This window comes from Streptomyces muensis, assembly GCF_021474425.1.
GTDB lineage: Bacteria > Actinomycetota > Actinomycetes > Streptomycetales > Streptomycetaceae > Streptomyces > Streptomyces muensis.
The window spans coordinates 1-50,620 of the sequence record NZ_JAKEIP010000039.1 but is presented as its reverse complement, the minus strand read 5'-3'; the positions used below and the strand labels follow the sequence as shown (position 1 = coordinate 50,620).

Annotated in this window: 53 protein-coding genes, 1 tRNA gene and 5 pseudogenes; 24 read left to right on the top strand and 35 right to left on the bottom strand. The window is 71.0% G+C overall.

The genetic code is table 11. The features are described from left to right. Positions 1 to 505 (top strand): FHA domain-containing protein (locus L0P92_RS13400; protein ID WP_234762807.1); only part of this gene is annotated, 505 nt, incomplete at its 5' end. A gap of 76 nt (positions 506 to 581) precedes the next feature. Here L0P92_RS13400 and L0P92_RS13395 read toward each other — a convergent pair. Continuing rightward, on the bottom strand, positions 582 to 1,568 hold the full coding sequence (locus L0P92_RS13395) for a methyltransferase domain-containing protein (protein WP_234762806.1): 987 nt from the start codon (positions 1,566 to 1,568) through the stop codon (positions 582 to 584). A 119-nt stretch (positions 1,569 to 1,687) separates the two neighbouring features. On the opposite strand from L0P92_RS13395, the gene L0P92_RS13390 reads away from it, so the two are divergent. Beyond that, complete coding sequence (locus L0P92_RS13390; RefSeq protein WP_234762805.1) at positions 1,688 to 2,092, top strand: globin; 405 nt, start codon at positions 1,688 to 1,690, stop codon at positions 2,090 to 2,092. A gap of 37 nt (positions 2,093 to 2,129) precedes the next feature. Here L0P92_RS13390 and L0P92_RS13385 read toward each other — a convergent pair whose 3' ends face one another. The 3 genes from L0P92_RS13385 to ettA are packed head-to-tail and all read right to left on the bottom strand — an operon-like array spanning position 2,130 to position 4,894. After that, on the bottom strand, positions 2,130 to 2,798 hold the full coding sequence (locus tag L0P92_RS13385) for a DUF8185 domain-containing protein (protein ID WP_234762804.1): 669 nt from the start codon (positions 2,796 to 2,798) through the stop codon (positions 2,130 to 2,132). Continuing rightward, entirely contained in the window at positions 2,795 to 3,223 is a 429-nt protein-coding gene (locus L0P92_RS13380; RefSeq protein ID WP_234762803.1) for an acyl-CoA thioesterase, read from the bottom strand. The genes L0P92_RS13385 and L0P92_RS13380 overlap by 4 nt, the downstream gene beginning before the upstream one ends. Positions 3,224 to 3,229: 6 nt before the next feature. Beyond that, entirely contained in the window at positions 3,230 to 4,894 is a 1,665-nt protein-coding gene (ettA, locus tag L0P92_RS13375; RefSeq protein ID WP_234762802.1) for an energy-dependent translational throttle protein EttA, read from the bottom strand. Between the two features lie 241 nt (positions 4,895 to 5,135). Between ettA and L0P92_RS13370 the strand changes: the two genes are divergently transcribed. Both L0P92_RS13370 and L0P92_RS13365 read left to right on the top strand, forming a co-directional pair. Next, positions 5,136 to 5,822: an HNH endonuclease family protein gene (locus L0P92_RS13370; RefSeq protein WP_234762801.1), complete on the top strand. Its 687-nt coding sequence runs from the start codon at positions 5,136 to 5,138 to the stop codon at positions 5,820 to 5,822. 177 nt (positions 5,823 to 5,999) lie between these two features. Then, positions 6,000 to 6,284: a hypothetical protein gene (locus L0P92_RS13365; protein WP_234762800.1), complete on the top strand. Its 285-nt coding sequence runs from the start codon at positions 6,000 to 6,002 to the stop codon at positions 6,282 to 6,284. Between the two features lie 145 nt (positions 6,285 to 6,429). On the opposite strand, the gene L0P92_RS13360 is transcribed toward L0P92_RS13365, so the two are convergent. The 4 genes from L0P92_RS13360 to L0P92_RS13345 all read right to left on the bottom strand — a co-directional run bounded on the left by L0P92_RS13360 (position 6,430) and on the right by L0P92_RS13345 (position 12,815). Further along, positions 6,430 to 7,851, bottom strand: coding sequence for a Cys-Gln thioester bond-forming surface protein (locus L0P92_RS13360; RefSeq protein ID WP_234762799.1), 1,422 nt, complete (start codon positions 7,849 to 7,851; stop codon positions 6,430 to 6,432). 261 nt (positions 7,852 to 8,112) lie between these two features. Then, positions 8,113 to 8,622: a single-stranded DNA-binding protein gene (locus L0P92_RS13355; protein WP_234762798.1), complete on the bottom strand. Its 510-nt coding sequence runs from the start codon at positions 8,620 to 8,622 to the stop codon at positions 8,113 to 8,115. Between the two features lie 260 nt (positions 8,623 to 8,882). Then, positions 8,883 to 11,204, bottom strand: a complete 2,322-nt coding sequence (locus tag L0P92_RS13350; protein ID WP_234762797.1) for a GTPase — start codon at positions 11,202 to 11,204, stop codon at positions 8,883 to 8,885. Positions 11,205 to 11,207: 3 nt separating this feature from the next. After that, entirely contained in the window at positions 11,208 to 12,815 is a 1,608-nt protein-coding gene (locus L0P92_RS13345) for a dynamin family protein (RefSeq protein WP_234762796.1), read from the bottom strand. A gap of 319 nt (positions 12,816 to 13,134) precedes the next feature. Between L0P92_RS13345 and L0P92_RS13340 the strand changes: the two genes are divergently transcribed. Further along, positions 13,135 to 13,207, top strand: a tRNA-Arg gene (locus tag L0P92_RS13340). Positions 13,208 to 13,515: 308 nt separating this feature from the next. Here the strand turns inward: L0P92_RS13340 and L0P92_RS13335 are convergent. Then, entirely contained in the window at positions 13,516 to 14,040 is a 525-nt protein-coding gene (locus L0P92_RS13335) for a site-specific integrase (protein ID WP_234762795.1), read from the bottom strand. A gap of 81 nt (positions 14,041 to 14,121) precedes the next feature. On the opposite strand from L0P92_RS13335, the gene L0P92_RS13330 reads away from it, so the two are divergent. Beyond that, complete coding sequence (locus tag L0P92_RS13330) at positions 14,122 to 14,547, top strand: SCO4402 family protein (protein WP_234762794.1); 426 nt, start codon at positions 14,122 to 14,124, stop codon at positions 14,545 to 14,547. A gap of 709 nt (positions 14,548 to 15,256) precedes the next feature. Here L0P92_RS13330 and L0P92_RS45700 read toward each other — a convergent pair. Genes L0P92_RS45700 through L0P92_RS45695 form a run of 3 tightly spaced genes read right to left on the bottom strand, consistent with a single transcriptional unit; the run spans position 15,257 to position 16,115 of the window. After that, entirely contained in the window at positions 15,257 to 15,373 is a 117-nt protein-coding gene (locus L0P92_RS45700; protein WP_372497251.1) for an alpha/beta fold hydrolase, read from the bottom strand. Then, positions 15,373 to 15,897: an alpha/beta hydrolase gene (locus tag L0P92_RS13325; protein WP_234762793.1), complete on the bottom strand. Its 525-nt coding sequence runs from the start codon at positions 15,895 to 15,897 to the stop codon at positions 15,373 to 15,375. The genes L0P92_RS45700 and L0P92_RS13325 overlap by 1 nt, the downstream gene beginning before the upstream one ends. Beyond that, positions 15,807 to 16,115, bottom strand: coding sequence for an alpha/beta fold hydrolase (locus L0P92_RS45695; protein WP_372497252.1), 309 nt, complete (start codon positions 16,113 to 16,115; stop codon positions 15,807 to 15,809). Before L0P92_RS45695 ends, L0P92_RS13325 begins: the two co-directional genes overlap by 91 nt. Between L0P92_RS45695 and L0P92_RS45690 the strand changes: the two are divergent. Then, a pseudogene (locus L0P92_RS45690) lies at positions 16,078 to 16,269 on the top strand (IclR family transcriptional regulator domain-containing protein); the annotation flags it as partial. The gene L0P92_RS45695 and the pseudogene L0P92_RS45690 sit on opposite strands and share 38 nt — an antisense overlap. A 57-nt stretch (positions 16,270 to 16,326) precedes the next feature. Here L0P92_RS45690 and L0P92_RS13320 read toward each other — a convergent pair. Continuing rightward, positions 16,327 to 16,968, bottom strand: a complete 642-nt coding sequence (locus tag L0P92_RS13320) for an FMN-dependent NADH-azoreductase (protein ID WP_234762792.1) — start codon at positions 16,966 to 16,968, stop codon at positions 16,327 to 16,329. A gap of 193 nt (positions 16,969 to 17,161) precedes the next feature. Here L0P92_RS13320 and L0P92_RS13315 point away from each other — a divergent pair, with 193 nt between their 5' ends. Next, on the top strand, positions 17,162 to 17,650 hold the full coding sequence (locus L0P92_RS13315) for a MarR family winged helix-turn-helix transcriptional regulator (protein ID WP_234762791.1): 489 nt from the start codon (positions 17,162 to 17,164) through the stop codon (positions 17,648 to 17,650). A gap of 183 nt (positions 17,651 to 17,833) precedes the next feature. On the opposite strand, the gene L0P92_RS13310 is transcribed toward L0P92_RS13315, so the two are convergent. Further along, a complete protein-coding gene (locus L0P92_RS13310) occupies positions 17,834 to 18,316 on the bottom strand; it encodes a hypothetical protein (protein ID WP_234762790.1) in 483 nt (160 codons plus the stop codon). A gap of 75 nt (positions 18,317 to 18,391) precedes the next feature. Here L0P92_RS13310 and L0P92_RS13305 point away from each other — a divergent pair, with 75 nt between their 5' ends. Further along, positions 18,392 to 19,036, top strand: a complete 645-nt coding sequence (locus L0P92_RS13305) for a transposase family protein (protein ID WP_234762789.1) — start codon at positions 18,392 to 18,394, stop codon at positions 19,034 to 19,036. A 496-nt stretch (positions 19,037 to 19,532) separates the two neighbouring features. On the opposite strand, the gene L0P92_RS13300 is transcribed toward L0P92_RS13305, so the two are convergent. The 3 genes and pseudogenes from L0P92_RS13300 to L0P92_RS45685 all read right to left on the bottom strand — a co-directional run. Further along, a complete protein-coding gene (locus tag L0P92_RS13300; protein ID WP_234762788.1) occupies positions 19,533 to 19,910 on the bottom strand; it encodes a hypothetical protein in 378 nt (125 codons plus the stop codon). Positions 19,911 to 19,934: 24 nt separating this feature from the next. Then, on the bottom strand, positions 19,935 to 20,597 hold the full coding sequence (locus L0P92_RS13295) for a class I SAM-dependent methyltransferase (RefSeq protein WP_234762787.1): 663 nt from the start codon (positions 20,595 to 20,597) through the stop codon (positions 19,935 to 19,937). Between the two features lie 64 nt (positions 20,598 to 20,661). After that, positions 20,662 to 20,766, bottom strand: a pseudogene (locus L0P92_RS45685) (GntR family transcriptional regulator); the annotation flags it as partial. A gap of 22 nt (positions 20,767 to 20,788) precedes the next feature. Here L0P92_RS45685 and L0P92_RS13285 point away from each other — a divergent pair. After that, positions 20,789 to 21,286 (top strand): annotated as a pseudogene (locus L0P92_RS13285) (UTRA domain-containing protein); the annotation flags it as partial. Here the strand turns inward: L0P92_RS13285 and L0P92_RS13280 are convergent. The 3 genes and pseudogenes from L0P92_RS13280 to L0P92_RS13270 form a co-directional block, all read right to left on the bottom strand. Next, positions 21,262 to 21,459, bottom strand: a pseudogene (locus tag L0P92_RS13280) (arsenate reductase/protein-tyrosine-phosphatase family protein); the annotation flags it as partial. The pseudogenes L0P92_RS13285 and L0P92_RS13280 sit on opposite strands and share 25 nt — an antisense overlap. Positions 21,460 to 21,495: 36 nt before the next feature. After that, a pseudogene (locus tag L0P92_RS13275) lies at positions 21,496 to 22,247 on the bottom strand (aquaporin). A 55-nt stretch (positions 22,248 to 22,302) separates the two neighbouring features. Next, complete coding sequence (locus L0P92_RS13270; RefSeq protein ID WP_234762786.1) at positions 22,303 to 22,749, bottom strand: ArsR/SmtB family transcription factor; 447 nt, start codon at positions 22,747 to 22,749, stop codon at positions 22,303 to 22,305. 80 nt (positions 22,750 to 22,829) lie between these two features. Here L0P92_RS13270 and L0P92_RS13265 point away from each other — a divergent pair, with 80 nt between their 5' ends. From L0P92_RS13265 to L0P92_RS13240, 6 genes are all read left to right on the top strand, one after another. Continuing rightward, positions 22,830 to 23,309, top strand: a complete 480-nt coding sequence (locus L0P92_RS13265) for an ArsI/CadI family heavy metal resistance metalloenzyme (RefSeq protein ID WP_234762785.1) — start codon at positions 22,830 to 22,832, stop codon at positions 23,307 to 23,309. Positions 23,310 to 23,593: 284 nt separating this feature from the next. After that, on the top strand, positions 23,594 to 23,893 hold the full coding sequence (locus L0P92_RS13260) for an SRPBCC family protein (protein WP_234762784.1): 300 nt from the start codon (positions 23,594 to 23,596) through the stop codon (positions 23,891 to 23,893). Positions 23,894 to 23,900: 7 nt separating this feature from the next. Next, entirely contained in the window at positions 23,901 to 24,230 is a 330-nt protein-coding gene (locus tag L0P92_RS13255) for a TfoX/Sxy family protein (RefSeq protein WP_234762783.1), read from the top strand. 145 nt (positions 24,231 to 24,375) lie between these two features. Next, on the top strand, positions 24,376 to 24,942 hold the full coding sequence (locus L0P92_RS13250) for a DM13 domain-containing protein (protein ID WP_234762782.1): 567 nt from the start codon (positions 24,376 to 24,378) through the stop codon (positions 24,940 to 24,942). A gap of 209 nt (positions 24,943 to 25,151) precedes the next feature. Then, on the top strand, positions 25,152 to 26,450 hold the full coding sequence (gene nhaA, locus L0P92_RS13245) for a Na+/H+ antiporter NhaA (protein WP_234762781.1): 1,299 nt from the start codon (positions 25,152 to 25,154) through the stop codon (positions 26,448 to 26,450). An 18-nt stretch (positions 26,451 to 26,468) separates the two neighbouring features. Beyond that, complete coding sequence (locus L0P92_RS13240) at positions 26,469 to 26,729, top strand: hypothetical protein (RefSeq protein ID WP_234762780.1); 261 nt, start codon at positions 26,469 to 26,471, stop codon at positions 26,727 to 26,729. Between the two features lie 26 nt (positions 26,730 to 26,755). Here L0P92_RS13240 and L0P92_RS13235 read toward each other — a convergent pair whose 3' ends face one another. The 3 genes from L0P92_RS13235 to L0P92_RS13225 all read right to left on the bottom strand — a co-directional run bounded on the left by L0P92_RS13235 (position 26,756) and on the right by L0P92_RS13225 (position 34,346). Beyond that, on the bottom strand, positions 26,756 to 31,663 hold the full coding sequence (locus tag L0P92_RS13235; RefSeq protein WP_234762779.1) for a DNA repair ATPase: 4,908 nt from the start codon (positions 31,661 to 31,663) through the stop codon (positions 26,756 to 26,758). Between the two features lie 92 nt (positions 31,664 to 31,755). Beyond that, the gene (locus tag L0P92_RS13230; protein ID WP_234762778.1) at positions 31,756 to 33,792 is read right to left on the bottom strand and encodes a flotillin family protein; all 2,037 of its coding nucleotides are present in this window, start codon (positions 33,790 to 33,792) and stop codon (positions 31,756 to 31,758) included. A gap of 104 nt (positions 33,793 to 33,896) precedes the next feature. Next, the gene (locus L0P92_RS13225) at positions 33,897 to 34,346 is read right to left on the bottom strand and encodes a hypothetical protein (RefSeq protein WP_234762777.1); all 450 of its coding nucleotides are present in this window, start codon (positions 34,344 to 34,346) and stop codon (positions 33,897 to 33,899) included. A 248-nt stretch (positions 34,347 to 34,594) separates the two neighbouring features. On the opposite strand from L0P92_RS13225, the gene L0P92_RS13220 reads away from it, so the two are divergent. After that, positions 34,595 to 35,653, top strand: a complete 1,059-nt coding sequence (locus L0P92_RS13220) for a PucR family transcriptional regulator (protein WP_234762776.1) — start codon at positions 34,595 to 34,597, stop codon at positions 35,651 to 35,653. Positions 35,654 to 35,699: 46 nt separating this feature from the next. On the opposite strand, the gene L0P92_RS13215 is transcribed toward L0P92_RS13220, so the two are convergent. From L0P92_RS13215 to L0P92_RS13190, 6 genes are all read right to left on the bottom strand, one after another. Next, a complete protein-coding gene (locus L0P92_RS13215) occupies positions 35,700 to 36,401 on the bottom strand; it encodes a hypothetical protein (protein WP_234762775.1) in 702 nt (233 codons plus the stop codon). 46 nt (positions 36,402 to 36,447) lie between these two features. Further along, positions 36,448 to 36,768, bottom strand: a complete 321-nt coding sequence (locus L0P92_RS13210) for a hypothetical protein (protein ID WP_234762774.1) — start codon at positions 36,766 to 36,768, stop codon at positions 36,448 to 36,450. Then, positions 36,765 to 38,108 carry a hypothetical protein gene (locus L0P92_RS13205; protein ID WP_234762773.1) on the bottom strand — a complete coding sequence of 448 codons (1,344 nt, stop codon included), beginning with the start codon at positions 38,106 to 38,108 and terminating at the stop codon, positions 36,765 to 36,767. The genes L0P92_RS13210 and L0P92_RS13205 overlap by 4 nt, the downstream gene beginning before the upstream one ends. A 5-nt stretch (positions 38,109 to 38,113) precedes the next feature. After that, positions 38,114 to 38,455: a hypothetical protein gene (locus L0P92_RS13200; protein WP_234762772.1), complete on the bottom strand. Its 342-nt coding sequence runs from the start codon at positions 38,453 to 38,455 to the stop codon at positions 38,114 to 38,116. Positions 38,456 to 38,530: 75 nt separating this feature from the next. After that, on the bottom strand, positions 38,531 to 39,322 hold the full coding sequence (locus tag L0P92_RS13195; RefSeq protein ID WP_234762771.1) for an SDR family oxidoreductase: 792 nt from the start codon (positions 39,320 to 39,322) through the stop codon (positions 38,531 to 38,533). Beyond that, positions 39,319 to 40,299: an NAD-dependent epimerase/dehydratase family protein gene (locus tag L0P92_RS13190; RefSeq protein WP_234762770.1), complete on the bottom strand. Its 981-nt coding sequence runs from the start codon at positions 40,297 to 40,299 to the stop codon at positions 39,319 to 39,321. The genes L0P92_RS13195 and L0P92_RS13190 overlap by 4 nt, the downstream gene beginning before the upstream one ends. 167 nt (positions 40,300 to 40,466) lie before the next feature. Here L0P92_RS13190 and L0P92_RS13185 point away from each other — a divergent pair, with 167 nt between their 5' ends. Next, positions 40,467 to 41,426 carry a D-2-hydroxyacid dehydrogenase family protein gene (locus L0P92_RS13185; protein ID WP_234762769.1) on the top strand — a complete coding sequence of 320 codons (960 nt, stop codon included), beginning with the start codon at positions 40,467 to 40,469 and terminating at the stop codon, positions 41,424 to 41,426. On the opposite strand, the gene L0P92_RS13180 is transcribed toward L0P92_RS13185, so the two are convergent. From L0P92_RS13180 to L0P92_RS13160, 5 genes are all read right to left on the bottom strand, one after another. After that, positions 41,423 to 42,001 (bottom strand): DUF2087 domain-containing protein, encoded by a 579-nt coding sequence (locus L0P92_RS13180; RefSeq protein WP_234762768.1) that lies wholly within the window; start codon positions 41,999 to 42,001, stop codon positions 41,423 to 41,425. The two genes, L0P92_RS13185 and L0P92_RS13180, sit on opposite strands and share 4 nt — an antisense overlap. Positions 42,002 to 42,081: 80 nt before the next feature. Continuing rightward, positions 42,082 to 42,942: a tyrosinase family protein gene (locus tag L0P92_RS13175; RefSeq protein ID WP_234762767.1), complete on the bottom strand. Its 861-nt coding sequence runs from the start codon at positions 42,940 to 42,942 to the stop codon at positions 42,082 to 42,084. Continuing rightward, positions 42,926 to 43,432 (bottom strand): tyrosinase family oxidase copper chaperone, encoded by a 507-nt coding sequence (locus L0P92_RS13170; protein ID WP_234762766.1) that lies wholly within the window; start codon positions 43,430 to 43,432, stop codon positions 42,926 to 42,928. The genes L0P92_RS13175 and L0P92_RS13170 overlap by 17 nt, the downstream gene beginning before the upstream one ends. Positions 43,433 to 43,522: 90 nt before the next feature. After that, positions 43,523 to 44,107: a vitamin K epoxide reductase family protein gene (locus tag L0P92_RS13165; protein ID WP_234762809.1), complete on the bottom strand. Its 585-nt coding sequence runs from the start codon at positions 44,105 to 44,107 to the stop codon at positions 43,523 to 43,525. A 157-nt stretch (positions 44,108 to 44,264) separates the two neighbouring features. Continuing rightward, entirely contained in the window at positions 44,265 to 44,987 is a 723-nt protein-coding gene (locus L0P92_RS13160) for a glycoside hydrolase family 16 protein (protein WP_234762765.1), read from the bottom strand. 290 nt (positions 44,988 to 45,277) lie between these two features. Between L0P92_RS13160 and L0P92_RS13155 the strand changes: the two genes are divergently transcribed. From L0P92_RS13155 to L0P92_RS13140, 4 genes are all read left to right on the top strand, one after another. Then, a complete protein-coding gene (locus L0P92_RS13155) occupies positions 45,278 to 45,670 on the top strand; it encodes a hypothetical protein (RefSeq protein ID WP_234762764.1) in 393 nt (130 codons plus the stop codon). Positions 45,671 to 46,003: 333 nt separating this feature from the next. Then, complete coding sequence (locus L0P92_RS13150; protein ID WP_234762763.1) at positions 46,004 to 46,339, top strand: hypothetical protein; 336 nt, start codon at positions 46,004 to 46,006, stop codon at positions 46,337 to 46,339. A 65-nt stretch (positions 46,340 to 46,404) separates the two neighbouring features. Then, positions 46,405 to 46,725, top strand: a complete 321-nt coding sequence (locus L0P92_RS13145; protein WP_234762762.1) for a hypothetical protein — start codon at positions 46,405 to 46,407, stop codon at positions 46,723 to 46,725. Between the two features lie 61 nt (positions 46,726 to 46,786). Continuing rightward, positions 46,787 to 47,107, top strand: coding sequence for a hypothetical protein (locus tag L0P92_RS13140; protein WP_234762761.1), 321 nt, complete (start codon positions 46,787 to 46,789; stop codon positions 47,105 to 47,107). A gap of 375 nt (positions 47,108 to 47,482) precedes the next feature. Here L0P92_RS13140 and L0P92_RS13135 read toward each other — a convergent pair whose 3' ends face one another. Then, positions 47,483 to 47,788 carry a hypothetical protein gene (locus L0P92_RS13135; RefSeq protein ID WP_234762808.1) on the bottom strand — a complete coding sequence of 102 codons (306 nt, stop codon included), beginning with the start codon at positions 47,786 to 47,788 and terminating at the stop codon, positions 47,483 to 47,485. A 195-nt stretch (positions 47,789 to 47,983) separates the two neighbouring features. On the opposite strand from L0P92_RS13135, the gene L0P92_RS13130 reads away from it, so the two are divergent. Both L0P92_RS13130 and L0P92_RS13125 read left to right on the top strand, forming a co-directional pair. Beyond that, a complete protein-coding gene (locus L0P92_RS13130; protein ID WP_234762760.1) occupies positions 47,984 to 49,123 on the top strand; it encodes a glycosyltransferase in 1,140 nt (379 codons plus the stop codon). Continuing rightward, the gene (locus L0P92_RS13125) at positions 49,120 to 50,586 is read left to right on the top strand and encodes an exopolysaccharide biosynthesis polyprenyl glycosylphosphotransferase (protein WP_234762759.1); all 1,467 of its coding nucleotides are present in this window, start codon (positions 49,120 to 49,122) and stop codon (positions 50,584 to 50,586) included. The genes L0P92_RS13130 and L0P92_RS13125 overlap by 4 nt, the downstream gene beginning before the upstream one ends. Positions 50,587 to 50,620: the final 34 nt, after the last annotated feature.

The window sequence follows — 50,620 nt, the reverse complement described above, 5'->3', positions numbered from 1 at the left end:
CTCCCCCGCGTCCCCGACCCCGTCGCGCCCTTCGACTGCGACACCAGGGCCGACACCGCCCCCGCCCGGCCCCGCCTTCCCGCAGCAGCAGCAACAGCCGCTGACCTGGATGGCGACCATCGGTCCCGACCGCGAGTACTTCATGGCGATGATGCAGCGCTCCGGCCCGGAGGCCGCGGGTCTGAACCTGCCCGCGTACTCGCCCGAGCAGCAGCGCACGCTCACCGGCAACCAGGTCACCATCGGCCGTCGCCGCCACTCCACGGGCGACACCCCCGACATCGACCTGTCGGTGCCGCCGGAGGACCCGGGCGTCTCGCACCAGCACGCGGTCCTGGTCCAGCAGCCGGACGGCACCTGGGCGGTCGTCGACCAGAACTCGACGAACGGCACCACGGTGAACGGCTCCGAGGACCCGATCCAGCCCTTCGTGCCGGTACCGCTCCAGGACGGCGACCGGGTGCACGTGGGCGCCTGGACGACGATCACGATCCGGCGCGGCTAGATCCGTCGATCTCTCGACACCGGGAGGGGGCGGTCGTACGGCGGGAAAGTGCCGTACGACCGCCCCCTCCCGCGTCTCAGCCGGGCAGCGGCCACGCGTACGGCCCCTCGGGGTCGTCCAGCCAGGCCCACTCGTGCTCGCCGCGGACCGTGATCCCGTAGCGCTCCCGCCGCGGCTGCCCCTCGCGCTCCCACAGCGCGTACGCCTCCTGTGGATCGAGGCTGCCGCGGGTCAGGGCGAGCAGGAAGCGGAACAGTTCGTGTTCCCTGGCCCGCCGCGGCAGGCCGCCCACCTGCACGGCCTCCGGTTCGGACCGGGTGCCGCCGCGCAGCGGCACGAAGTAGGCGGGCGTGTGCAGGAAGCGCCCCTCGGCGTGCTCGGCGTCCCGGACGGCGAGGGCGACGAGGCCGGTGGCGAGCGGGGTCAGGACGCGGGCGCCTGGCCGGCACTGGGCGAGCCAGGCGCGTGGGATGGACGGCAGGGTGCAGGTGGCGATGATGCGGTCGAAGGGGGCGCGCTCGGGCACACCGCGTGCGCCGTCGCCCGTGACGACGACGGGGTGGTACCCGGCCGCCTCCAGATGCCGCCGCGCGGACTCGGTGATCTCCGGCTCCAGGTCGACGGTGGTGACGAGGTCGTCGTCGCCGAGCCGGTGGGCGAGCAGGGCGGCGTTGTAGCCGGTGCCGGCGCCGATCTCCAGGACCCTGTCGCCGTCCGTCACCTGCAGCGCGACCAGCATCATCGCCATCAGGGACGGCTGGCTGCTGGAGGAGAGCAGCTCGCCGTCGCGCAGCCGGGTGGCGAGCGGGGTGTCCGCGTAGGCGCCGCGCACCCAGCGCTCCCGCGCGGCCGGGTCGGGGCTCTGGCCCCAGCGCCGCTCGTAGCCGCCGACGACGCCCACGTAGTAGTACGGCACGAACAGATGCCGTGGCACGGCGGCGAAGGCGTCCCGCCACACGGGATCGTCGGCCCAGGCCCCGCTCAGGTCGATCTCACGGACCAGCGCGGCCCGCGCCGAGGCGGCGAGGTCCTCCAGCTCGGGGTCGAGAGCGTGCGCGCTCATACGTCCACTGTCCTGCGGGAGCCGACGCGAGGCGAGCGCCCCGCCGGACGATCACATGGCCGGGGAGCGCTGGTCCTAAGCCTTCAGTCCTCGGTCGCCGCGTCTGAGACCATGGACAAGTGAATGAGATTCGGCGCGGCACGCTTCAGGAGCAGACCTTCTACGAGCAGGTCGGCGGGGAGGAGACCTTCCGCCGCCTCGTCCACCGTTTCTACGAGGGTGTCGCCGAGGACCCGATACTCAAGCCCATGTACCCGGAGGAGGACCTGGGCCCGGCCGAGGAGCGCCTCACCCTGTTCCTGATCCAGTACTGGGGCGGCCCGACGACGTACAGCGAGAACCGCGGCCATCCCCGGCTGCGGATGCGTCACGCCCCGTTCGCCGTGGACCGCGCGGCCCACGACGCCTGGCTGAAGCACATGCGGGACGCGGTCGACGAGCTCGGCCTCTCCGAGGAGCACGAGCGGACGCTGTGGAACTACCTGACGTACGCGGCGGCGTCGATGGTGAACACGGCGGGCTGAGCCGACCGGTGTGATCCGGCCGATGTGATCCCGGCGGTCAGCGGACGCTGACGTCCAGGGCGCCGAGTCCCGCCCGCCGTACCGCGATCGACCCGTACGGCGTGCGCAGCCGCAGCCACGCGCCGCACGAGAGCAGCGCCGGCTCCGCGCCTGCCCGCAGGAATCCCAGTGACTGGGCGGCGTGCACGGCTCGCACGGGCAGGTGGGTGTCTCCGACGGCCCGGGACCAGATCTCCCGCCCGATCCGGTCGAGTTCGGTCCGGGTACGCCGCTCGGGTGCCAACTCCTGTGTACGGGACCGGAATTCGGCGATCCCGGCGCCGACCATCGCCCGCAGAGCGTCGGGCGCGGGCAGCCCGGGCACCGGCTGCCAGCCGCCGCGCGGCGGGAGCACACCGGCCCATGGCGGCCCGGTCACGGCTTCCGGTACGACGGCGGTGGCCGCCGACTCGTCGACGGACTCCAGCAGTTCGCCCGCGGAGACGGTCACGTCCAGTGTGACGTCGAGCCCGTTCTCGTACGGCTTCGCCAGTCGTACGGCACGGATCGCCAGCACCTCGAAGGACGGCGGGCGTCCGAAGACGGCGAGCGCGGTGCCGGCCGCCTGGAGGCGTACCGCGGCACCGCGGTCGTAGTGCAGCAGCCGGGAGAGGAAGGCCGCGAGATCCGCCGCCTCCCCCTCGTCGGCGAGGTGGAGCACCGTCATGCGGCGACGGCCTCCTCCTCGTCGGCTCCGTCGGCCGCGTCGTCCATGTACTCCCGGAGGAACTCCTTCTCCTCCGCGGTGAGCCGGCGCGGCCGTCCCGCCTCGAAGTCGAACGGCACGACCACCGTCGAGGCCCGGACGTAGACCAGGTCGTCGTCCTTCACCTCGTAGGTGATGGTGAAGGACGCGGCCCTTATCTCACTGATCCACAGCTCGATGTCCACCGGGTGGTGCCGGTGGACGAGCTGCCGCTTGTAGTCGATCTCGTGGCGCGCCACCACGGACCCCTGCTTGAAGTCCTTCTCGGGACGGAACAGGAAGTCGATACGGGCTTCCTCCAGGTAGCGGAGGAAGACCACGTTGTTGACGTGGCCGTACGCGTCCATGTCCGCCCAGCGCAGCGGGCAGCGGTAGATGTGCCGCAAGATCGATCAGCCCCGGGTCAGCTTCTTGTAGGTGGCGCGGTGCGGACGCGCGGCGTCCGGGCCGAGCCGCTCGATCTTGTTCTTCTCGTAGGACTCGAAGTTGCCCTCGAACCAGAACCACTTGGACTCGCCCTCGTAGGCGAGGATGTGGGTGGCGACCCGGTCGAGGAACCAGCGGTCGTGGGAGACGACCACGGCCGCGCCCGGGAACTCCAGCAGCGCGTTCTCCAGGGAGCCGAGGGTCTCGACGTCGAGGTCGTTGGTCGGCTCGTCGAGGAGCAGCAGGTTGCCGCCCTGCTTGAGGGTGAGGGCGAGGTTGAGACGGTTGCGCTCACCACCGGAGAGGACACCGGCCGGCTTCTGCTGGTCGGGGCCCTTGAAGCCGAAGGCCGAGACGTAGGCACGGCTGGGCATCTCGACCTGGCCGACATTGATGTAGTCGAGCTCGTCGGAGACGACCGCCCACAGGGTCTTCTTCGGGTCGATGTTCGCGCGGCTCTGGTCGACGTAGGAGATCTTGACGGTGTCGCCGACCTTGATGTTGCCGGAGTCGGGCGTCTCCAGACCCTGGATCATCTTGAAGAGGGTGGTCTTGCCGGCGCCGTTGGGGCCGATGACGCCCACGATGCCGTTGCGCGGCAGGGTGAAGCTGAGGTCGTCGATGAGGACCTTGTCGCCGAAGCCCTTGGTGAGGTTGGAGACCTCGACGACGATGTTGCCCAGGCGCGGGCCCGGCGGGATCTGGATCTCCTCGAAGTCCAGCTTCCGCATCTTGTCGGCCTCGGCCGCCATCTCCTCGTAGCGGGCGAGACGGGCCTTGGACTTGGCCTGACGCCCCTTGGCGTTCGACCGCACCCACTCCAGCTCTTCCTTGAGCCGCTTGGCGCGCTTGGCGTCCTTCTGGCCCTCGACCTTGAGACGGGTCTGCTTGGTCTCCAGGTACTTGGAGTAGTTGCCCTCGTAGCCGTGGAGGCGGCCGCGGTCGACCTCGCAGATCCAGCCCGCGACGTTGTCGAGGAAGTACCGGTCGTGGGTCACGGCCACGATGGTGCCCTCGTACTTGGCGAGGTGCTGCTCCAGCCAGTTCACCGACTCGGCGTCGAGGTGGTTGGTGGGCTCGTCGAGAAGCAGCAGGTCAGGGGCTTCGAGCAGCAGCTTGCACAGTGCCACACGCCGCTTCTCACCGCCGGAGAGGTTGGTGACGGCCCAGTCGCCGGGCGGGCAGCCGAGGGCGTCCATGGCCTGCTCGAGCTGAGCGTCGAGGTCCCACGCGTTCGCGTGGTCGAGCTCCTCCTGGAGCTTGCCCATCTCGTCGAGCAGCGCGTCGGAGTAGTCGGTCGCCATCAGCTCGGCGATCTCGTTGAAGCGGTCGAGCTTGCCCTTGACCTCGGCGACACCCTCCTGGACGTTCTCCAGGACGGTCTTGTCCTCGCTCAGGGGCGGCTCCTGCAGCAGGATGCCGACGGTGTACCCCGGCGACAGGAAGGCATCGCCGTTCGACGGCTGCTCAAGGCCCGCCATGATCTTCAGAATGGTCGACTTACCGGCACCGTTCGGGCCGACCACACCGATCTTCGCGCCGGGCAGGAAGTTCAGCGAGACGTCGTCAAGGATGACCTTGTCGCCGATTGCCTTGCGCGTCTTGCGCATGGTGTAGATGTACTCAGCCAAGAGAAACCGTCCGGCAGCTTGAAATCAGGCAGTGGGCAGATACACCCCATCTTGCCGGATCGCCACCCCTGGGGGGAAACCAGTATGGGCGAGCGCCCATGACCTGGGCATCTCCCATGTAAGGACATTCCTCCGTCGGGTGATCACCAGCACACCTGTGCGGTGAACTGAAGCCTCCACATGGCTCATCCGTTCGAGTCGAACCCCTCGAACGAGGTACGCGCCGTCAATTCTGCGACGCGTGATCAAGAACCTCAGGAGCGCCGCACTGGCGGCCGCGCTCCTTCTCGCGCCCCTCACGCCCCTCACGACACCCGCCTCGGCCCATGCCCAGCACCGCCCGGCCGAGACCTACACGCTCCCCATGGCGAGCTCGGTCCACCTCCTCCCCGTCGCCGCGGAGGTGAGGGAGGGCTACCAGCGCACGAGCTTCAAGCACTGGAACGCCGGACAGAACCCCGCCGACGGCTGCAACACCCGAGCGGAGGTGCTGCTCGCCGAGGCGGTCGAGCGGCCCCAGATCCTCCCCGGCTGCAAGCTCTCCGGCGGGCGCTGGTGGTCGTACTACGACGCGCGATGGCTCACCTCCGCGTCCGCTCTCGACGTCGACCACATGGTGCCGCTCGCCGAGGCCTGGGACTCCGGGGCGTCGCAGTGGACCGCCGAGCGGCGTGAGGCGTACGCCAACGACCTGGCCGTCAGCCCCTCCCTCGTCGCCGTCTCCGCGGCCTCGAACCGCAGCAAGGCCGACCAGGACCCGGCCGAGTGGCTGCCGCCGTCCGTCGAGGTCGCGTGCCGGTACACCTCGGAGTGGATCGCGACCAAGCTGCGGTGGGGCCTGACCGTCGACGCCGCCGAACTCGAAGCACTCGCCCAACAAGCGGAGGCCTGCCCCGGCACGACCGTGACCTACGAACCCGCCCCGTAGAACCCGGGCCCCGCCCCTCGCGGACGGGCGGGGCCCCCAACCGGGTTCTCGTATGTGACACGCCAATGATTTCCGGCGCGCCATCAGGACATATAGGAATATTTCACATTAGCCTCTCGTAACTGTACGAAGTCGATCTCTCACGGATCGCACCCACCTCACTCCTTCGGAGATGACATGCACAAGCTTCGCAAGGCTGCCGTCGTGGTCGTGGCCATCGGTACCGCCGGGTTCATGGGCGCCGGGACGGCCGCGGCCGACGGTCACGGTGGCAAGGGAGGGGACAAGGTCAGCGTCCTGCAGAGCTCCAACTGCCGGTCGCACGACCTGAACCTCGACGTCCTCGGCCAGGTCGGCATCCTCAACGGCGCGCTGGGCAGCGCGCTCAACGGCGAGGGCGACCCGGGCGCGCAGGCCACCCACCTCGGCTCGACCATGGGCTGCGACAACAGCGCCTGGTAGGTCGCGCCCGGAGCGCGGATTCTCGCCGCGTCCCATGCCGTAATACCGGTGGAGTACGGACCGTGAGGCACGGTCCGACGACAGGGGCCTGATCCGCGGAAGCGGATCAGGCCCCTGGTCCGGTGTCAGTGGTGTCGGCCCGGTCTCAGTCCTGCGTCGGCAGCTGCTTCTTCCGTACGACGACCAGCGCCGCGCCGCCGATCACGACCAGGCCGATGGCGATGCCCGTGATCAGGGGGGTCATGGTGGAGCCGCCGGTCGCTGCGAGGTTGGTGTCGTCGGCACCCGCACCGACCGTGGCGGGGCTCGGCTCACTGAGGGTCTGGACGGCGTCGCCCGCCTCGTCGGCCTCGCTCACCTGCGTCTTGCAGTCCAGCACGCCGGTAAACCGCTTCTCGAACCCGCCCGACCCCTCGATGGTGAAGTCGTAGGCCTGGTCCTCCTGCAGAGGGATCGTCACCGTCTGCGACCGGCCCGCCGGGACGCTGTACTCGACCCCGAGCAGTTCGAAGGTGAACGGCTCGGTGCCCTCGTTGGCCGCGGTGATGTCGACGCCGCCCTTGGCGCAGTTCTCCGCCGCCGACAGCGCGGGTATCGCACCGCTCTTCGCCCAGGTAGCGGTCGCCGTCGCCGAGACCGTCGACTCGCTGGAGCCGGCCAGGATCTGCGTCTGGCTGCGGCTCTCGGCGGCGAAGGCGCGCCCCACGGGCACGGTCGTCGAGGCCTGCACGGTCAGCTCCGCCTGGCCGTCCGCCGCGTCCTCGGGCACCTCGAAGAAGACCTGACTGCCGTTCGCGGCGGACGTGACGGCCGCGCCGTCCTTGTCCACGATCCGCACCCCGCTGGTGGCGGCGTCCGCCGGCGGTGTCACCGTCGCGCTGCCCGCGTTGGTGTGCACCGTCACCGGTCCGAGCCGCTCCCCGGGGTGACCGGAGACAGCGGGCGGGTCGAGCGTGAGCGAGGCCTGGGGCTCGGCCACACCGCGCGCGTTCTTCTCCAGATAGTCGGCGAGCTGCTCGGCCTGCGGGTCGACGGCGTCGACGTCCACCCCGTCCGAGTAGCGCCAGATGGCCACCTGGGTGCCGGCCGCCGCGTCCTGCTCGGTGAGGCCGCCCTTGACGCCCGCCTTGCCGGCGAGCGCCGCGAGGTCGTTCACCTGGGGGTAGGAGTTCTGGAGGATCCAGCGGATCCTGCCCGCGTCCTTGTTGGCCCCCAGCGAGGTGCCGCTCCAGGGCGTCTCGTGGTACTTGGCGTCGCGCTGCGTGGGGTTGTTGATGTCCACGCAGTACGTCTGCAGCGTGCCGCCGCCGTCGACGGACATCTCGAACAGGCCGGCCGAGATCTGCTGGTCGCCGGAGTCGGCGTGGACGACCGCGGCCCCGTACGTCTTCAGGCCGCCTATGGTGGCCGTCGCCCCGCCCTGGCCCCACGCCGCCTCGTCGGCCGCGGCCGGGCCGGCACCGGACAGCACCGAGGCGGCGACGAGCCCGGACACCAGGGACGCGGCGGCGACGCGGGCCGCCCCTCGCCGCCTGTGGACCGACGGCGCAGAGAACGCAGCAAACACAGAATTCCCCTTCGAGCAGGACCCGTTGACGTGGGCGGAACGGTCCCACCAGCAGAATCAGAAGCCCCGAGAGCTACGTCCGGCATCCTAGGTACGCGACGCACCACGCTTCCCTGGGATCCCGTCGGAGGGCCGATCCGACTCGGAATCGTTATCGCCAAGATCCCTTGTGAGCAGGGCTTATCGACAAATCCACCGGGGTCGTTCGGAACGCACTCGCCGATAAGCCGCAGTTCGGTCAGCCCTCGGAAGTGACTGACGTCACGTCACCGCCAGTGGCTCCCCGGCCTGTTGGACACCGGTGTCGGTACCCGTGTCGGCATCGGTGTGAGTATCGGCGTCCGCCTCGGCGGGTGGTGTCTCCCAGTCGGGCTCGGGTCGAGCGGATGACGCGGCCGTGGCCCCCGTCTCCGGCCTGGGGGCGCGTCGGAAAGCCGAGGTGCCGCGCGCGAGGTCGTGGCCGATCGCCGTCGCGTCGATGTCGGCCGAGGTCCAGCTCTGCCCCTCGCGCACGTCCGAGCGCACCTTCAGCCTGCCCTGCACCACCACGGGGTCGCCCACGTTCAGCGACCCGGCCGCGTTCGTGGCGAGCTGACGGTTGGCCCACACCGTGAAGAAGTTGGTGTGCCCGTCGGTCCACTCGTTCTTCCCGCGATCCAGATAGCGCGAGGTCACCGCCAGCCGGAAGCGCGCCGACGGTCCCGTCGCCAGCTCCCGGTACACCGGCTGCGTCGCCACGTTGCCCACCGCGCAGATGATCGTCTCGTTCATCCCGAACCCCTCCCTGACCCGGCCGGTCCCGCCGGGCGGATACACGTACGGGCCCGTCCCGTACGGCTGCGTCCGACATGACGGCCGCGCGGCCAGGTACGTCCTGGTGCGCCGCCGTCACCGCGATCGACCGCGTTCGCCGCGATCACCGCGAAGCCAGACTGCCTCCGTCGGGCCGAGCCCGCTGAGCGCTGTGGACCACCGCTCGCCTGTGGATATCTCCGCCACTCGAACGGGTGACCCGCGCTGCGCCGACCGGTTCAGCGCGTCGCCGACCCCACCCCCATCACCCGCCCGTACTGCTCCCGGACCTCCCGGTAGCGCAGCAGTTCCGCCGCCACCGGATCCAGCACCCGAGCCCGCCCGCAGCCGGCCGCCGCCTCCCGCAATCGGCGTTCCGCGTCCAGGCCGTAGCGCCTGGCGGGCCCTCTGGCCGCCATCCGGCAGCCCCACTCGACCAGCGGGCCGCCGACGATGCCGGCCATCATCAGCAGCACCGGCACACCCAGGTTGGGCGCCATGACCCCGACGATCTGCCCCACCAGCCAGAGGCCGCCGATGACCTGAAGGATCGTCATGGACGCCTGGACCAGGACGGCCGCCGGCCACCAGCTGGGCCGTGGCGGCCGCCCGGGCGGCAGTCCGGCCCGTGCGGCGAGCTCGTCCAGTGCCTCGGGCAGCCCCTGGGCGCCCCGTACGGCCGCCTCGCGCACCGCCTGTGCCCACGGTGTGGGCAGCCCTGCCGACGCCTCGTCGCCGACCGTCCGCACGGCCTGTTCGACGCGCTGCCGCGCGGTGGCCTCCTCGTCCGTCTGGGCCCGCAGGGACAGGCGTCCCGTCGGAGGCTCGCCCCGGTCCTGATACCAACGCCACAGCCGCAGCCAGGGCGTCCCGCACGCGCGGTTGGCGTTGCGCAGCCACGCCCGCTCGGCGGCCTCGCCCGCGGCGGTGGCGCCGATCGCGTCCGCGAGCCGGGCGGAGAACTCGTCCCGCGCCTCCTCGCTGAGCCCGGTCCGCCGCCGCGCCGCATAGACGGGCCGCAGCTTCCACCCGGCGGCGTCCACGTCGGCCGAGATCCGGCGCGCGGCCGCCCCGCGCTCCGCGACGAACTGGCCGAGCGCCTCCCTCAGGTCGCCGACGCCGTCCCCGGTGAGCGCGGACAGCGCGAGCACGACGGCACCCGGTTCGCCGTGCTCGCCCAGCGCGATGCCGTCCTCGTCGAGCAGTCGCCGCAGATCGTCGAGGACCTGGTCGGTGGCCTCGCCGGGCAGCCGGTCGATCTGGTTGAGAACGACGAACATGATCTCGGCGTGTCCCGCCATGGGCCGCAGATAGCGCTCGTGCAGCACGGCGTCGGCGTACTTCTCGGGGTCGACGACCCAGATGACCGCGTCGACGAGCGCCAGGACCCGGTCGACCTGTTCGCGGTGCTGTACGGCGGCCGAGTCGTGGTCGGGCAGGTCGACCAGGACGAGCCCGCGCAGTTGCCCGTCCGCGGCCGCGTTCTGCGCGGGCCGCCGCCGCAGCCTCGGCGGGATGCCGAGGCGGTCGATGAGGCCGACCGCGCCGTCGCTCCAGCTGCACGCGAGCGGCGAGGCGGTCGTCGGCCGCCGTACGCCCGTCTCCGAGATGGTCACTCCGGCGAGCGCGTTGAACAGCTGCGACTTGCCGCTGCCCGTGGCGCCCGCGATGGCGACGACGGTGTGCTGCCCGGACAGTCTGCGGCGCGCCGCCGCCTCGTCGAGTACCCGGCCCGCCTCGGAGAGCGTCCTGTTGTCGAGCCTGGTGCGCGAGAGCCCGACCAGTTCGCGCAGCGCGTCGAGCCGGGAGCGCAGCGCGCCGTCGTACGCGAGCGGCGTCACGACCTGCGCCCCGGAAGCGCGCGGCTCCACGATGGCGGGTTGCTCCGGAGCAGCGGTTTCATTCACCCTCCGTGCGATCAGCCCGTCGTCCCAGGGGGACGCGGATTCGGTACCGGTGGGTTCGTCCGCACCGGTGGAGGAGTCCGTGCGAGCGGGGGACTCCGTACGAGCTGGGGGCTCCGTGCGAGCAGGGGGCTCGATACGGGCGGGGGATTCGATACGAGCAGGGGGTTCCGTACGAGCAGGGGGTTCCGTACGCCGGGAGGCGTCGGCGGCCTTACGTCCCCCCGGGGCGCGGTCGCGGTCGCCCTCACGCGCGGGGCCGTCCCCGCCCTTACGCCCCCCGGGCTCGGGGACGGCGACACGCACCTGTTGGTCGCCGCCCTCGCGGCCGCCGGAGTCGGGGACGTCCACGCGCGCGGGCGTGCCGTCGGCCTGCCCGCCCTCCACGCGCGCGTGGTCGTCGCCCGCGCGGGACTCCTGTTTCGCCAGCTTCCTCCAGAGCTTGCGCATCTCCGGCTCCTCGGCAACCGCGGAATCCTCGCCCTGGTCGGGCTCTCCCTCCGCGCGGTCGCCCGCCGCGGGGAAGCCGTTCTCGGAGGCGCCGTCCGCCGGGGACGCGCTCACCGGGACGTGGTGCTCGCGCTCGTCGTCCTTGGTGGCGCCGTCCCCCTGCTGATCGGCGTGTTCGGTGTGGTCCTGGTCAGTGACGGCGGTCACCGGTCACCTCTCCTTCTGCAGTACGGACAGCGCGGCGATGAGTTCGGCCTGGGGTTCGGGGTGGACCTCCAGGGCGTCGAGCGGGGCGAGCCGTCGCTCGCGTTCGTTGTGCATGACCCGGTCCAGGTGTTCGGTGAGCAGCCGCCCGGCGCGGTCGCGCAGCCGCAGCGCCCCGTGCGCCCCGATCCGCTCGGCGAGCCCCTCCCCCGCCGACCGCGCCCGGCGTCCGCCCAGCAGCGCGGTGGCGACGAGCGCGGTGACGACCTCGGAGTCCGGGGCGACGCTGCGGTCGAGGACGCTCACCTCGTCCTCGGCGTACTCCTCCAGTTCCCTGCGCCAGCGCCGTACCGCCACGCCGATGCGGTGCTCGACGCTCGCGGGCCGTGGATCACGGCCCGTCAGTTCGGGGGCAGCGGCCGCCGGTTCGCGCCGCCAGGCGTCGTCGACGCGCTCGTCGGCGGCGGTGACGGCGCACAGCAGGAGGGTGCTGAGGCTCTCCACCAGCGAGTCGAGAAGTTCACCCGCGGTGCTGTCGAGCGGGAAGGCGCGCCAGCGTTTCAGCGCGTCCCCGGCGAGCACGGCACCGGCCTGCAGCCGGCTCCGCACGCGCGCGTACTCGCTGTCGTACGCGCTGTCCACGGCGCCGGTGAGCCGCAGTGCCGCCGCGTACTGGGCGGCGGCGGCGTTGGCGAGCTCGGGCATGCGGACCTTGAGGGAGTCCAGGAGGCCGTGGGCCGTACGGGCGACGGCGTGCTCCCTGGCCCCCGGGTCCTGGGCCTGCTGGCTGAGCCAGGTGCGCAGCGGCGCCACCGCCGTGGCCGGCAACAGCCCGCCGCCCCACGCCGACTCGGGCAGTTCGGGCACGGTGAAGCGGGGTACGTCGCCGAGGCCGGCCTTGGTGAGGAGCGCGCCGTACTGCCGGGACACCTCGGACACGACCTGGTGGGGAACGCGGTCCAGAACGGTCACCAGGGTGGCGTCGTACTCCTTGGCGGTGCGCAGCAGATGCCAGGGCACGGCGTCGGCGTAGCGCGCGGCCGTGGTCACCATCACCCAGATGTCGGCCGCGCAGATGAGTTGCGCGGCGAGGACGCGGTTGTCGGCGATCAGGGAGTCGATGTCGGGTGCGTCGAGGAGGGCGAGGCCGGCCGGCAGGGTGTCGACGGTCTCGACCCGCAGTACGCGCGTGGAGTCCTCGGCGGACAGCATCAGCTCGTCCGCCGGATCGTGTTCGGTCACCCACACGCGTGTGAGGTCGGGCAGGACACGCATCCCGCTGAACCAGTGATGGTCCTCGGGATGGCAGACCAGCACGGGGTTTCGAGTCGTCGGCCGCAGCACGCCCGCCTCGGTCACGCGCCGGCCCACGAGGGAGTTGACGAGCGTCGACTTGCCGGCGCCGGTGGAGCCTCCCACCACGGCCAGCAAGGGCGCTTCGGGCTCCTTCAGGCGGGGCACCAGATAGTCGTCGAGCTGCGCGAGCAGTTCGTCGCGGTTGGCACGCGCGCGTGGCGCCCCCGCCAGGGGCAGCGGGAAGCGTGCAGCCGCGACACGGTCGCGCAGGGCGGAAAGTGCGTCGAGCAGCTGAGGCCGTACGTCCAAGGTCACCACATGCGAAGAATGCCCAATTTTAGGGGAATTCTGAAGCATATGAGCATGTCTGCGCGCCGACGGGACACAAGGGATGGAAGGGACGACTGGGACACAGGCACAGTCCAGGCATAACGAGTGCACAACACCCGGGTCGCAAGAGGCCAAAAGCGGTGCGCGATTCGCACCTGCCTGCGATTATCAGGACCGCTTCACCGAACCTCCACATCGAGCCACGGAGGCGAAGCAGCAGGGACACGGATGCGGGAGCCCTATCCTTGTCTCCGGCATCGTCACGGGCAGCCCCACCAGGGCACCACGACCGAGGCCACCACACCCGGCCCCCGTAGCTCAGTGGATAGAGCAGGCGCCTTCTAAGCGCTTGGCCGCAGGTTCGAGTCCTGCCGGGGGCGCCCATGCTCCGCCCTCCTTCGGGAGGGCGTTTTTGCTGGTCAGGGCATCTGCCAGGTACCACGGCGAAGCCCCGGACGCCCTCTTGATGATCAAGGGCAGACTCCGGGGCTGTCCGGCTGTCACCGGGTTTTCGCGGGTGGCTGTGTCGAATACGTGTCGAAGTTCCGGGCCTCGGCGTCAGCCGGTATACGGCCGCGGCTCGGGGAGATCTCCGGCAGCTTCGAGCCGCCTCTTCAGATCGGGCAGCTGACCCTCGACGCATCGGGCATAGGTCGCCAGGAGCACGGCCACGCTGTTCCCGGCCCAGTCAGCCACCTGGGCGGTCGTAGACACGCCGTCCGGTGGGCGACTCGAAGACGTGCGGGGGCAGTACGGCCTTACGCGCGCTGCGCCACGCCCTACGGATGACGGAGCCGGCGAGGACGCCGCCCGACTCGCCCTGGAACAGCAGGTCACCCGGCTTGAGTTCTTCGTCCTCGATGTGCTGCCGAAGGATGCGTGTCAGGGCGGGGTGCCCTGGGACAGTGCGTGTCTCGCCCTCCGCACGGCCCTTCAGGTCGCGTTGTTCGTGGATCTCCCCTGTGTCGGTCCATTGCTTCCCGACCTCGGGGGTCGCGGTGTGGATCAGCAGCTCGCACCACTGGTCGTCGGCGTCGGGCTCGGGCAGGGACACGTCCACCACCCGCATGGCTAGGGCCTCCTCGGGCCGGGGGCCGCAGTAGTACAGCGTGGCGATGAAGGCTTGAAGTCGCTCACCGCCGCGTGGTCGGCGCCGTATCCAGTCGAGGATGGCGGCCGCCTGGTCGGGGTTCAGCAGGGACCGTTTGTCCATGGCATTGGTGGTCTTCGTGGCAGCCGTCGAGTCCAGGAAATGCCGGCGCATCCTCAGCGCGCCGTCGATAGGCTCGGCGCCGTGAGCGAAGACGCCCGTCTCATGGCGAACCACCGAGTCCACGTCGTACCTGTTGTCCTGGCTCTGGCCAATCCGCCATGGCAGCAGGACGTCTGGCTTGACCCGTCGGTTTTCGAGAACCTGGACCACGTCTTCCACACGCTCTTCGATGACTTCTGCGACGCCGACGAGCCCGAGCCATACCTCGGAGTCAGTCTGAGAACCGAGGAAGAAGTCGCTCTCATGCGTGAGCTGGGCATCACGCTCAACACCGCGGCTGCCGAGGCACCCAACGACACCGACGCGGAGTATCTACGGGCACCCTCTTGGCCAAAGGTCGTGGCGGTCGCGGGTCGACTCGCTCAGGTCATGGTCGCGAACGACCTGAAGGAACTCACTGCGCTGCATGACGCCGATCTGAGTACCCAACATGAGCCGCAGGGTTGAGTGTCCAACTGCGTGACAACGCGGACAGACAGCGGCGGACGAGCACGGACACTCACGGATCGTCGCAGCAGGTCAGATAAGCACTGGCCCAAGGCCAGCAGCCTGCCCAAGTTGCTTCGGGACGAAGAGGTCGCTTCGTTTTAGATGCGTCGCAGGCCATGACGCTCCAGGTATCCGGGCTGCGGGCAGCTCATCAAGTCGGCCGGCTTGGTGCTCTCTCAGCAGGAGGGCGGCCGCTGGACTTTCAGGTCTCCCAACCCAGTCGGCGCAGACGCGGCAAAGTCACTCAGACCTGTGGCCGCGCCGCTGAACCACGACGGACGTGGCCGGGCAGTTGGGCGGCAAGGACCACTCGATGACGGACAGTCCAGCTAGCTCGATCAACTCTTTCGTGATGCCTAGCCTATGCAAAGGCGTCTCGGAGTGGCGTTGCAGTCAACTAGAGGCTGTCCCGTATGGGATGTGAGTTATCCAGTGAGGAAAGGTTGGGGTGCCGGGCGATGCCGAGCATCGCCTGGTGAACGCCGTTGGGCCGACAATCCCGCAGGCGATTCATGCACGGTGCGGGTGACTCCGTCCCCGCGTGCCCGGTGGTTCGGCGGCCCGTCCGGTCGCTTCGCAGATTTCCTTCACCAGCAGCGTCCTGTACGCGCCGGCGGCGGCGCCAGGACCGCCCAGTCGGTTCCAGGACACCGCCCGTTCCAAGGGGTCAGTGTACGGAGATGAACTCGTGCACGACCCGGTTGAACTCCTCGGGGTGTTCCATCTGCGCCCAGTGGCCGCAGTTGTTGATGAGGTACAGCCGGGCGGACGGAATCATCGCCATCAACCAAAGCGCGTTCTCGTAGTGGGCGGCGCGGTCGTCCCGCGCCCGTGCACGAGCAGCGTGGGCACGGTGAGCTTGGCCAGCAGCGACGGCAGGTCCTGGAACAGCTGCGGCGGGCCGTTGAGCTCCCCGGTGGACAGCGCGGGGTTGTAGTTCTCCATGTGGTCGGGGCGCGCGAGCGCGGCCTCCATCCATCCGCCGGCGGCCGAGGCGGCGTCCTCGGCGAGCGCCGGGTCGTGGGCGAGCGCCCCGACCGTCACCTGGAAATTCGCCTGCGACGGCTCGAGATAGGCGCGCACCAAGATGCGGATTCCCTCCGTCAGGTAGTTGGGCGGGCCGAACTGATTGACCCCCGGGCCGGGGGAGCCCATCGGGATCAGGTGGCTGACGCGCTCGGGTTGGTACGCCGCGAACCGGGTCGCCGTCGCTCCGCTCATCGAATTGCCGACGATGGCGACCCTGTCCAGTTCGAGCGCGTCCAGTGCCGGTTCCAGCGCCTCCACGTGGTCGCGGTCGCCCGGCACGGCGGTTCGCTCTTGCCCCAGCCGGGCATGTCGATGGCGAACACACGGTAGTGGCGCGCGAAGAAGTCGATGTTGCTCGAGTAGTTGCTCCAGCCACTGGCGCCGGCTCCCCCGCCGTGCAGCAGGATCAGGGGGTGACCGTCACCGGCCTCGTTGCAGTGCAGCTTCGACTTGGCCGGTGTGGGCAAGGACCCCGACCTGGTCGAGGCACCCTTCACGGGCCGGCTGCGCGCGCTCACCGCGGCCTCGGTACGGGATCCGGCGCTGCTCCGTCGTGAGCTGCGACGGGTCCGGCAGCGTGGGGTCGCCACCGACGTCGAGGAGGCGGCGCCCGGACGGTCGTGCGTGGCCCTGACTGTTCTCGGGTCTGTCTCGCAGATCGGTGCGGGGGCGAGGCTCGCGGTGATCTGCGGGACAGACCCGGGGTGGTCAGGCCTCGATCAGTTGGGCGACCCGCACCCCGTGCTCGGCGGCCTGCTCGTGGCCCGTCTTCATCGACTCTTCGGCCAGCCCTCGCAGCGACTCCATCTTCGGGTCCCAGAACGCGTGGGTCAGCTCCGCCTCGGCGATGTGCAGGTCGAGGCCGAAGACGTCGGCCAGGATCCTGCGCAGGTAGGGCGTGGCGTAGTCCCAGCCCTCCTTCGGGGAGCCGGGGCCGTAGCCGCCGCCCCGGCTCAGCGTCAGGATCGCCGGCTTGCCCTTGAGCGGCCAGTCACCGTGCACCCCCACCTGGGGGTGCTTCAGGATCAGGTCGATCCAGGTCTTGACCTGCTCCGGGACGTTCCAGTTGTACATCGGCACCGCGAACAGGAACGCGTCGGCCTCGAGCAGTTCCGCGCCGAGACGGTCGAGGAGCTCGTGCGCCTCGCGCGGGGCCGGTGCGGCCGGGTTGACGACTTCATGGGCGAGCGCCGTCCACGCGTCCCCGGGCAGCGGCTGGACCCCGAGGTCGCGCCGGATCACGACGCCGCCCGGGTGCTGGGCGAGCCACGCCTGCTCGGCGGTGTCGGCGAGGGCGCGGCTCACCGATCCTTCGGTACGGATGCTCGCGTCGAGACGGAACAGCTTCATGGTGCCGGTACCTCCGAGTAGTTCTGCTGTGTTGCAGATAGTATGTATGGCAGAACATCTGCTCGCAAGAAAGGTGTTCTAGATAACATTGCACCCCGGCATCGACACCGAGCACGCCCGAGGTGATATGTCAGGAAGATGTTCTGCAAGCCAGACTATCTGCCGTGGCGCAGAAAAGTGCTACGGTGGCGGGATGCCCTCCGAACCCCGCGGCCGAGCGAACAACAGCGCCAAGTGCCTCGCTCTGGACAACGACCTGGTCTGGGCCATTCGCATGATCTCGGGGGCGCTTCGGCGCGCCGCGGCCGACGCCTCGGAGACCCTGCCCGGAGGATCACGCGCCTACCTGGTGCTCGTGGCTTTGGCCGAGGCCGGGGACAAACCCCCCACGCAACTCGAACTGGCCGGCCAGGTCGGTCTCGACCGGACGGTGATGACCTACCTTCTCGACGACCTGGAGGGGCAGGGTCTGCTGTCGCGACGCCCGAACCCGCAGGACCGGCGAGCCCGCCACGTGATCCTGTCGGACGAAGGCCGATCACAACTGCAGCGCATGCGAACTGATGTCGCGGCCGCCGAAGAACGGCTGCTCGCGGAGTTGAACGACGAACAGCGGGCCCAGTTCCGAGACCTCCTGACCCGGGTCGCACTCACCGCTCAGCGGAGCACTCTCAAAGACTGAGATATCGCAGACGGCGGCACTCATCCTTGAGACAGGCGGCGGAATTCGGTGGGCGTCATACCCATGTGCTGCCGGAAAACGTATGAAACGCGGGGTCGCGTGACCAAGAACGGTCCCGTAACTGGTCAGAGTGACCAACAGTCCCAAGGCAACGGGGTCGGCTCAGGTTCCGAGGCATCCCAGTCACCTGGCTGATCTCCGAACGGTTTCCCGCCACTCGGCCATTACATCTTGGGACTCGTCCATGGCGGGATCGCGACTTCCGCGGGGTGCGTAGGCCGGGGACCGGTCTGCGCGGAGCGGCACATGGGCGCAGTACCAGGCCCGCTCGGCGCCTGCTTGCTCCGCCTCCGTGCCAGTCCGTAGATAGTCGAGCAGTCGGGTCATGACTCGGCGGCGCCCGAAGGCGTAGACCGCCGGTTCGACGAACCAGAGGCAGAAACTGGGGTCCGGGTCGTAGACGGCTGCGGCCAGCAACGGGGCGAAGAACTCCTCGGGCAGGTGGGCGCGTTCGAGCAGTGGCTTGCGCACCGCGTGGGCCAGGTGCCGTGCGCGGCGTGCTTCCGGCACGTCGGCCGCGTTCCCGAGATCCATCAGCCGCGCCACCTCGGTGGCGCATGACAGGAAGGAGCGTGCAGCTGGCTTGTTGTGCTCTTCGTCGGCCATGGCGGCATTCTGGACCGACTCAGGACGAGAAGGTACGCGGCGTTGGTTGCTTACCCCGAGTGAAACGATCACGTTGTGGCTGGTGTGATCACGGCGTCGGTGCCGTCCTGGATAGAGCCCTTCACCAGGCTGAGCTCGCGCTGCTTCGGCAAGTTGGTTGCCTCGGTGCGACGCGAGCAAGCCTCGGATCAGCAGCGCGGCCGGCCCTGGAGCTTGCCGCTGGAGGACCGTGTCCTGCTGGCGACGGCGTACTGGTGCACGAATTTGACGATGCGACAGCTTGCTCTGTTGTTCGGGATCTCCAAGTCGGCCGTTGACCGGATCATCGACCGCATCGGTCCGTTGCTGGCGCTCCGGCAGCGGAAGCAGTTCCGCAAGGAGACCGTGCTCATCGTCGACGGCACCCTGGTGCCCACCGCTGATCACTCGGTGGCCGAGCAGTCGAAGAACTACCGCTATTCCACTGCCCACCAGGTCGTCATCGACGCTGACACCCGGCTGGTCGTCGTGGTCGGTCGGCCCTTGCCGGGAAACCGGCACGACTCCCGCGGCTGGGAGGAGTCCAGGGCCAAGGCTGCCGTCGGCGCCACAACGACAATCGCCGACGGCGGCTACCAGGGGGGCTGGAAGATCCTCCGCGACTGCCGCCTCAAAGGCGACGGCGTGCACCACGCCATGCTCGGCATCGCCCGACTGCACAACCTCACCCTCGGCGGGTAGCCGAACAGCCCGCACGCCGACCACCCAGGCCCGGGCTGCGCCAAAGATCGTTTACGGGACAGCCCTTAGGTTTCGGCCAGGCAGGGCGTCCTTGAGGCTGAGTTGCAAGGTGCGGCGCAGGGGATGGGGAGACCGCATGATCGCCCCGTTCCGGACTGCCAAACGGACGAGTTCCCCATGAGTGGGCAGCCGATCGCTCTTCGCTCCGTTGCAGGCGGCGTGCGCAGGGCGAGGTTCCAAAGGGCGTCCAGATCTGGTCCGTGCCAAGAGGCGACGCTGCCGAAGCGGCGCATGAGGGAGAACGGGAAGACATGGTCGACCGCTATGGCGTCTTTCCGAGACAGGAAGTCATCGCAGATCAGACAACGGCTGTGTTGGAAACCAGCCGTGGCCTCAACGATGCCGGCCACCGAGCGACGGCGGCGTTTGTCGGTGATCTTGAGTGTGTCCCAGTCGACCGCGACGCCCTCCTCGACGCGCTGCCGCCCCGTCCCAGTCAGCTCATAGAAGGTGTGGGCACCGCGCTGTCGCCACGCAGGTTGTGGAACTTCTGCATCACCATCATCGGCATGGAGCGCACCGCGGCCGCCAACAGGCGCTCGGTGGGGCGGCCAGCGTCCAGCGTCACGGCACTCTCCTGGTCGGCCACGGTCAGGAAATCTTTCTCGCCCAGCTCCACGGGGTGCGGTGCCCGTGGGTCCTGGGCCAAGTGGCGCACCATGCCGAGGCTGTAGGCGGCGGCGAACTCGGCGAAGAGGACCTCCTCTTGTCCAGTCCGTCCAAACTCCAACAACGCCTGGCCAAGGGCGAACTTGTAAGTGCGCGAGTTGGCCCCCATCAACACCGCCAAGCGCCATGACGCGCGCTGAAGCATCCTGAGCGTAGAACTGCCGCCCGCTCACTCTCCCCCCTTCTGCAGGGCGACCGTCTGCCACCACACCTCGGCACGGCCGAGCCGGTCCGCGCCCTCCTCTACGAGTCGCACCAACCGCAGCCCCGCTCGCTTCCCGTCCCGCACCACCTCCTCGGCGGGAACGTCGAACATCACGCGATCCGCCGGAGGCACTCCCCGTCGTAACGAGATAACCAGCAGTCCCGACGGAGCCAGCAGCGCGGTCAGGCGCTCCATCGCCTGTCCACGTGCCGCCGGCGGCAGGTGCATCCACACCGCCGACAACAGCGCCAACTCAAAGGTCCCTTCCAGCCGGGACAGCTCAGGCAGCGAATCCTCTGCCCAACGGATGTTTTCGCTCGGGTGCAGGCTTTTCGCGACCGCCCGTAGCTCGCGCACCGGCTCCGCCGCAACCACCTGGTAGCCGCGCAGCGCCAGTGCCGCGGCGTCTCGCCCAGTGCCAGCCCCGACGTCCAGCACCCTCGCAGGGGCTGGCGGCAGCAGATCCAGGACCCCGCCATGTACTTCGTCGAAGGTGACGCTTCCATACCGCTGCCCGAGGGATCCGGCGTTTTGAGCGTAGTAAGGCTGGACGCCAGCAGTGGGTTGTCCCATCGCCACCGCCGACAACTCGCCGGGTTGAGTGAGGTTCTCGCCTGTACCGACCATGGCCTCAAGCTACGGGAGCGCTCTGACAACGTCCTACTCGCGAGAAGCTCACTTCCACCTTGCTGGCCTCGGACGGCAGGCGTTCGCCGGGCTCTCTGCGCCCTGTCGTGATCTCGTGCCGCAGATCGTCGGCGATCTCGTGATGGCGTGAAGGCACGGACCGGATCACCGCCTTCTCTGCATGCGAATGGCAGCGGGTCCGGGTCGTCCGGTCGTCGGCGCGAGAGCGGCCCGACGCGTCACCGTTCCGGGCGGACATGAAAGCCGTGGGCAGGCAAGGGGATTGGGAGAGCCGGACCGAGGCCAAGGTGCCGGCTCCGGCGGACATCGCGGCGCGGCTCGGCATCGCCGAGGGCGACCTGTGCGTCCGTGCGGCGTACGAGTTCCTGGCCGACGGCAGGCCGGTGCAGCTGTCGACAAGTTGGGAGCCGTACGACCTCACCGCTGGCACGCTCGGCGTTCTCCCCGAGGGAGGGCCGCATGCCGGGGCGGGTGTCGTGAATCGGATGGCCACGATCGGCGTCAGCGTCAGCCACGCCGTGGAGCAACCGGAGCCGAGGCAGGCTACCGCCGAGGAGGCATCACTTCTCGGTATCCAGAAGGCCGCGCTCGTGACGCACATCCGGCGGACGTACTACAGCGACCAAGGACGGCCCGTGGAGACGGCGGAGATGTCGATGCCCACCTCGGCGAGGGCTTCGACGACGGCGGGGTTCACGGTGTCGGCGGGCGCGGAGCCGGCGGAGCGTACCTGGACGCGGTCGCCTGCCAGGTGGGTGAGGAAGGCAGCGGCCAGCTGTGAACGCCCGGCGTTGTGGACGCAGACGAACAGGACGGACGGGCGCTCGGTGGGAGGGGGCATGGCGGGTGTCCTTTCTGGGTTTCCGGGCACGGCGGGTCAGGAGGCGGCGGGAGCGGCGAGTTCGGGTTCGTTCCGGACTGGGACGTCCCCGGTCCGTGCGGGTGCGGGCCGGGCGAACACGGTGGACATGAGGCCCAAGCCGAGTGCGGCACCGGCGAACTGCGCCGCGACGAACGGCGCAACGGAGGCAGGGGCTGCCCCCGCGAACGTGTCGGTGACGGGGGCGGGTTGGCGGACGACGTGGAGGACGTGGACCAGTACGCCGCTCCGATGTAGGACGCCACCGCCACGGGTGCGAGGTGGGCACAGCTGGTACGAGCGAGCCCGAAGACCAGGAAGACGAGCCCCGCAGCCCCGCTGTAGCCACGACTTCGCCGAGCCACAGGTGACCGGCGGAGCGGTCATGCGTGGACCACTGCACCAACGGCTTGGCGAACATCGCGTCGGCCAGGACGGCGCCGCCGATCGCCCCGGCCGTCTGCGCGGGGATGTACGCGGCCATGTCCCGAACGGCCGGCCCGTCGTGGGTGCGACGGCCGGTGAGCCAGGCAGGCCGCAAGCGTGACGACCGGATTGAAGTGCGCGCCGGAGACGGGCCCGAGCAACGCGATGAGCACGTCCAGGCCGAACGGCGCTGATCACACGGTGGCCAGAGAGTTGGCCGGCAACTGGATGCCGACGTCGTCGGTCAGCTCGGTGGCATGGATGCCGGAGCCGACCACCACCGCGACCAGCGCGGCCGAGCCCACCGCCTCAGCGAGGGCCCGGCGCCCGAACGATGCGCTCACGCGGTCACCCCCGCCCCGGACTCCGCCTCCGCCTCCGCCTCCTGCGCGGATGCGCTCACACGGTCACCTCCGCATCCGCCCCGGCCACCGCATCCGCCTTCCCCTCCGCCTCGGCCCCGGCCACCGCATCCGCCTCCCTCTCCCGCGCAGTGGTCAGAAACATGGAGAGCCGGTCCAGGATGGCAGGCAGTACCCAGTAGTAGACCCACGTCCCCCGACGCTCGCAGTCGATCAGACCCGCCTGGCGGAGCAGTTTGAGGTGATGGGAGATCGTCGGCTGCGACAGGTCGAAGGCCGGGGTCAGGTCGCACACGCAGACCTCCCCGCCGGCCCTCGAAGCGATCAGTGAGAGGAGCCGCAGTCGGACCGGGTCGCCCAGCGCCTTGAAGATCTTCGCCAGCTCTGCCGCCTGGCCCTCGTCCAGGGGCGCGCCCCCCAGCCCCGGGCAGCACGCGGCGGACTGGTCGTCCTGCCCGAGGACCGTGAGTTCTTGCTTCGACATACTTCTATGTTGACGTTCATCGATCCAAGGTGCAAGCTTTGCATCGACAGACATCAATGCAAGCAGATGGGATCCATGCCATGTCCCGTGCCCAGCTCGCCCTGCGCGTCAGTGACCTCGAAGCGTCCATCACCTTCTACTCCAAGCTCTTCGGCACCGAACCGGCCAAGCAGCGCAAGGGCTACGCCAACTTCGCCATCGCCGAACCCCCGCTCAAGCTCGTCCTGATCGAGGGCGCGGCCGGCGAGGAGACCCGCCTGGACCACCTCGGCGTCGAAGTCGAGTCCACCGAGCAGGTCAACGCCGCCACTACCCGGCTGAAGGACGCCGGCCTGGCCACCTTCGAGGAGAACGACACCTCTTGCTGCTACGCCCTCCAGGACAAGGTGTGGGTGCATGGCCCCGGCAGGGAGCCATGGGAGGTCTACGTGGTCAAGGCCGACGCCGACACCCTCGGCAAGAGCGCCGATCCCAACGCCGGCGGGGACGGCTGCTGCACCGACCGGGCCGCCGAGGAGGAGGCCCCGGCAACCGCCCCCGGATGTGCCTGCGGCCAGTGATTCGAACCCGCGTCGGGCGACCATGGGCGGCGTACGCCTCCTCAACCGTCTGCCCCTCACCGGGTGGTGGCGCCGGACGGGAGCGAGGAAGGTGGGGGGCATGACGATCGACGTGACGGCCGAGCGGGTCGTTCCGTTGCCGCGCGAGCGGGTGGCGGCGTACGCCATGGACTGGCGGCACGACGCCTGGGGGCACCTCCCATGCCCGTTCAGGGCTATGGGGGAGGACGCAGGGCATCCGTACCGCCGAGCTGACCCGGGAGACGCCCGGAGGGGGATTCGGCGTGGGCGCGGAGGTCACCCGTACGGCGTTCTTCCTGGGCCGCCGCATCGACTACGTGCTGCGGGTGGCCGCGTACGACCCGCCCGGGCTGCTGGACATGGTCTCGGTGGCGGGTCCGATGCCCATGCACGTCACGTACACCTTCGAACCCCACCCGGACGGCACCCTCGCCCGCATCCGCGTCCGCGGCGGAGACGGCGGCTTCTACCGGCTGGCCGCCCCGCTGCTCGCGCGCCAGGTACGGGGGAACCTCACCAAGGACCTGCGCGATCTGGAAGCCCGACTCATGAAGCAGGGGTGAGACGAGGATGGCGTACGACGAAGGGCTGGCCGAGCGGATCCGGGAGCGGCTGGGCGCGGACCTGGAGATCAGCGAAAGGCGGATGTTCGGCGGGCTCGCCTTCCTGTGCCGCGGCAACATGGCCGTGGGCGTCACCGGCGACGACCTCATGGTCCGGGTCGGCCCGGACGCGACGGACGCGGCAGTGGCCCGGCCGGGGGCGCGGATCTTCGACATGACCGGTCGTCCGATGCGGGGCTGGGTCGTGGTGGACGGTGCCGCGGTCGCGGAGGACGGGGCGCTGGCCGCCTGGGTCGACGAGGGACTCGCCTTCGCCGCCGGGCTGCCGCCCAAGTGAGGTCGTGGCGTGGCGTGTGTGATGAGTGAGGCAGCTCGGCTCACGGCGAGCCTGACGTAAGGGTTCCGTAATCGGCCGCGGGCGTCGGGAGAGCCGTTCGTTCCGTTCAATGGGGTGACGACGGACGGATCTCGGGAGGGACACGATGGGGCGGGTGCGGACCTTGCTGGTCAGGCCGTGGATGATCGGGGTGCTGGTGCTTGCTGTCGCGGGGGCCGGCTTCGGGCTGTACTGGTTCCAGCCCTGGAAGCTGTGGCAGGACGAGACGGTCCAGGAGGCGCTGCCCGAAGCCGTGAGCGCCTCGGAGGAGCCTGCTCAGGCGCCTTCCGGTGAGCCCTCCGCCTCGGCGCCGACCGGACCCGTGACGCTGGCGAGCGGTGAGCTCATCAGTCATGAGCACGCGACGTCGGGCACGGTCAGGCTCGTGCGGCTGGCCGACGGCTCCCATGTCGTGCGGCTGGAGGACCTCGACACCAGCAACGGGCCGGATCTGCGCGTGTGGTTGACGGACGCGCCGGTGAAGGACGGCCGGGCCGGCTGGGGCGTCTTCGACGACGGCGCGTACGTCAGCCTCGGCAAGCTGAAGGGCAACAAGGGCAGCCAGAACTACGTCGTGCCCGAGGACGTCGATCCGGCCCGGTTCAGCAGCGTCAGCATCTGGTGCGACCGGTTCGACGTCTCCTTCGGCGCCGCCGAACTCGCCCATGCCTGACAGGCCCTGACAGCACCGCAACGGCCCGACCTCACCGCGTTTCCGCAGGTGAACCGGCGCCTGGTGGAACAGCCAGGCGCCGGTTAGGGTGTTAGGAACGCGTCAATACGCAGCCCTCTGGGGCTCGCGGCCGATGCGGGGTGTGCCGGGAAGTCTGGTCGGCGTCAGGGGCTCGTGTGCCCGCAGGACGATCCCCGGAGGGCTCCGTCATGGCTGCCGTGCCGCGCCGACGTCCCCTTTTCCTCGGCCTCCTGCCGCTGCCCGAGCGCACGGCCGTCGCGCAGGCCCTGAGGACGGAGACCGTCGGCGGGCTGGTGCTGCTGGGGGCGGCCGTGGTGGCGCTGGTGTGGGCGAACACGCCCTTCGCCGACACCTATGAGCGCATCCGCGACTTCCACTTCGGTGTACCGGCGCTCGGGCTTGACCTCTCCGTCGGGCACTGGACCGCCGAAGGCCTGCTCACCTTGTTCTTCCTCGTCGCCGGCATCGAGCTCAAGCGGGAACTGGTCGTCGGTGAGCTCCGTACCCCCGCCACGGCCGCCCTGCCGGTCGTCGCCGCCTTCTCGGGCATGATCGTGCCCGCCGTGCTCTACGTGGTCACCGTGTCCGCGGGAGGCGGAAGCGCGGACGGCTGGGCCGTGCCGATGGCCACGGACATCGCCTTCGCGCTGGCCGTGCTCGCGGTGCTGAACACCCATCTGCCCGCCGCGCTCCGCGCCTTCCTGCTCACCCTCGCCGTCGTCGACGACCTCGGCGGCATCCTCGTCATCGCTGTCTTCTTCACCAGCGACCTGAACTTCCCGGCTCTCGGCGGAGCGTTCGCGGGCCTGGTCGTCTTCCATCTGCTGCAGCGCTTCCGTGTGCGCGGATGGTGGTGGTACGCCCCGCTCGGCCTCGCGATCTGGGCGCTGATGTACAACGGCGGTGTCCACGCCACCGTCGCCGGCGTGGCCATGGGCCTCATCCTGCGCACCACCCGCGACAAGGACGAGGACCGCTCCCCCGGCGAACGCACCTCCCACCTCCTGCACCCCGTCTCGGCAGGAGTCGCGGTCCCCCTCTTCGCCCTCTTCGCCGCCGGAGTCGGCGTCTCGGCCGCCTCGCTGGGCGAGGTGTTCACCAGGCCCGAACCGCTCGGCGTGGTGCTCGGGCTCGTCGTCGGGAAGACGGTCGGGATCTTCGCCGGGACCTACCTGGCCGTACGCTTCACCCGCGCCCGCCTCAACCCCGAACTGGCCTGGGCCGACGTCTTCGCCCTCTCGGCGCTGGCCGGGATCGGCTTCACCGTCGCCCTGCTGATCGGCGAACTCGCCTTTCCCGACCCGGTGGTCGCCGGCCCCGTGAAGGCCGCGGTCCTCGTCGGCTCACTGACCGCGGCCGCGCTGGCTGCCATGCTGGTCAAGCGCCGTAACGGCGTCTACCGGCGTCTCTACGAGGAGGAGAACCGCGACGAGGACCACGACGGCATCCCGGACATCTACCAAACGGACGCCACCACCGAACGCTGACCTGGAGAGGGGTGGGATGTGGAACTCTCACTGGCGACAGCTCTGATCGTCACCGCGGTCCTGGTCATCAGGATCGCGGTGCGCGAGCTGCGAGAGCCCGGCAGCGCACGACGGGAGTGGGCGTTCGTCACGGACAGGGGCGCACTGGCCGGCGGTTTGCTGACGGCTGTCGTCGTGGCCGCCCTGGGCCGGACCTACGGCGGGTGGGGGGTGGTGGCGTGGGCCGTGCTCGTCGGTCTCCTGGTCGCCCAGGTGATGGGCCGGCGCTCCGAACGCTGACGCCCGCGGGCCCGTCCTCGCCCCGGCTAGCCCTGCACCCCCATGTCAGAGGTCCTCTGCTCCTGCTGGTCCGCGGCCCGGTTGATCGCCGTCTCGATCGCGGTGATCCGGTCGGCGAGCAGGCCGAGCGCGGCGACCGCGCGGGACAGCGGCGCGTCCGCGGGGCCGCCGAGGGCCTGGGAGCGGACGTAGGCCGCCTTCACCTCGGCCCACCGCGACTCCTGGCGCGGCGTCAGCGTGCCGCGCAGCTCGGCCAGTTTGAGCAGGTTGGCCTCGGCGCCGCTGGTGAGGGTCTGCGCCTCGGCCGTGTAGTGGTCGTCGATCAGCGCGGCGAGCTCGGTGTCGTTCATGACGGGCTGGATGCGCTCGGCGATCTTGTTCATGGTGCGGTAGGAGCCCTGCAGCCGGAAGGGCGGTTCGGTGCGGGTCGGGTCCGATCGGGCCGCCGAGGCGATGTAGGCCGCGTTCACCGCCAGAACCGTCTCCCGGGCGGTGAGCAGGTGGCGCAGGACGGCCAGGATGCGTTCCAGTTCGGCGGGGGCGTACGAGTGGGTGAGCCGGTCGGCGACGGAGGGCGGGGAGGTCCCGTCGTCCTCCGCGAGGCGGATGAGCAGCTCCAGGTCGGCGCGTTCACGGCCGGCGAGTGGGGCCAGCACCGGGTTCGCCGTCAGGGCGTTCTCGACGAAGCTGAGGGCGAAGTGGTCCGCCTTGCCCGTCAGGACGTCACCGAGGTTACGGACGTCGGCCCGGTTGGCGAGCATGTCGGGCACGCGGAAGCGGCTGCCGGACTCGGTGTAGGGGTTGCCCGCCATACAGACGGCGAACCGCTTGCCGCGCAGGTCGTAGGTGCGCGGCTGGCCGTCCCACACGCCCTCGATGCGGCGGGTGGCGTCGCACAGCGGGATGAACTTCTGCAGCAGCTCCGGGGAGGTGTGCTGGATGTCGTCCAGGTACAGGAGGGTGTTGTTGCCCGCCGCCAGCGCGAAGTTGATCTTCTCGATCTCCTGGCGGGCGGTGGCGTTCGGCGCCTCGGCCGGGTCGAGCGAGGTGACGGCGTGGCCGAGCGCCGGGCCGTCGACCTTCACCAGGATCAGGCCGAGCCGGTCGGCGACGTACTCCATGAGGGTCGTCTTGCCGTAGCCGGGCGGGGAGATCAGCAGGAGCAGACCGCCGGTGTCGGTGCGCCGGCTCTCGCCCGTGGTGCCGAGCTGCTTGGCGAGGCTGTCGCCGATGAGGGGCAGGTACACCTCGTCGATGAGCTTGCTCCGCACGAACGCGGACATCACGCGCGGCCGGTACTCGTCCAGGCGTATCCGGGTGCGCTCGGCGGCCACCAGGGCTGTCCGGCGGCGCTGGTGGGCGCGGTGGGCGGGGACCTCGCGTAGGCGGAAGTGCCGGGTGCGGGCCAGGAGTTCGTCGACGCGGACGGTGAGCGTACGGCCGGTGATGCGCGGGTGCGTGCCGAGCAGGCCCTCGACGGTCTCGGTCAGCGCCGCGTCGGACTCGTAGCGGACCAGCTCCGGGCAGAGCTCGGCCGCCACCGCCTCGGCGAGGTCGCCGGGCGGGGTGTCCGTGCCGGTGGCGGAGGCGTACGAGGAGAGCCAGGCCTCGACGAGCTGCTTGCGGGCGGCCAGGTCGTCGAGTGCGGGGAGGTCGTTGTCGTAGGCGGACGTGCCCACGGTGCGGCGGAACTTGTCGAGCAGGGTGCGGGTGCCGGCACTGAGGACGAAGCCGTCGGGTCCGGTGGTCAGCTCCTCGAACAGGTAGGCGGCGGCGCTGCCCGCGTGCTCGCCTCCGATGGCCTGCGCCAGTTCCGCCCGCAGGTCGCCGAGGGCGGGCGCGAGGCCGAACGTGTCCTGCGCCCGGGCCAGCGACACCGCGCGCCGCGTCCAGCGTGCGCGCTCCTCGGCCGTCGTCGCGTGCGCCCAGTACAGCTGGGCCGCGGCCCGGGCGGCGGGCTCGTGGCGCAGCGGGCCCGCGTCGTCGTGCAGGCGCAGCAGCGCGCTGAGGATCGCGGTCGCGTCGTGGTCGTGGACGCCGCGCTCGTAGCCCTCGTCGTACGCCGTCTCCGCGGCCTGTCGGACGAGGGTGGGCAGGTCGGCCGCCGCGAGGGCTTCGGGTCCGTGTTCGTCCAGCAGGCGGGCGGCGAGGTGCTCGGCGCGGTAGACCTCGGGCGACTCCGAGGGCAGCGGGCGGTCCCAGTACGGGCGGGTGGCGTTGAAGTCGGGGTCGGTGACCGGGGAGCGGTAGTCGGTGCCGGTCACGGCGAAGGCCAGTGCGTCGCCGTGCGGGACCAGGGTGAGGTCGAGGGGCTGGGTGTTCACGGCGAAGCGGTGGTGGCCCAGGCGGAGGGAGCGGCCGTCCTCGGAGTAGAGGTCGGTGCGGTCGCGCAGGGCGCGCAGGGCCTCCTGGCGGGCGGCCTTGAGGCGGCCGGCCAACTCCTCGGCCCGCACCTGGTCGCCGAGGTCGCGCAGTTCGTCGGCGATGCGGCGGACCTTGGCGGGCATCGGGTCGGACGTGAAGTACGCGGCGACCGCGTCCGCGTCCGTCAGCGCGGTGGCCCGGCGGACGACGGTCCGCAGGACCCGGGCCGCTGAGTCGGTGAGGCGTTCGGCGTGCCGGGCGCGGGTGTCGGCGAGGGTCTGTCTGCGGGCGGAGAACGCCTCGTGGATCTCCTCGCGCCGGTCCGCGAGGGCGTCGAGGAAGTCGTCGGACTCGGCGAAGCGGGACTCCAGGTTCTCCACCTGGACCAGGAGGCGGGCGAGCTGCTCGTCGCACGCCTCGGGGCTGTCGGCCACCGCCAGGGCCCCCGAGACGGCCTGCGCGAGCAGCCCGGTCTCGGCGGCGAACCCGGCCCGGCTCTCCTGGTCCAGGAGGGCACGGCGACGGCCTTCCAGGACGGCGCGCGCCCGGTTGACCGCGCCGACGACCTCGGCGACGCGCTCCAGTACGGCCGTACGGACCGTGGCGTCACCGACGTCGAGGCCGGCGACCACCTCGGTCACCACCCGCATCCCGTCGGCCAGTTCGTCGAGGCGGGCCACCAGCGGCGCGGCCTCGGCGACGGTGGCGACGGCCTCGGTGTCGGCGACGAGCCGCTCGACGTCCGCGTGGTGGCCCGCGAAGGCGTCCTCGCGCGCGAGGTGGGCGACGGCCCGCTGCCCGAGGGCGGCGAGGTCGGCCTCGGTGTCGGCGGCGAGCGCGTCGATGCGGGCGGTGTCGGCGTACCGCAGCTCCCTCAGCGTCAGCAGGTGCCCCTGGGCCCGGCGGAGTTCGGTCAGTCCGGTCACCCAGGCGGCGGCCTCGCGCGGCGCCTCACCACGCAGCCGTCGTACCACCGAGGCGACCCGCGCGGCCGCTTCCGTGAGCGCGTCGGCGGCCTGCCGGGTCAGGGCCTGGACGGTCTCGAACTCGGCCAGGACCTGTTCCGCCGTGGCACGCAGGTCGGCCAGGGGGGCGTGCAGGTCGCCGAGTTCGGGGTCGGCCAGCCAGTGGTGGGTGTCCGCCACCCGGACGCAGGCGGCCGCCAGCGCCTCGTACACCTCGCTCGTCGGGGTCGTCCCGGCTACGGCACCGGTGATGGACAGGCAGTCGGAGATGCCCCGTACGAGGTCGGCGTTGCCGACGCGGGCCAGGGGGCCGGTGCCGACGGGCAGGGCGGCGGCGTGGGTGTCGGAGACGTAGGGCGAGTTCCACAGCTGCGCGGGGTGGACCCGCTGCGGTTCGTCGCCGTCGGCGCGCAGGACCACGAGTGTGCCGTCGTCGAGGAGCGCCCAGCCGTGGCAGGACAGCGGGGCGGCCATCTCCTTGCGGATCGTGTTGTACGGCAGCAGGAGGCTGCGGCCCTCCGCACGCGCGTGGAAGGCGTAGAGCACGTCCTCGCCGTTCGGTGAGCGGATCTCCCGCTCGAACTCCAGCGCCCCCGTGTCGAGTTCGTACGTCTTGTGGGTACCGGTGGCCAGGCAGTAGCCGCCGGGGAAGACGACGCCCTGGTCGTCGGGCAGCCGGCGGCAGGCCCTGCCGATGTCGTCGAGGCGGACGACGGTCCTGGTGAGGGTGTTGAACACCAGGTGGCGGTCGGCGGCCTCCTTGTAGGGGCGCACGCGCAGCAGGATCAGCGCGCCCACGCGCGCGTGGGCGATGTCCGCGTCCGCGAGGGCCTGCAGCGGCTCGTCGACCGGCTCGCTGTGGACGCCCTCGGCGGTCTCGGTGTCGTCGTCGGTCTTGACGGTGAGGGTGCCGCCGACGGTGGAGACGAAGACCTCACCGTCGACGGAGACATGGGGGTGGCGGCCGAGGACGTGGTCGTCGCGGGTGGCCGTCGTCCAGTCGACGTCGTGGGAGGGCGGCAGGACGTGGTCGCGGTCGCCGCGCGCGTCCAGGAAGGCGGCCGTGCCGTCGTCGGCGACGGTCCAGCGCAGGACACGGATGTCGGCCGTCCGCTCACCGGTCTGGAAGACGGCGAGCACCTTGTCCTCGACCAGGCGGAGCCGGAGCAGCCGGGCCTGGCGGTAGTAGCGGTGCAGCGCCGTGAACTCCCGTACGAAGGCGGGATCGTCGAGCAGACCGGGCACTGCGTCGTCGGGCAGCCGCCGAAGGGCGCGGTCGTGCAGGGCGAGGACATCGCCGACGCTCGTGCCGGCCGCGCGGCTCGGTACGGCGTTGTGGCCGAAGAGCAGCACGTTCCCCACGGCGACGATGTCCCGGGGCACCACGGCGTGCTCGGTGCGCAGTCGCCCGGTACCGGCGAGTTCCAGCCGCGTCGAGCCGAACTCGTCGCCGCGTCGGGCGTTGAGCGCCTCGGTACGGCGGGCGAGTTCGGCGGCCTGCGCGGTGAGGCGGTCGCGCAGCACGTCGTAGGTACCCGCGTCCAGTGCCGCGCGGGTGCCGGTGTCCGGTGACGCGTGGGTGCCGGTGTCCGGGCCGGTGGTCATGGGTCCCTCTCAGGAAGTCTGCGGAAGACGGCGAAGACGTTCCGGAGCCGCCGTCCCCTGCGCGGCGGCTCCGGAGCGTGGGTCGGGGCGGGTCAGGCGTGGACGGCCTTGCCGTTGAGGGCGGTGAGCGGACGGTCCGCCAGCCCCAGTTCGCCGGCCCGGTCGAGCAGTTGCTGGAGCTGCCCCGCGTCGGCGCCGCCGGTTCCCATCAGCTTCATCAGCAGCGCCGAGATGGTCAGGTTCTGCACGTCGGCCGTGGAGACCGAGCCGAGGACGCGGCTCAGGTCGTCGGTGAAGCTGGAGGTGCCCTCCAGCCAGGGTCCGGCCAGCGCCCGCGCGGTCTCGGAGTGCTGGACGAATCCGTCGACGCCCTTGCCGAGCGCGATCGAGGACACCAGCCGGTCGAGGAAGACCGAGTCGCCGCCGACGATGTCGATGTCGGCGTTCTCCAGCCCGGTCGCGAGCACCGTGGCCTGCGCCTCGGCGACCTGACGCTGTACGTCGAGCCCCGCGAGCCGGATGTCCTTCTCGGCCTCCAGACGCAGCCGGTACTCCTCGTGAGTGCGGGAGGCGTCGTCGAGGGCGGCCATCGCCGCCGCCTTCTCGGTCAGACCGGCCGCCTCGGCCTTCAGCTTCTCGCCGATGCCCTCGGCCTGGGCGAGGGCCCGCGCCCTGGTGCCCTCGGCCTCGGCCCGCATCCGGGCCTGCGTCGCCTCGGCCTCCGCACGGCCGGCCTTCTCGATGACGTCCGCCTCCTTGTCGCGGACCTGGACGGCGGCCAGCCCCTCGGCGGCGGCCTCGGCCTGGACGCCCTCGGCGAGGCGGAGCTTGGCGCGGGCGTCGAGGTCGGCCGTCTTCAACCGGGCCTCGGCCAGGGTCAGTTCCTCGGCCGCGCGGTGCGTGGCGGCCTGCTCGGCGGCCTCGGCGGCCTTGATGTCCTTGACCAGCTTCTCCTGCGCCTCCGCTTCGGCGGCGATGATCACGGCCTGCCGCTGCCGCTCCGCCTCCTCCACGGCACGCAGCTTCTTGATGGACTCCTCCTGCTCGGCGACCGTACGGTCCACGGCCACGCGCTCCCGGACGACCTCGGCGATCTCCCGCTTCTCGGCCTCGACCTCCTTCTCGGCGGCGATCTTCGTCAGCTGGGTCTCCCGCTCCCGGGCGATGACCTCGAGGAGCCGGTCCTTCTCGATGCGCTCGTTCTCCACGGCGATGACCCGCTCGCGGTTCTTCGCGGCGACGGCGACCTCGCGGGCCTGGTTCTCGCGCTGCACGCCGAGCTTCTCCTCGGTGGCCAGGAACGCGCCCTGGGCCCGCAGTCGCTCCTCCTCCACCACCCGCGCCGTCTCGGCCTCCTCCCGGGCCCGTACGGTCGCTATCTCCCGCTTCTGCTTGATCTCCGCGTCGGCCTGCCGGCGCTCCAGCTCCAGGATGGCCTCGCGGGCGTCGACGTTCTGCCGGGTGATCTCCTTCTCCTCGGTGCGCTGCGCCTCGTTGGTGCGCACGTGCTCCAGGGCCGTCAGTTCCGTGATCTTGCGGATGCCCTGGGCGTCGAGGACGTTGGCCGGGTCGAGCTGGGTCAGCGGCGTCTGCTCCAGGTAGTCGATCGCCGCGTCCTCCAGGTGGTAGCCGTTCAGGTCGACGCCGATGACCTCGATGATCCGGTACCGCAGCTCGTCGCGCTTGGTGTACAGGTCGGTGAAGTCCAGTTGCTTGCCGACGGTCTTCAGCGCCTCGGAGAACTTCGCGTGGAACAGCTCCTGCAACGTGTCCCGGTCACTGGCCCGTGCGGTGCCGACGGCCTGGGCGACCTTGATGACGTCCTCGACCGTCTTGTTGACCTTGACGAAGAACGTGATCCGGATGTCGGCGCGGATGTTGTCCCGGCAGATCAGTCCGTCCTTGCCGGTCCGCGTGATCTCGATGGCCTTCACCGAGATGTCCATCACCTCGGCCTTGTGCAGCACGGGCAGCACGACCTGCCCGGTGAAGGTCACGTCGACCTTGCGCAGCTTGGAGACGATCAGCGCCTTGCCCTGCTCCACCTTGCGGAACAGCCGGGAGACGAGCAGGGCGGCGAGCACGACGACGGCGATGAGCACGCCGACGCCCACAGTGATGGCATTCATGGCATACGTCCTTGAGGCGTGAGTGAGGCGAAGCGAGCGGAGATCGCGGCACGAAGGGGGAAGAGGGGGAGGGATGCGGGGCCGTGGCTCGGTGGCGCCGTGCGTCAGGCCGCGTGGTCCAACTGGTCCCGGTCCTCCCGGACCCGAACCCGGACCCCGTCCCGTGCCCGGCCGAGGTCGGGCAGGCCGGGTTCGTCGGGGAAGAGGCGGTGCAGGGGCCGTACGAAGAGGCGGGTGAGCTGCCATGCGGCGAGCAGTGCCAGGACGGGTGCGACCATGCGCAGCAGTCCGGTGGCGGGGCCCGGCGAGGTGAACGGGGCCAGGGCGAGAGTGCCGCCGACACTGAGGGACCAGGCGAGAACGGTCAGCGCGGAGACGGCGACCGTCACCGGTACGCCGCCCATGCCCCAGGCGCGCAGGTCCACGTCGGCGTCGAAGCTGCCGGCGGTGGCGAAGCCCGCGGCGACCAGGAACCAGAAGCACACCGTCACGACGAGGGCGGCGGTCAGCAGGATCGTGGGCAGGCCGGTGGCGACCGCCAGAAACGTCCGCATGGGCTGGTCCCCCTTTCCGCCCGCCGTGCTCGTCAGCCGTGTCGGGTGGCACATCGCCCGCTCCGGGTTGCGGTGCCGGACACCTGCCGGTGTCCGGCACCGCGATCCCCCGTAGTGCTCCCCGCACGCCATGGTGCACGGCAGGCGCACGCCCGCGCATTGCCGGTTTCCGGCAACGTTCATTAGGGTCTGCATGCCGGTGAGCCGCTAAGAAGGCGTCAGGGGCGCGTTAGGAATCGGGGGACGAGATGACGGAACGGGAGATTCCCGAGCAGTATCTGGACGGCTATACCCAGATACTGGCCGAGGTATCGGCCACGGGGCGGCGCCTGACCCGGGAGGAACTCGCCTCCCGCCGGAATCTCGGTGAGCTGGCCGCGGACGCCGGTTACGGACTGCGCGCCCTGGTCAGCGCCCACCTGGCCGCCGCCCGCGCGGCATGGCCGACCGCTCCCGGCTCGGCCGACAGCGCCCTGGCCGCCGTGCACCAGGTCGTGGACGCCTTCTCCGAGGGCTACGAACGCGCCCAGCGCAACGCCGTACGTCAGGAGGAGGCCGCTCGCCGGGAGTTCATCGACGACCTCCTCTACGGACGCAGCGACCTGGGCCGCCTCGCCGAACGCGCCGAACGCTTCGGCCTGCGCCTCTCACACGCCCACGCCGTGGCCGTCGCCGAGGGTCCCACCGCCTACGAGGACGGCGACAAGGTCCCCCAGCAGGTGGAACGCGCCCTCATCGCACGCTTCGGCGACCGCAGCGTCCTGCTCACCACCAAGGACGGCCGCCTGCTGTGCATCGCCCCCGGCCACCAGGAGGAGGTCCTCGCGCACTTCGCCAAGCAGGCCCACGCGGCCACGGAAGGCGGCCGGGTCGCCGTCGGCCGCGCACAGCCCGGACCCGGCGGGGTCGTCCACTCCTACGAAGAGGCCCTCAACGCCCTGGAACTGGCCGAACGACTGGAGTTGGAGGACCCGGTCCTGTACGCCGCCGACCTGCTCGTGTACCCGGTCCTCACCCGCGACCGGCAGGCCATGGCCGACCTGGTGCGCAACAGCCTCGGCCCGCTCACGACGGCCCGGGGTGGCGCGGAGCCCCTCCTGAAGACCCTCGCCGCCTACTTCGACGCGGGCTGCGTGGCCGCCGAGGCCGCCCGCCGTCTCTCGCTCAGCGTGCGCGCCCTGACCTACCGGCTGGAACGCATCCACAAGCTCACCGGCGCCGACCCCGCCGATCCGGCGCACCGTTACATGCTCCAGACCGCGGTGATCGGCGCCCGGCTGCTGGACTGGCCGGCCCAGGACCTCTGAAGACCGCACCGGCCACCGGGTCACGCCCGCCACGGGGTCACTCCCGCTACGGGGTCACCCGTTCCGGTGGCGGCACGGACAGCCGGTACGAGCGGACCGTGGCGACCACGCTCGCGGCGACCAGCGCGGCGGCCCAGCCGGACAGTCCGCGCAGCGCGCCCAGCGCGCCGGTGTGCTGATCGACACCGCGCGGGGGCAGCCGGCCTTCCGGGTCGTACACGACGGCGAGCGCGTCCCCGGGCCGGGTGGTCTGCTCGCAGCCGCGCCAGATGCGCACCCGGAGCGGCACACCGTTGCGGTCGGTCACCGCACACAAATAGCGGCCGGGCCCGCCGTCGGCCGTCCCGCCGCCGTGGACGGACGTCACGACCACGGACTCCACGCGCCCCCGTTCCGCCAGCACCACACCCGCCGCGGCCTGCGGCGCCTGCAGCGCGAGGCAGACGCCGAACACGGCGACGACGCCCACCAGTGCTCGCCCGGCCCCCATCAGCAGCAGGTACACGACGAGAGCGAGGGCGCACACCACACCGGCCTCGCCGTCCGCCAGCGCGGGCCGTCCCGTCCAGGCGCCGAACAGGGCCGCTCCGACGATCGAGGCGGCGCCGAGCACACCGGCGACGACGCCCTCGCCGACCAGCCACCACGGCGGCCGACCGACGAACTCCGCCGGGCCCCACACCGTGCTCCGCAGATGCGCCATGAGGTGCGGCTCCGCCGTGGCCGACGGGCGACGTCCTCGGCGCATGGCTGCCCTCCTTCTTCGCGCAATTCGCTTGCATTATGCAAGACGGTCAGCGCGCCGGGAGGAACACGGTCAGGCGGCCCCAGGCCGCCAGCGTGAGCGCCGCGCACGGCACCAGCCACCACGGCCGCAGCCAGCGGCGTGCCACCGCAAGGACGGTGACCGGTGCGGTGAGCACGGCGGAGGCGAGGGCGATGGTTCCGAAGAGGTGGATGTGGTCGTACGCCTGGTGGTCCCAGGGGCCGAGCGGGTTCGACAGGTAGGCGACGGTGGTGGCGGCCGCTGCCACGAGGAAGCCCGTGACCAGCAGGACCGCGCAGGCGGCGCCTTTCAGTCGCGAGGCCCGTGACCGCGCCGACGACCCGGTCATGACTCCAGCGCCCGCTTCGCGTCCTCGACGTGGTCGTCGAATCCGCGTCCGTACCGCTGGGCGTCGTCGCTGCGGTAGTAGGGCCCGCCGTTGTAGCGTGCCGCGAGTTCCTGCATCTGTGCTCTGGTCATCCGCTCCGGCGGTACGTCGGCGAACTCGCTCTCGGCCTTGAGCTGGGCGAGGTACTCCGAGGCGATGTAGATGTTCTGCCCAGGGTCCTTGGAGGCGTTGACGACCTCTTCGCGCTGGGCGTCGGTGAGGTTCTGCGGGTCGTAGCCGAGCACTTCGGCGGACCGGCGTACCTGGATGGCGATCGGGCCCATGGAGGTCTGGTCCGCTTCTCCGGTGCCGGGAAGGTGACGGCGTACGCCGTAGGCGGCCTCGTCGATCCAGGAAGGGTCGCCCTCGACCTCCATCCAGGCGATGCCCGCCACCATCTCGGGAGGCAGCCCGGAGCTGTGCGCGGCGTCGTTGATCAACGCCCTGTTGCCCGAGATGTACTCGCGGCGGCCGGCGTCGTCGTCGGACGGCAGATACAGGTAGTGGTCCTGCGCGCCCGGCAGACGCGCGAGCCTGTCCCGGATGCGCTGCAGCGACGGTGAGACCGGCGTGTCGCCCGACACCCCGGGGATCGAGTCGGCCTTCGTGCCGGTGCCGGGCAGCTGGGTGTTCGGGTCGCGGCCGGCCTCGCCCACCTCCCGGCGCAGCGCGTCCACCGCGCCGGCCAGCAGCGCCGGGTAGCCGCTGTCCCCGCCGCGGAAGTCCGGCAGGGACCGCAGGGCCGCCCGTATCTCGTGCACGCAGTCCTCCCGGGCCGCGGACTCCACGCGTTCGGCGTCGCCGTAGTGGCCCTTGGTGGCGTCGTAGTACTGCTGGGCCTCCTCGCGGATCGCGTCCACGTCGACGGTGAGTTCGGCGGCCCAGTCGAGGAAGCCGGTCGTGGCGCGCAGGTCCTCCCACTGCCGCAGCGGCTCGGCGGCGCGTGCCGTGGGAGTGATCGCCCGCGCCTCCCGGGACATCACCTCGACCAGCCGGTCCTCGGTGGTGCGCCCGCTCTCGAAGTGCCCTTTGGCCCGCTCGACGGCCGTGGCGTAGTCGTCCAACGCCTGCCGTACGCGTCTGAAGGCGGCCGCGAGATGCTCCGCCAGTTCGAGCGCCTCCTTCAGGCGCCTGGTGTAGCGCTCGCGGTGTTCGCTCTCCCACTCGACCTTGCCGGCCTTGCGGAAGTCGTCGTCGCACGAGGCCAGGAGGGTGTGCAGACGGCCGTACTCGGCCGCGGTCCGTTCGATCAGCTGTGGGTTCGACGCGTCGAGGAACTCCACGTCCGCACGGTAGGCCATGGCGCTCACCGGTCCTCGGGCGCGACGTAACGGCCGTTGTCGAGCAGGTCGTCCATCGCGCGCCGCGCGCTCGCGTCCGCCTGGACGTACGCGTTCCCGGTCGACCGCAGCCTGGTCGACAGCGCCGACAGCAACGCCACCAGGTCGCCGTACTGGTCCTGCGCGTAGCGGGCGAAGTCCTCGACCGCCTCGGCCACTTGGGGATGGGAGCGCGGCACGCGGCACTGCGTGGCGTTCTCGCCGTCCATGCGCCCGGCATACAGCAGTCCGGCCAGCTCGTTCAGCAGATGCGAACTGCCGTCGATGGACTCGGCACGCGCCGAGAACCCTCCAGGCCCTGTGCTCATCGTTTCCGCCGCCCCCGATGTCGACAATGATCGCGACCGTGAGCATGCCAGTTGCGGATGCAATCTGTCACGCCGTCACAGGTCGGTGCCCCCGCTGACGTCCAGATACTGACCGGTGATCCAGCGGGAGTCGTCGGAGGCGAGGAAGGCCACCACGTCCGCCACGTCGGAGGGTCTGCCGATCCGGCCGAAGACCGAGCGTGCGGCCAGGTCGGCCCGTGCCTCGGGCGTCGTCCTGCGCCGGGCGTTCATGTCCGTCTCGACGAACCCAGGCCCGACCGCGTTGACGGTGATGCCGCGAGGACCGAGTTCCTTCGCCAGCGCCAGGGTCATCGTGTCCAGCGCGCCCTTGGACATGGCGTACGCGAGCGACTCGGGAAAGGCGCGCCGCGAGGCGAGCGAGGAGACGTTGACGATACGGCCGCCGTCGCGCATCCGCGGCAGCGCGTTCTGCACGAGGAAGAACGGCGCCTTGGCGTTGACGGCGATCATGCGGTCGAAGACCTCGGGCACCGCCTGCCCCACCGGCCCCGAACCGCTCGCCCCCGCGTTGTTCACCAGGATGTCCAACGAGCCCTCGGCCCCCGCCGCCGCCTCGCCCCGCTCCTCGCGCAGCCCGGCGTCGAAGGCCTCGAAGACCGCGTCGGCGTCACCGGGCACCCCGAGCTCGGCCCCGAGCGCGAAGGCCCGCCCGCCGCCGCGCCGTATCTCCTTCACGACCTCCAGGGCGGCGGCCTCACTGCGCCCGTAGTGGACGCCGACCAGCGCCCCGTCACGGGCGAGCCGGGTGGCGATGCCCCGGCCGATGCCCCGGCCGGCCCCCGTGACCAGCGCGATCTTGCCCGCCAGTGCGCGTTCGTCGTTCACGAGACCCCCGAGTCCGTGGTGGAGCCGTCCAGGAACTGCCGGTACCACCCCGCGTGTTCGGCCAGCCCCGCCGCGAACCCGGCCCCGGGATCCACCCCCGCACCGGCCCAGAACCCGTCGTCCGCGAACCAGTGGTCCACGGCGAGCATGTCGAGGTGGTGCAGTGCGCGCGGCTGCCCGGCGAGCCGGGTCCGGGCCTCGGCGATGTCCGGCGGGGCGCCGGGCAGGTGCAGGTCGAGCAGGTCGGCCACCGTGTCGAGCAGCTCCGAAGTGCCCACCGGCTCGGGGTGGTTGACGTGGTGCACGCCCGACAGTTCCCGCTCCGACAGCCCGGCGGCGAGCACGGCACGTCCCAACGCCCGTACGTCGACGACGGAGTGCCGGGCGGGGCACCCCTTCAGGCGCGCCGACAGCAGTCCCAGCACGCCGGCCAGTCCGGGCACCACCCACCGGTCGCCGGCGCCGAGCACCAGGTGCGGGCGCAGCACGACCCCGCCCGCGTCCAGCACATGCCGCTCGGCGGCGGCACGGGAACGGCTGGTCGGTGAGGCGGGCGCGAGCGGCGGTCCGCCCGGGAGCGCTGCGGTGAAGGGTCCTCGTCCGTACACGGCGGCCGTACTCACGTACACGACGCGGGCCACTCCGGCGCGTGTCGCCTCCTCGACGAGGGCGCGGGTGCCATGGTCGTTGACGGCCTCGGTGAGGCGTGCGTCGGAGCCGATGTGGGAGGCGCAGTGCAGGACGACGTCGACGCCGTCGCAGACACCGCGCAGGGACGAGGGGTCGGTCAGGTCGGCGCGTACGACGTCCGGCGCCGGGGTGCCGGCGGGGCCGGGTCCCCGTGGCGGCCTCGCCGGATCGCGTAACACGAGCCGGACCGGGGGCGGTGTGTCGCCGCCCCGCGACTCCTGTACGGCCGCGACGACATGGCCGCCTATGAAGCCGCTGCCTCCGGTGACGAGGATGCGTGGTGACAAGGTGGGTCCTCCCTGTGGCCGGCCGGTCCGCGCGCCGTGATCAACAGTCGGTGACGGACCCGCCGCCGGTCAATCGGGCCCGGGCGCGCCGCACCCACCACCCCGGTTGTCGGACCCGTTCCGTAGAGTCGGTCCGGTCGGTGCCCCGGCCATGGAGAGGAACCCCCGTGCGGCTGCGCTGTGCTGTGCTCGACGACTTCCAGAACGTGGCGACGAAGGCCGCCGACTGGTCACCGCTCGCGGACGACGTGGAGGTCGTGCCCTTCACCACCCACTTCCCCGACGAGGACACCCTGGCCGCGGCCCTCGCCGACTTCGACATCGTGGTCACCCTGCGCGAACGCGTCCCCTTCCCCGCCTCCCTGATCGCCCGGCTCCCCCGGCTGAAGCTGCTCATCGCCTCCGGCATGCGCAACACGGTCATCGACTACGCCGCCGCCGAGGCGCACGGCGTCACGGTCTGCGGCACGGCCAGCACCTCCACCCCGCCCGTCGAACTCACCTGGGCGCTGCTGCTGGGCCTGGCCCGCGGGCTGGTCGAGGAGAGCAACGCCCTGCGCTCCGGCGGGCCCTGGCAGCAGACGGTCGGCGCCGACCTGCACGGGCGCCGCCTCGGACTGCTGGGCCTCGGCAAGATCGGCAGCCGTGTGGCCCGCGTCGGCCTCGCCTTCGGCATGCACGTCACGGCCTGGAGCCAGAACCTGACCAAGGAGTACGCCGACGAGGTGGGCGTCCACCTGGCCGCCTCCAAGGAGGACCTGCTCGCCGACAGCGACTTCGTCTCGATCCACCTCGCCCTCAGCGACCGCACCCGCGGCCTCCTCGGGCCCGCCGAGATCGCCCTGCTCAAGCCGACGGCGTATCTGGTCAACACCTCCCGCGCGGCGATCGTCGACCAGGACGCCCTGCTGAGCGCCCTGCACGAGGGCCGCATCGCCGGCGCCGGCGTGGACGTCTTCGACGTCGAGCCCCTCCCCGCCGACCACCCGATGCGCACGGCCCCCCGACTGCTCGCCACACCCCACCTGGGCTATGTCTCCCAGGCCAACTACGCGACGTACTACGGCCAGGCGGTCGAGGACATCCAGGCGTACCTGGCGGGTGCACCGGTACGACGGCTGCCCTAAGCGGCGGTCTCGGTCGGCCGTCGGTAGACGCCCTCGCTCCGGTGCAGATGGTGCAGGTCCACCAGATAGCGGCGGAGCGTCACATGGTCGATGTCGTCGCTGTCCTCGCACCAGGGGCGCAGCTTGTCGTTGACGGTGCGCTCCGGGTACTCGACGCCCGGCTCGAAGGTCTGCTCGGCGATGTGCCGCAGCACGAGCTTCTTACGGGTCCACCGCGCGGGCAGCCGGACCAGCCGGCCGTCCCGGACGAAGGTCCGCAGGACCAGGTCGGCGGCCTGCCGCTCCCCGGTCGCGCGGCTCCCGGCGTCCCCGGTGTCGCGCTCCCGCCGGGCCGCCGTTCGCGCGTACTCCTTGAACAGGCCGTACGCCACGCCCAGTTCCCCGTCGTCGCCGGTCGTCACCACGCCCTGCTCCCGCAGCCGCAGCAACGCCGTGGCCGTCTCCCGCGCGGGCAGCCCCGCCGCCCGGGCGACCTGCTCGGCGCTGCCCGCGCCCAGCGCCACCGCGGCGAAGGCACGTACCCGGCTCTCCTCGGAGAACAGTCGGACCAGTTGTTCCGTCGGATCGGTTGCCATGCCCCGAGGCTAAGGGGCGCGGGCCGCGGGGCTGAGCGATTTTTCGGCGGGGCCCGGTCTCACCCGTACCGGTGGATCTCTCACCCGTACCGATAGATCGCGGACATGTCCTCCAGCTCGTCCGGAGTGACGTCCCACGGTGGCAGCTTCTCGTGCCGGGCGACGATCCGGCCGTACTGGGCGCTGTTCCGGCCCGGCGGCTTCGCCGGCGCATAGCGGTGTTTGCGGTGCCGCCGCTGCCAGCGCTGCCACTGCATGTCCATGAAGGCGTGGACCAGCCAGAAGACGGGGTCGTTGACGGACGCGCCGCCGAGCATGGCGCCGCCGACCCAGCGATGGACCCGGTTGTGGTTGCGCCAGGGGTTGTTGCTGCTGCCCCACCCCTCCATCTTGTTGCGGAAGCCCTTGGTCACCGTGGAGTCCCACGGGGAGACGTCGTAGACGGGGTCCTTCAGCGCCCAGTTCAGATCGTCCCGGGTGGGCAGGTCGATCGGCCGGCGCGAGCGGCCCAGGTCCCGGGTGAGGAACTCGACGTTGGTGATCCTCGCCCGCAGGGTCCAGTTGCCCGTCGCGTAGGCGAACGGCCCGCTCATCACCTGCCGGTCCACGGGCCGCCCGTTGCCGCCGAGCAGATCGTCGGTCCACGGGACCGAGGTGGTCGAACGGTTCCGGGTCCAGTCCCAGTACGGCACCGTCACCGAGTCGTCGACCCGGCGCAGGGCGTTCTCCAGGTCCAGCACGAACCGCCGGTGCCAGGGCAGGAAGGAGGGCGTCATGTGGGCGGCGCGCAGGCCGCGGTCGCCGTCCCCGCGGAAGTGCGCGATGTGCAGCCGTACGAACTCGTCGTACTCGCCGCTGCGTTTGACCTCCAGCAGCGCCTCGACGAACCGCCGCCGTTCGGTGCGCGTCAGCTTGCTGACGTTCTTACGCACGTACACCATGCTGCGCCTCCCCGTGCGGCCCGTGCGGGTGCCCGCCGTCGAACGGCCCGGGGGCCAGGTCACGCAGCCGCCGCAGCGGACCGAGCTCGTCGACGGCCGCGCGGGTCGCCTCCAGCGGGGTCCGGTACCAGCTGTAGTGGTCGACCATGCTCAGCCAGGTGCCGTCGGCACGGCGCATCAGATGCAGCGGCCGACCGTCCACGGTGACCTGCCACTCGGCTCCGAGGGCGGAGAGGCCCTGGAGGGGAAGAGGCGCGCCCTGGATGCGGCGGCCGCGGTAGGTCTCGTCGAAGGGGGTGCCGGTGTCCGGCTGCACGTCCGCCGGCCGTGCGGGCCGGGAGGCGGTGACGACCGGGGCGAGCGCGACGGCCGCGGAGGCGAACAGCACCCGCGCCACCTCCCGCCGTGTCCGCCTCTCCGGCTCGCTCCGCGCCGGGGCGTCCGCCCCCTGCACCGCACCCACCGACACTCCGTCTGCGCTGACGGCCATCGCTCACTCCTCGTACGGTTCGGCTGTTCGTACGAGTAACCGTGCGGGGTGCTCCACGGTCACCGCCGTAGCGCCCATACGGTGCAATGGTCAGCTGGTCCAGAAGTCCCACCAGCGGGTCAGGATCAGCATGCCGACGATCCCGATGTGCAGTACCGGAAGCACCCAGGTGAACTCCGAAAAGAAGGTCTTCAAGGGGTCCGGGGCGGGCAGGAAGCCGTGGCGTACGACGAAGGACGTCACGTACCAGAACAGCGGGATCGTGGCGAGCCAGGCCAGGCAGCACCACAGGCACAGGGCGTCGATCCGGTACAGGGACTCGAACTGGAGCCAGGAGACGAACCCGATACCGAAGAGGCATCCGGCCGCGAAGGTCAGCCAGTACCAGCGCGGAAACGCGGCCCCGGCCAGCAGACTGACGCCGACACAGATGACGATGCCGTAGGCCACCAGACCCAGCATCGGGTTGGGGAACCCGAAGGCCTCGGCCTGGTCGCTCTCCATCACGCTGCCGCAGGACACCACGGGGTTGAGGCTGCACCCCGGGGTGAAGTCCGGGTCCTCCAGCAGCTTGAACTTGTCGAGGGTGATGACCCAGGAGGCCACCAGTCCGGCCGCCCCGCAGACCACCAGCAGCAGGGCGAACGCCCGGCTGCCGCCGACGGTTGGGCGCATCGTCCGTGCGGAGTCGCTCGAGTCAGGGGCCACCGCGCGACCTTATCGACGGCCCGCGGGACTTCCCGGCGTACGCTCCCCCGTCCGGCCGACATCACGGCGGGCATCCGCCCGATCGGGGGACCGATACGGGGACCTGTACGGGGGTCGGGTGCGGTCAGCGGTAGACGCGGAGGTGGTCGACCTCGAAGGTGATCGGCGCCGGGCCGCAGGGGGCCGGGTGGTACTCGCCCGCGCTCAGCGACAGGTTCAGGATCAGATACGCCGACCAGTCGGGGCCGACGCCGGTGCCGTCGGAGAAGACGTGCTCGCCGTTGACGTACCAGTCGACGCAGTGCGTGCCGTAGCTGGTGCCGATGGTGACCCAGCGGTCCGGGCCGATCGTGTCGGCGTCGGTGTGGTAGGTCGCGGCGTCGCGGACGTGGTTGGACAGCTCCAGCAGATGCGGGTTGTCCGGGTGGTACTCGAAGGAGTCGACCTCGTTGCCGCCGTCCTTCCAGGTCCACAGCGCCGGCCAGGCTCCGGTGCCGGAGGGCAGCCGGACGCCGGTCTCGACGTGGTCCCCGGTCCGCACCTGGAAGCCCTCGGCGGAGTACTCGGTGGTGAGCAGGCCGGTGTGCCAGGCCGACAGGCCGTTCTCCAGGGTGCGGCCGGCCGGAACGGCGGTGAAGGTGGCCACTCCGTCCGAGACGGTGACACAGCCGGGGTCGAGCCAGTCCAGTTTGTTGTCGTCCGGGTTGTGGTCGCGGTAGCGGTAGGCGCTCGACCGGTCGCCGACCCATCGGGCGCCCCAGTCGATCGGGGCGTCGAACTCCTCCGACCAGACGAGCGACCTGCCACGGGGCGCGCATCGGGCGGACGTGTCGCTGGAGGTGGTCATGGCGGCGAGGGTAGGCCGCGGGACGTCCTGGGCCGGGCGGCTCGACGAAGACGCGGCCGATAATTCCGAAATTCATCTTTCAGGTCGCGCAAGCGGCCCAACCGGGCCGGGCGCACATACGATCAATTGATTCGCCGACCAGCTGCCAATCCCCCGGAATCATGCTGCCCAATACATTCTTCACTCCAGCCACTTTCATGCGTATGGACTAACGCGTCGCTTTTGCAGCGCCCTTGGACTGCTATGTTCTCCAACCGTCGGATCAGAGGTACTTTCAAGCGAGGTGAATCATGAAGAAGGCAGTTTTCACCACTGCGGCGTTGGCCATCGGTGCGGGTCTTGTGGGTGGCTCCGCCGCCGCGGCGGTCGCCGCCGGAGGTTCGGGTGTTTCCACCAGTCCGATCGGCGGGCTCATGTCCCCGACCAAGGTGACGCCGGCGGTCGTGCCCGCGGCCGACGTCGTGACGCGGCTGGCCCAGGACGGCGGTGTCGCCAAGGGCAGCGCGTTCGACAAGCGCAAGTCGGGCGGCATGTCCGGTGTCTACCTGGACGGCATGGACCCGAACGCCGCGAAGCGGCCCACCATTCCGGTGAAGAACCCGGCCGGAAGCGGCGAGGTCCAGATCCACCCGCTGCACGCGCCGACGGCCACCGGCCTCGGCACCCTGCTTCCCAACAAGTGACGACCCGGCAAACCTTTGAGTCAGCCGTACCGGCGTATGCCGGCCCCGGAATTCTGAGACTCTGATCCGGTTCTCGACAGCAACGGCGGGCCCGAACCCACTGACCCCCGTGCATCATCCGTCCGGCCCACCGGCCCTCGCCCGCCGGTGGGCCGGACGCATGTCGGCGGCGTTCCGGCCGCTCTATTCGACCCGTCGCACCTGCGGATTTCGCTCGTTGCGCCATCCGAAGGAATCTGGCCGCGTTTGATTGTTCGCGCCGTGACTTATGCATGCATATACGGGTTTCCTTTTCGTAAGCGTGCGCAACCGTGAATTCAGGAAGGAACCGAGTTGAGCAAGAAGTTCGCGGTCATCACGGCCCTCGCCCTCAGCACCGTCGTCGGCACCGCCGGCCTTGCCTCCGCCGGCGAGTACGACGGCAACGGCAAGACCACCACCGTCAAGGGCGGTACCGGTTTCTCGTCGGCCCCCGTCGTCGTGAACGCGCCCCAGCAGGGCGTTCTCATCGTCAACGGCACCCTCGTCGACGGTCGCTGCCTCGCTCCGTGGTCCAACGGAGCCGTTCTCGCCGGCACCGTGGCACCGAACTCGCGCTACGCCGCCTGCAACACGGCCAAGATCGACCAGGCGCAGAACGCCGCATCGGCGAGTGGCCTGCTGATGTGACCTCTGCTGCGAACTGTTCGCAGCAGTACGTGAATTACCCAACGCAGCCCCGAAAGGCGCAACTCATGCGTAAGAAGGTTACGGCCATCTCCGCGCTCGCGGCAGGCATCGCCCTCGCGACCGGCGGCACCGCTGCGGCCGACTCCGACACCACCACGGTCAAGGGTGGCAGCGACTTCTCGTCGGCCCCGGTCGTCGTCAACGAACCCCAGCAGGGCATCGCCATCGTGAACGGCACGGTCGTCGACCTCCGCTGTGCCGTGCCGTGGTCCAACGGAGCCGTTCTGGCCGGCACCGTGGCACCGAACTCGCGCTACGCCGCCTGCAACACGGCCAAGATCGACCAGGCGCAGAACGCCGCGTCGGCGGCTGGCCTGCTGATGTGACTCCTGCTCCGAGGAATTCGGAGCAGGTAAACCCCGAACGCAGTCCGGAAAGGCTCAACTCATGCGTAAGAAGGTTACGGCCATCTCCGCCATCGCCGCGGGCATCGTCCTCGCGACCGGTGGCACCGCCGCGGCCGACGGTGACACCACCACGGTCAAGGGCGGTAGCGACTTCTCGTCGGCCCCGGTCGTCGTCAACGAACCCCAGCAGGGCATCGCCGTGGTCAACGGCGCTCTCCTCGACGCGCGTTGCCTCGCCCCGTGGTCCAACGGCGCCGTCCTCGGTGGCACCGCCGCGCCGCGCTCGCGCTACGCCGCCTGCAACACGGAGAAGATCGACCAGGCGCAGAACGCCCCGTCGGCGGCTGGCCTGCTGATGTGACCAGTGCTTCACCCGATGGCGGTCCGCCGGTTTTCCGGTGGACCGCCATCGGTGTTCGTGCGCCTCACGACGACATGTGAGGCGCACACAAAGGCCGTGGGCCCTGTCTGCGTCAGCGTCAGACAGGGCCCACGGTCAAGAGCGCCGGCAAGGAGGAAAGAGCGCCCATTCAGTGGGTTCAACTGAGCTTTTCCCCCGCGGTCACCCAGAATCCGCCGTTCGGCCCAACCTGAATACCAAAGGGCAATCGCACTCCCGCGTACATGCCCGCTACATGCCGAAGGGCCGGCTCCGAGTGACACGGAGCCGGCCCTGGTCATCGAGCCGAAGGCCAACGGCGCGACAGAAAGGAACGAAGGGGTCCCGCCGGAGCGGCTACTTGATCGGCAGTCCGCCGAGCAGGCGCCCGTCGACGGGGTTCGGCAGGGTGCCGCCGAGGACGGGGGTCTTCACCATGCCCTGCGACTGCACGCCCTTCTTCACCTTGTCCGCGGTGCTCTTCACGTTGTTCCCCACGTAGCCCGTCGGCACCTTGGCGGCCGAGGGGAGGCTGCGGGCGACCGTCTTGCCGTTCTCGACGAGGCCCGACGAGGGCATGTCCACCGCGGCGGCACAGGGCACGGCGGCACCGGCGATGGCGAGGGAGCCGGCGACGACGGCAGCAGCCTTGAGGTTCTTCATCATGTTCCTTTCCAGGAAATACACGGTCTCGGTTCTCCCGGGCTAACGAGAGGGGAACCCCCGGGAAACCCCCGTGGCGCCAAATGGGTGGTCCCGTGAATGAAACAACTCCGAAAACACCACCGTTCCGCCACACTTGACCGCTTCTCAGATAAGTATGGATAAGTGTCTTTATTCGAAAGGGCAGCCTCGGCCATGCGCATTGCGCCGCATATCCTGCATGTCGCTCAGCCCGTCGAGGGCGGAGTCGCGCGGGTCGTGACGGATCTGGTGGCGGCGCAACTCGCCGTGGGACTGCGGGTGTCCGTGGCCTGTCCGCGGGGCGGCACGCTGACCGACGACCTGCGGGCGCTGGGCTGCGCGGTGGTCCGCTGGGACGCGACCCGCGCTCCGGGGCACCGACTCCCGGGCGAGGTACGGCAGTTGGCGCGGGTGGTGCGCGGGGTGCGGCCCGACCTGGTGCACGCGCACAGCGCCAAGGCGGGGCTCGCGGCCCGGCTCGCGGTGCGCGGGAGCCTGCCGACCGTGTTCCAGCCGCACGCCTGGTCGTTCGAGGCCGCCGACGGGATCGTCGCTCGACTGGCGCTGGGCTGGGAGCGGTTCGGGGCCCGGTGGGCGACGCGGGTGCTGTGTGTGAGCGAGGCCGAGCGGCACACCGGAGTGCGGTCCGGCATCGACGCCCCATGGCGTGTGGTGCGCAACGGGGTCGACACCGTCCGGTTCCGGCCGGAGGGCGAGCGCGCGCGCCGCGGGGCGGGTCCGCTCGTCGTGTGCGTGGGCCGGCTGTGCCGGCAGAAGGGGCAGGACGTGCTGCTGGCGGCCTGGCCCGAGGTGGCGCGTCAAGTGCCGGGCGCGCGGCTGGTGTTGGTCGGTGACGGTCCGGACGCGGACGGGCTGCGGGCGGGTGCGCCCGGGTCGGTGGAGTTCGCCGGCGCGGTGGCCGACACCGCGCGCTGGTACCGGGCCGCGGACGTGGTGGTGCTGCCGTCCCGCTGGGAGGGCATGGCGCTCGCCCCGCTGGAGGCCATGGCGTGCGGCCGGCCGGTCGTCGTCACGGACGTGGACGGGGCGGGCGAGAGCCTTCCACCCGGCCGTCCGCCGAACTGTCTGGTGCCGCCGGAGGATCCCGGGGCGCTGGCCCGGGCGCTGACGGCACTGCTGCTCGACGAGCCGCTGCGCGCGGCGCTGGGCGCTCGGGCCCGGGCGCATGTGCTCGCCGGTCACGACCTGCGGCACACCACGGACGCGGTGACCGACGTCTACCGCGAGTTGCTCGGCCCCGCCACCACGCGGGCCGTCGAAACGAACGGGGGCAGGGAGTGCGTCACCACATGACCGCGGAGAGCACCGTCGCCTCGCCCGGGCAGCAGCGGACGGCGCAGGACGCCGTCGCCGTCGTCGACCCGCGCGGCCGGGCCGCCGGGCGACGGGCGGCCTCCCGGCGCGGACCGCGTCGTCCGCGGCAGATCTCCCGGGTGCCGCTGTGGCTGGTCGACGGCGGCAGCGCGCTGACGGCCGCCGTGCTGGTCCTGCCGGCACCGCACCGTCTCTCGCCGGTCGTCGTGGTGCTCGTTCTCGTAGTGATCGGGATGAACCGCCGGGCCACGCCGTACGACACCTTCGTCGTCCCCGGCGTACTCGACCAACTCCCCGCCGTCTGCGGCCGGATCGCCGTCGGCTGGGCGGTGGTCGTGACGCTCTCCCCGCTGCGCTCGCTGCCGCCGGCCGTGCTGGTCGCCGCGGTCACCGTGCACTGTCTCGCGGCCTGTGCGGGCCGTGAGGCGGTGCACGGGCTACGGCGCCGGGCGCTGCGGCGGCGGCCCTGTCCGGCCCTGGTGGTCGGCCCGGTCGCGGTGGCCCGGCTGGTCGCGGCCGCGCTGCTGCGCCAACCGGGCTGCGGTGTAAGGCCGGTGGGGCTGCTCGCCGACGATCCGGACGTCCTCGGCGACGCCGCCGACGAGCCCGGGCTGCCGGTGCTCACCACGGCGCAGGACGCGCGGCGGGCGGTGATCCAGAACGGGGTGGAGACGGTGCTCGTGGTGGGGGCCGCCACCCGGACGGAGAAGGCCGCCGTGCTGCGGGGGCTGGCCGCGTACGGCTGTGTGCTGTGGGAGCTGGACGCGGACCCGCCGTCGTACGGCCTCGGTGGGCGCTGTCGGCGGGCGGGGCATCTGGCCGGGTTCTCGCGCAGGTTGCTGGGGCCGGGGGGCGGACGGCGGGGCGGGAGCGTGGGCAAGCGGGTGCTGGACTTGGTGCTGTCGGGTCTGCTGTTGGTGCTGGCCGGGCCGGTGCTGCTGGTGTGCGCGGCCGTGCTGCGGGTCGTGGACGGGCCCGGCGTGGTGTTCCGGCAGGAGCGGATCGGCAAGGACGGACGGCCGTTCACGATGCTGAAGCTGCGCACCCACCGGCCGGCCAGCGCGCACGAGGCGGCGACCCGCTGGAGCGTGGCCAACGAGCAGGACATGAGCCCGTTCTGCCATTTCCTGCGGCGCACCTCGCTGGACGAGCTGCTCCAGCTGTGGAACGTCTTCCGCGGCGACATGAGCCTGGTCGGTCCGCGGCCCGAACGGCCGTATTTCGTCGCCAAGTTCAGCCAGGCCCATCCGGGCTATCCGGCCCGCCACCGGATGCCGGCCGGGATCACCGGGCTCGCGCAGATCCACGGACTGCGCGGTGACACCTCGATCGAGGACCGGTGCCGTTACGACAACGCCTACATCGACAACTGGTCGCTGTGGCAGGACATCTGCATCCTGCTGCGCACGGCGGCCCAGTTCGTCCGGCCGACAGGGAGCTGAGCACCGGTGAGCACGTCCCCCACGGCCCCTCCCC

Excerpts from the sequence above, each read along its gene's own strand:
- L0P92_RS13265 (WP_234762785.1), top strand. The coding sequence starts at position 22,830 with ATGTCCCGTGCCCAGCTCGCCCTGCGCGTCAGTGACCTCGAAGCGTCC.
- L0P92_RS13205 (WP_234762773.1), bottom strand. The coding sequence starts at position 38,108 with ATGGCCTACCGTGCGGACGTGGAGTTCCTCGACGCGTCGAACCCACAG.
- L0P92_RS13225 (WP_234762777.1), bottom strand. The coding sequence starts at position 34,346 with ATGCGGACGTTTCTGGCGGTCGCCACCGGCCTGCCCACGATCCTGCTG.
- L0P92_RS13220 (WP_234762776.1), top strand. The coding sequence starts at position 34,595 with ATGACGGAACGGGAGATTCCCGAGCAGTATCTGGACGGCTATACCCAG.
- L0P92_RS13210 (WP_234762774.1), bottom strand. The coding sequence starts at position 36,768 with ATGACCGGGTCGTCGGCGCGGTCACGGGCCTCGCGACTGAAAGGCGCC.
- L0P92_RS13255 (WP_234762783.1), top strand. The coding sequence starts at position 23,901 with ATGGCGTACGACGAAGGGCTGGCCGAGCGGATCCGGGAGCGGCTGGGC.
- L0P92_RS13395 (WP_234762806.1), bottom strand. The coding sequence starts at position 1,568 with ATGAGCGCGCACGCTCTCGACCCCGAGCTGGAGGACCTCGCCGCCTCG.
- L0P92_RS13145 (WP_234762762.1), top strand. The coding sequence starts at position 46,405 with ATGCGTAAGAAGGTTACGGCCATCTCCGCGCTCGCGGCAGGCATCGCC.
- nhaA (WP_234762781.1), top strand. The coding sequence starts at position 25,152 with ATGGCTGCCGTGCCGCGCCGACGTCCCCTTTTCCTCGGCCTCCTGCCG.
- L0P92_RS13175 (WP_234762767.1), bottom strand. The coding sequence starts at position 42,942 with ATGGTGTACGTGCGTAAGAACGTCAGCAAGCTGACGCGCACCGAACGG.
- L0P92_RS13300 (WP_234762788.1), bottom strand. The coding sequence starts at position 19,910 with ATGCTTCAGCGCGCGTCATGGCGCTTGGCGGTGTTGATGGGGGCCAAC.
- L0P92_RS13335 (WP_234762795.1), bottom strand. The coding sequence starts at position 14,040 with ATGGACAAACGGTCCCTGCTGAACCCCGACCAGGCGGCCGCCATCCTC.
- L0P92_RS13135 (WP_234762808.1), bottom strand. The coding sequence starts at position 47,788 with ATGAAGAACCTCAAGGCTGCTGCCGTCGTCGCCGGCTCCCTCGCCATC.
- L0P92_RS13230 (WP_234762778.1), bottom strand. The coding sequence starts at position 33,792 with ATGAATGCCATCACTGTGGGCGTCGGCGTGCTCATCGCCGTCGTCGTG.
- L0P92_RS13160 (WP_234762765.1), bottom strand. The coding sequence starts at position 44,987 with ATGACCACCTCCAGCGACACGTCCGCCCGATGCGCGCCCCGTGGCAGG.
- L0P92_RS13355 (WP_234762798.1), bottom strand. The coding sequence starts at position 8,622 with ATGAACGAGACGATCATCTGCGCGGTGGGCAACGTGGCGACGCAGCCG.
- L0P92_RS13320 (WP_234762792.1), bottom strand. The coding sequence starts at position 16,968 with ATGAAGCTGTTCCGTCTCGACGCGAGCATCCGTACCGAAGGATCGGTG.
- L0P92_RS13385 (WP_234762804.1), bottom strand. The coding sequence starts at position 2,798 with ATGACGGTGCTCCACCTCGCCGACGAGGGGGAGGCGGCGGATCTCGCG.
- L0P92_RS13170 (WP_234762766.1), bottom strand. The coding sequence starts at position 43,432 with ATGGCCGTCAGCGCAGACGGAGTGTCGGTGGGTGCGGTGCAGGGGGCG.
- L0P92_RS13155 (WP_234762764.1), top strand. The coding sequence starts at position 45,278 with ATGAAGAAGGCAGTTTTCACCACTGCGGCGTTGGCCATCGGTGCGGGT.
- L0P92_RS13365 (WP_234762800.1), top strand. The coding sequence starts at position 6,000 with ATGCACAAGCTTCGCAAGGCTGCCGTCGTGGTCGTGGCCATCGGTACC.
- L0P92_RS13315 (WP_234762791.1), top strand. The coding sequence starts at position 17,162 with ATGCCCTCCGAACCCCGCGGCCGAGCGAACAACAGCGCCAAGTGCCTC.
- L0P92_RS13180 (WP_234762768.1), bottom strand. The coding sequence starts at position 42,001 with ATGGCAACCGATCCGACGGAACAACTGGTCCGACTGTTCTCCGAGGAG.
- L0P92_RS45700 (WP_372497251.1), bottom strand. The coding sequence starts at position 15,373 with ATGGCGATGATTCCGTCCGCCCGGCTGTACCTCATCAACAACTGCGGC.
- L0P92_RS13215 (WP_234762775.1), bottom strand. The coding sequence starts at position 36,401 with ATGCGCCGAGGACGTCGCCCGTCGGCCACGGCGGAGCCGCACCTCATG.
- L0P92_RS13250 (WP_234762782.1), top strand. The coding sequence starts at position 24,376 with ATGGGGCGGGTGCGGACCTTGCTGGTCAGGCCGTGGATGATCGGGGTG.
- L0P92_RS13270 (WP_234762786.1), bottom strand. The coding sequence starts at position 22,749 with ATGTCGAAGCAAGAACTCACGGTCCTCGGGCAGGACGACCAGTCCGCC.
- L0P92_RS13310 (WP_234762790.1), bottom strand. The coding sequence starts at position 18,316 with ATGGCCGACGAAGAGCACAACAAGCCAGCTGCACGCTCCTTCCTGTCA.
- L0P92_RS13200 (WP_234762772.1), bottom strand. The coding sequence starts at position 38,455 with ATGAGCACAGGGCCTGGAGGGTTCTCGGCGCGTGCCGAGTCCATCGAC.
- L0P92_RS13140 (WP_234762761.1), top strand. The coding sequence starts at position 46,787 with ATGCGTAAGAAGGTTACGGCCATCTCCGCCATCGCCGCGGGCATCGTC.
- L0P92_RS13295 (WP_234762787.1), bottom strand. The coding sequence starts at position 20,597 with ATGGTCGGTACAGGCGAGAACCTCACTCAACCCGGCGAGTTGTCGGCG.
- L0P92_RS13165 (WP_234762809.1), bottom strand. The coding sequence starts at position 44,107 with ATGCGCCCAACCGTCGGCGGCAGCCGGGCGTTCGCCCTGCTGCTGGTG.
- L0P92_RS13130 (WP_234762760.1), top strand. The coding sequence starts at position 47,984 with ATGCGCATTGCGCCGCATATCCTGCATGTCGCTCAGCCCGTCGAGGGC.
- L0P92_RS13235 (WP_234762779.1), bottom strand. The coding sequence starts at position 31,663 with ATGACCACCGGCCCGGACACCGGCACCCACGCGTCACCGGACACCGGC.
- L0P92_RS13125 (WP_234762759.1), top strand. The coding sequence starts at position 49,120 with ATGACCGCGGAGAGCACCGTCGCCTCGCCCGGGCAGCAGCGGACGGCG.